Origin of the sequence: Streptomyces sp. NPDC093510 (assembly GCF_040683555.1) — a bacterium.
Lineage (GTDB): Bacteria > Actinomycetota > Actinomycetes > Streptomycetales > Streptomycetaceae > Streptomyces.
Genome location: NZ_JBFBEE010000011.1, coordinates 241,858 through 298,059, shown reverse-complemented (window position 1 = coordinate 298,059; position 56,202 = coordinate 241,858). Strand labels below are relative to the sequence as shown.

Genomic DNA, 56,202 nt, shown 5'->3' with positions numbered 1-56,202 from the left:
CTGCTTTGCGTAGGCTCGGGCGGGGGCATCCCCCTGTCACGCGAGAAGCACGGCCCACGGGGGACCTGCTGCGGGGGAACGGAAGGAGCGTGAGGGCCGTGATCGTGGCTTTCATCTTCATCGCTGTGCTCGTCTTCGCCCTGGTGGCGACGGTCAGCTATGGGGGAAACGGCCGGGGCCGCAACCGTCGGCGGTGGTCATCGAGCGCCGCGTCGGGCTCGTCGGGCGGCAGCTGGTGGGCCGGGGGCGGCGGCGACGGGGGCGGCGGGCCCGACGGCGGCGGCCACTCCTGCGGCGGACATTCGTCGTGCGGGGGCGGGGGGTCCTCGTGCGGAGGTGGCGGGGGCGGCGGATGCGGCGGAGGCAGCTGACACGGGGCAGCTGGTCCACCGGTTCCATGGAAGCGCCCGGCGGGGCAGGCAATTCCCGCCGGGCGCTTCGGCGTTGTCGTACGGCACCGGCACGGGGCGTCGTTCCGGGATTGCTGTACTGAACAGTTGAACTGCGTAGCCCTCATGGGGATGGAAACGCCACGTACTTGGGTAAAAACGCAGTGGCAGCGTCGCCGACCATGATTCCCTCTCACACGTCAGCACCGCCCTCGGACGTCCGGTACAGGTTTCACCGACCGGGATCTGGATACCCGTAAGACGTTCTCGTGGGCACGAGCCGGCATTCCGACCTCCCGGAGTCCGATCCGGGTGCGCCGGCCCCACCTCCATTGAGTGTTAGCGGAGCCGACCCATGCTCACGACCCTGAAGACCGGCTATACCGACACGCGCGCCGAGGATCTGGCCTGGGCCCTGGGGCGCGAGCCGCTTCCCGCGCTCGCGACCCTCGAACTGGAACTGGCCGACGCGAAAATGCAGTTGAGACTTCTCGGGGCCTCACATCAGGTGCTTCTGGAGGATGAGCAGGGCGGTTGTTCCGAGACCGTGGCCTGCATCCCCGGCAGCAGCACACCTCTTCCGCTCGGCGTCTCGAAGCGCGTGGGGGAATGGGAGTACGAATTCGCGGCCCGGGTGGAAATTCTGTCGCCCGGTCAGTTCGCGGGCCGCGCCCAGGAATTGCTCGCGCTGGTCGCCGAGCACCCGCACGGCCTTGCGGGTGTGTTCCCCGGCAGCCCGCACGCCTTCACCGCGATGCTGGCGCAGCGCCACGAAGGGGCCCTGATGTGGCGTACGTGGCACGCGTATCCGCAGGACGGCCAGCTGGTGGCGACCCGTACCAGAGTGGGCGCGCGGATGCCGCTGCCCGCGTCGCTCTGAGCGAGCCGACCGAGCTGAGCGAGCCGACCGAGCCGGCCGAGCTGAGCGAGCCGACCGGGCCGACCGGGCGAGGCCGTGCGGGCAGGGGATTTGCACCCATGTGGGGGACCCGGGGTGAGGGTGCGGTGACGTAGCGTTCCATGGATGCTCGAGCCGACAGTGCGGTTGCCGGTCCCGCCCCGGACAGGACGTTCCCTCGTCCTCGTGGGCGCGTTCGTCTGCGCCGCCTGCGGCCTCGTCTACGAACTCGAACTCGTCGCACTCGCCGCCTACTTGATCGGCGACTCCGTCACCCAGGCCTCCGTCGTGCTCTCCGTGATGGTCTTCGCCATGGGCATCGGCTCGCTGCTCGCCAAGCGGCTGAGGCGCCGCGCCGCCGTCTGGTTCGGACTCATCGAGACGGCGCTCGCGCTGGTCGGCGGATACAGCGCCATGGCGTTGTATGCGGTGTTCGCCTGGTCCGGCGACAAGGGAGAGGTGTGGGCGGGCGGCTCGCGCGGCCTGCTCGTCGCGTTCTCCCTCGCCATCGGCGTCCTCATCGGCGCCGAGGTGCCGCTCCTGATGGTGCTCATCCAGCGCATCCGGCGCCAGGACGCGGGCGGCGCCGTCGCCGACCTGTTCGCCGCCGACTACGTGGGCGCCCTGGTGGGCGGGCTCGCCTTCCCCTTCCTGCTCCTGCCGCTGTTCGGGCAGCTGACGGGCGCCCTGTTCACCGGCGCCGTCAACGCCGTCGCGGGCGGCGCGCTCGTCTTCGGCCTGTTCCGGCAGGACCTGAGCGTGCGCGGCCGCTGGGTGCTGCTCACCGCGAACCTCGTCGTCCTCTCCCTGCTCGCCTCCGCCGCCGTGCTCGTCGACGACTTCGAGCGGGCCGCCCGGCGCGCGGTGTACGGCACGGACGTACGGGTCGCCGTGCAGACCGACGTCCAGGAGGTCGTCCTCACCGGCGGGCGGCTGAACTCCCTCGACCTCTACCTCGACGGCCGCCTGCGCATCAGCGGACGCGACGAGAAGCGCTACCACCGAGGGCTCGTCGCACCCGCGATGCGCGGGCCCCGGGCGCGCGTGCTGATCCTCGGCGGCGGTGACGGCCTCGCCGCCCGCGAGGTCCTGCGCCACCCGGGCGTACGCCGCGTCGACGTCGTCGAACTGGACGCGGGCCTCGTCCGCCTGGCACGGCACGACCCCGCCCTGAGCGAGCTCAACGGCCACGCCTACCGCGACCCGCGGGTGCGCGTGGTGCACGCCGACGCGTTCCGCCGGCTGCGCCACGCCCGCGCGCGGTACGACGTCGTGATCTCCGACCTGCCGGACCCGGGCATCACGGCCAGCACGAAGCTCTACTCCCAGGAGTTCTACGGCCTGGCACGCCGCGCCCTCGCCGACGGCGGCCGGCTCGCCGTGCACGCGGGGCCGCTGACGACCAGGCCGCGCGTCTTCTGGACGGTCGAGACGACGCTGCGCGCGGCCGGCCTGCGGACCGTGGCGTACGGCGTGGGCGGTCGGCGCTCCGGATTCGCCGCCGGGCCCGACCGCACGGCGCGGGGGGCCGGCGCGCCCCGCGACTGGGGCTTCGTGCTCGCCGCGCGGACCCGGCCCGTGCTGCTCCGCGCGGCCGGTTCGGAGGTGGTGCGCGCCGGGACGCGGGCGGCCGGACCGACCCGGCAGCGGGGACTGCCGCCCTCCACCCTCGTGCATCCGCGTTACGCGAACTGACGTACACGGGTCGGTGAACTGTCGTACAAGTGGCGGTCACGTGGGTAGGCTCCACTGCCATGGAGCATGAGGTGTTCGTTCCGGTCTCTGCAGAGCGGCTCCGGCAGGTCCTGGCCGACCCCGAGCGGGTCGCCGGGGCGGTCCCCGGGCTTCAGCGCGACACGGAGGAGACGGCCGGGCCGCTCTCCGGCCGCCTCAAGGTGCGCGTCGGGGGACACACCATCACCTACCGCGGCTCGGCGCGGACCGATGCCCGCGCCGACGGGACGTACGCCGTCGAGGGCGAAGGCGCGGAGGTGCGCGGCTCCGGCACCGTGAAGCTGACGCTGACCGTGCGGCTCGTGCCGGCCGTCGCGGGGACGACCCTCGTGTTCGGCGGGAGCGCGACAGCCGACGGGCGGATCACGGAAGGTTCTCCACAGGCTGTGGAATCCGCTGTGTGCAGGCTCCTGGACCGATTCGCGGAAGGCTTGGGGGCGGCGGCACCGCCCGACACGATGCCCGACCCCGCACTGAGCGACGACGTCGATGACATTGACGACATCGACGATGCAGACGACCTCGACGACGACGGCATCAATCTCGACGACACGAACGTCCTCGACGAGGTGGACGGCATCGAGGACATCGAGGATTTGGAGGACCTGGAGGATCTCGAAGACATCCGGGACATCGACGTGCCGCCCGCCGAGGCCGCCCACGCCCGCCGCACGATGATCGGCCGCAGCGCCGAAGAGGTCGACCACGCCCCGCCCCGCGGCCGGTACGCGCCGGCGCCCGCCGCCGAGTCCCTCGCCGCCAACGCCACGCTCCGCTGGGCCGCGCCCGCCGCCGCCCTCGCGCTGGCCTCGGCCATCGTGGTCGGCAGGGCCCTGCGCCGCCGCCGCTGACCGTCCACGCCGTAGGGTCGGCACTGTGAGTACCGAAGACGTGACCCTCACCGCGGGCGACGCGGAAGTGACTGTGCAGCCGGGCAACGGCTGCCGCATCGGAAGTCTGCGCATCGGCGGCGTCGAGCTGCTGCGCCAGGGGAAGAAGTACGGCTGCTTCCCGATGGTGCCGTGGTGCGGCCGGATCAGGGACGGCCGGTTCCGCGACGGCGCGACGGTCCACCAGATGCCGCTGAACTCCCCGCCGCACGCCATCCACGGCTTCGCCCGCGACGCCGAATGGCGCACGGCACGCACCTCGAAGACCGAGGCCGTCTTCACGTACGACCTGACAGCGCCGTGGCCCCACCCGGGCCGCGTCACCCAGATCGTGGAACTCACCGAGGACGGGTTGACGCTGCGCCTCGGCATCGAGACGTACGACGACTCCTTCCCCGCGCAGGCCGGCTGGCACCCGTGGTTCAACCGGGTCCTCGACGGCGGCGGCGAGCCCGTCCGCATCGACTTCGACCCCGCCTGGCAGGAGGAGCGCGGCAACGACCACCTCCCCACCGGCCACCGCGTCGACCGCAAGCCCGGCCCCTGGGACGACTGCTTCGGCATGCCGGACGGCGTCGACGTGACGCTGACCTGGCCCGAACGGCTCGAAGTGAACGTCAAGAGCCGCGAGCAGTGGGTCGTCGTCTACGACGAGCAGGAGGCCGCGGTGTGCGTCGAACCGCAGACCGGACCGCCCGACGGGCTCAACACCGACCCCCGCCTGGTCACCCCCATCGAGCCGCTGGAGACGGCGACGACCTGGACCTGGCGTCGGCTTTAAGCTTTCAGGCATGACTGACGTACGCGGCGAGCTGCTGCAGCAGATCAAGGACAAGGCCGTCGTGCACGGCAAGGTGACGCTCTCCTCCGGCCTGGAGGCCGACTACTACATCGACCTCCGCCGGATCACCCTCGACGGCGAGGCCGCCCCGCTGGTCGGCCAGGTCCTGCTCGACCTGACCGCCGACCTCGACTTCGACGCGGTGGGCGGCCTGACCATGGGCGCCGACCCGGTCGCCGGCGCGATGCTGCACGCGTCCGCCGCCCGCGGCAAGCGCCTCGACGCCTTCGTCGTCCGCAAGGCCGCCAAGGCGCACGGCATGCAGCGCCGCGTCGAGGGCCCCGACATCAAGGGCCGCCGCGTCCTGGTCGTCGAGGACACCTCCACCACCGGCGGTTCGCCGCTGACCGCCGTCGAGGCCGTCCGCGAGGCGGGCGCCGAGGTCGTCGGCGTCGCCACGATCGTGGACCGGGCCACCGGCGCCGGCGAGAAGATCACCGAGGGTGCGGGTGTGCCGTACCTCTTCGCGTACTCGAAGGACGACCTCGGCCTGGACTGACGGCCGGGTCCTTGAGGACCGTCGCGTCTGGAAAGATGGGGGCGACAATGTCGTCGCCCCCAGGTCAGGGTCCAAGCAGCACAGCACCCACCCGCACATCACAAGGAGCGGACACATGCCCATCGCAACTCCCGAGGTCTACGCCGAGATGCTCGACCGGGCGAAGGCAGGCAAGTTCGCCTACCCGGCGATCAACGTGACGTCCTCGCAGACCCTGCACGCGGCCCTGCGCGGCTTCGCCGAGGCCGAGAGCGACGGCATCATCCAGATCTCCACCGGTGGTGCGGAGTTCCTGGGCGGCCAGCACAACAAGGACATGGTGACCGGCGCGGTCGCGCTCGCCGAGTTCGCGCACATCGTCGCCGCCAAGTACGACGTCACCGTCGCGCTGCACACCGACCACTGTCCCAAGGACAAGCTGGACACGTATGTGCGTCCGCTGATCGACGTCTCCGCCGAGCGCGTCAAGGCCGGCCGTGACCCGCTGTTCCAGTCGCACATGTGGGACGGCTCCGCCGAGACCCTCGCCGACAACCTGGCCATCGGCCAGGAGCTGCTCGCGAAGGCCGCCGCCGCGAAGATCATCCTCGAGGTGGAGATCACCCCCACCGGTGGTGAGGAGGACGGCGTCAGCCACGAGATCAACGACGAGCTGTACACGACCGTCGACGACGCGCTGCGCACCGCCGAGGCCCTGGGCCTCGGCGAGAAGGGCCGCTACCTCCTCGCCGCCTCGTTCGGCAACGTCCACGGCGTCTACAAGCCGGGCAACGTCGTCCTGCGCCCCGAGCTCCTGAAGGACCTCCAGGAGGGCGTCGGCGCCAAGTACGGCAAGACCGCCGGGTCGCAGCCGTTCGACTTCGTCTTCCACGGCGGCTCCGGCTCGACCGCCGAGGAGATCGCGACCGCCCTGGAGAACGGCGTCGTGAAGATGAACCTCGACACCGACACGCAGTACGCGTTCACGCGCCCCGTCGCGGACCACATGTTCCGCAACTACGACGGCGTCCTGAAGGTCGACGGCGAGGTCGGCTCGAAGAAGACGTACGACCCGCGCACCTGGGGCAAGCTCGCCGAGGCCGGCATGGCCCAGCGCGTCACCGAGGCCTGCGCGAACCTGCGCTCCACGGGCACGAAGCTGAAGTAGTACCTGTTGTTTCGCGTGTGAAGGCCCCGGGTCGGTGACCCGGGGCCTTCGCCGTACCGGCATGCCGCAGACTTGGTCCCATGGCCATTCACAAGGATCTGCTCGGGGGACCGCCCCCGACCCACCTGCCCGACGACCCCGAGCCGCGTGAGCTCCTCGCGAACGGCGCGGCGCCCGCCGACGTCGCCGCGAAGTACCCCACGTCCTCGCTCGCCTGGGCCCAGCTCGCCGACGAGGCGTACGAGCGCGGCAGCGTCGTCGAGTCGTACGCGTACGCCCGCACGGGCTACCACCGTGGCCTGGACTCCCTGCGCCGCAGCGGCTGGAAGGGCCACGGCCCGGTGCCGTGGGAGCACGAGCCCAACCGCGGCTTCCTGCGCGCCCTGCACGCCCTCGCCCGCGCCGCGCAGTCGATCGGCGAGCAGGAGGAGTACGAGCGCTGCGCGGGCTTCCTGCGGGAGTCGTCCGAGACCGCGGCGAAGACGCTCGGCTGACGTGAGCGGGGTCCGGGGTGCCGCCACGGGGGCGCTGCCCCCGGACCCCCAACTTCGGGGGCGCTGCCCCCGGACCCCCCTTGTCGGCCTGGACGGCCTCGTCCTCAAGCGCCGGACGGGCTGACACTGCGGCGCCGGGGGTGTTTTCAGGGGCGCGGGGAACTGCGCGACCAGCCACGACGAACCCGCAGACGGACTCAGCCCAGCGTGCGCAGCAGCTTCGCGTCGAAGGGCGCCGCCTCCGCGAGGCGCCCCGTCATCGCCTTGTCCGCCCACTCCGCGTCGGCGATCAGCGCACGGCCCACCGCGATCACGTCGAACTCGTCCCGCTCCATGCGGTCGAGGAGCAGGTCTATGCCGGTGTTGGCGGTCTCGTTCTGCCAGCCCGCGGCGAGGAACTCCTTGTCGAGGCCGACCGAGCCCACGGACAGCGTGGCCTTGCCGGTGAGCTTCTTGACCCAGCCCGCGAGGTTCAGGTCGTCGCCGTCGAACTCGGGGAGCCAGTAGCGGCGCGTGGAGGCGTGGAAGGCGTCGACGCCCGCGGCCGCCAAGGGGGCGAGCAGGGCGTCCAGTTCGGCCGGGTCAGCGGCGAGCTTCGCGTCGTACGCGTCCGCCTTCCACTGCGAGAAGCGGAAGATCACGGGGAACGTCGGCGAGACCGCCGCGCGCACCGCCTCGACGACCTCGCGCGCGAACCGGGTGCGGGAGGCGAGGTCGCCGCCGTAGCCGTCGGTGCGGCGGTTGGTGGTGCCCCAGAGGAACTGGTCGATCAGGTAGCCGTGGGCGCCGTGCAGTTCGACGCCGTCGAAGCCGATCCGCTCGGCAGCGGCCGCGCTGTCGGCGAAGGCCCCGATGACCGCGTCGATGTCGGCGCCGGTCATCGCGTGGCCCTTGGCGGTGCCGTCGAGGGCGAGGCCGGAGGGGCCCGCCGGAGGCGCGGAGGGGATGGGGCCCTGGCCCTCGTCGCGGGTCGCGCCGACGTGCCACAGCTGCGGGACGATCCTGCCGCCCGCCGCGTGCACGGCCTCGGCGACGCGCTGCCAGCCCGCGAGGGCGGCCTCGCCGTGGAAGTGCGGGATGCGGTGGCTGCTGCCGGCCGACGGGTGGTCGACGTACGTGCCCTCGGTGACGATCAGGCCGACGCCGCCCGCGGCGCGGCGCGCGTAGTACTCCGCCACGTCGGCGCCCGGCACGCCGTCCGGGGAGAACTCGCGGGTCATGGGGGCCATGGCGATGCGGTTGCGCAGGCTGAGGCCGTTGATGTCGAAGGGGCGGCCGAGGAGCCGCGCGGCCCGTGAGGAGGTGGTTTCCGTGGCGTCCATGTGCTCTCCCTGGAAGTGGTGCTCAGAAAATGCCCTATGACAGCACTGTAGGCCGTTTGCTCATGTCATCCAAAGGGCGGGTACCGTGAATGGCATGAACTGGCCCGCGACCGAGCGCCACTGTCTGACCCCCGCGCCCGGCGGCCTCGCCCTCGTTCAGGAGCTCCTGAACACCGCGCCCGCCTGCCACCCCGACTCCGTCGACCTGCTCGCCGACGGGGCGCTCGACCGCGCCCAGGAGTGGGCCGACCTGGCCGTACGCGGCTGGGCGGGGGCGACCGGCAGGGGCGACGTGCGGCTGGCTCTGGCGGCGGACGACCTGCCGAATCTGCGCTGTCTGCGGGACCAGCTGCGGCGGGCGCTCGCCGCGGCCGGGGAGGACGGGGACGCGGTGCGCTTCACCTCCGCGCCGGTCGTGGTCGCACTCTCGGGCAACGGCGCCCTGACCGTGGAGCCGGAGGGCGCGGGCGCCCGCTGGCTGGCCTCGGCCGTCCTCGCCGAGGCGCTCCTCGCCCAGGCCTCGGACCTCTGGCGCCGGCTGAAGATCTGCCGCAACGAACTCTGCGCCGCCGCCTTCTACGACCGCTCCCGCAACAACAGCGGCGTCTGGCACTCGGTGCGCGGCTGCGGGAACGCCGCCCATCTGCGGGCCTGTCGCGAGCGGCGCCGCGCGCAGGGCTGAGGTCAGGGCCGAGGCCGGAAACGGGCCGTGGCCCCGCGAGGGCTGCCGGGGGCGACAGCTGCGTACGATATTTGGTGCTGTGGGGGTGGGGCGGGTGCCTTGCCGATTCCGGGAAAGTTGCGGAAGATTCCTGTGGGGACCGGGGCCCCCGTGCCGGTAACGGCAGGGGCGGACCGCTACCCGGAGTACGTATCGAGGAGACAGCGATGTCCCCAGAGACGCATGAGGCATCCCCCGAGGAGCGCGCGGCGTCCACCGAGGTCCACGAGGCGGAGAGCCCGAACCTCGACTTCGCAGGCACCACCCCGTACGAGGACTACGTCCAGGCCGACGTCCTCACCCACTTGCAGCACCTGCGCTCGGACGACCCCGGCGAGATGGTCTTCCTGGTCACCACCCAGGTCATGGAGCTGTGGTTCACGGTGATCGTCCACGAGTGGGAGACCGCGGCGCACGCCCTGCGGCGCGACGACATCCCCACCGCGCAGAACGCGCTCAAGCGCAGCCTGCGCGAGCTGGAGGCCCTGAACGCCTCCTGGCACCCGCTCGCCCAGCTCACTCCGGCCCAGTTCAACTCCTACCGCAGCGCGCTCGGCGAGGGCTCCGGCTTCCAGTCCGCGATGTACCGCCGCATGGAGTTCCTGCTCGGCGACAAGTCCGCGTCCATGCTCGTCCCGCACCGGGGCGCGCCCCGCGTCCACGCGGAGCTGGAGAAGGCGCTGCACGAGCCGAGCCTCTACGACGAGGTGCTCGGGCTCCTCGCGCGGCGCGGGTACGCGATCCCGGCGGCCGTCCTGGAGCGTGACCTCTCCAAGCGGTACGAGCCCTCCCCGGAGGTCGAGGCCGTCTGGACCGAGCTCTACTCGGGCGACGAGAGCGGCGACCTGGCCCGCCTCGGCGAGACGCTGACGGACGTCGCCGAGCTGGTCTGGCGCTGGCGCAACGACCACCTGGTCGCCACCCGCCGCGCCATGGGCGCCAAGACGGGCACGGGCGGCTCGGCGGGCGTGGCCTGGCTGGAGAAGCGCGCCACGAAGAACGTGTTTCCCGAACTGTGGACTGCGAGGAGCTATGTCTGACCTGCGGACCGATGGCCTGCGGAGTGAGGCGGAAGCCCTGGACTCCCGTGACGAACTCGCCGCCAAGCGCAAGGAGTTCGTCCTCGACGAGACGGTGTACCTGGACGGCAATTCGCTGGGCGCCCTGCCCGCGAACGTGCCGGGACGGCTCGCCGAGGTCATGACCCACGAGTGGGGTCAGCTCCGCATCCGCTCCTGGGAGGAGAGCGGCTGGTGGACCGCCCCCGAGCGCATCGGCGACCGCATCGCCCCGCTGGTCGGCGCGGCACCCGGCCAGATCGTCGTCGGCGACTCGACCAGCGTCAATGTCTTCAAGGCGCTGGTGGCCGCGGTCCGCATGGCGGGGGAGGGGCGCGACGAGATCGTCGTCGACGCCACGACGTTCCCCACGGACGGGTACATCGCCGAGTCGGCGGCCCGCCTCACCGGCTGCCGGCTCCTGCCGGCCGCCCCCGGCGACGTCCCCGGCGTCCTCGGCGAGCGCACCGCCGCCGTCCTGCTCAACCACGCCGACTACCGCACCGGACGCCTGCACGACCTGCCGGGTCTGACGGCGGCGGTCCACGCGGCGGGCGCCCTGGTCGTCTGGGACCTGTGCCACACGGCGGGCGCGCTGCCCGTCGGCCTGGACGCGCACGGCGTGGACCTCGCGGTGGGCTGCACCTACAAGTACCTGAACGGCGGCCCGGGTTCGCCCGCCTACATCTACGTACGCGAAGACTTGCAGCCCCGCTTCGACTCGCCGCTGCCCGGCTGGAACTCGCACGCCGAACCCTTCGGGATGCGGCCCGGGTTCGAGGCGGCGGACGGGGCGCTGCGCGGGCGCGTCGGCACGCCGGACATCCTGTCGATGCTCGCCCTGGAGGCGGCCCTCGACGTCTGGGACGGCGTCTCCGTCGACGACGTGCGCGCCAAGTCCCTCGCCCTGACGGACTTCTTCCTGCGCTGCGTGGGGGCGTACGTCCCGATGGGCCGGGTCGAGTCCCTCACCCCGGCCGCGCACGCCGAGCGGGGCAGCCAGGTCGCGCTGCGCTGCGAGGGCGCGGGTGACGTGATGCGGCGCCTCGTCGAGCAGGGTGTCGTCGGTGACTTCCGCGCCCCGGACGTGCTGCGGTTCGGGTTCACCCCGCTGTACGTGTCCTTCGGGGACGCCGAGCGGGCGGCTCGTGTCCTCGCGGAGACACTGGGCTGATAACGTCCGGCGGATCTTGCATCTTGCCCCCGCTTCTCCGGGTTCCGCTTTTCCGGGTTCCGCTTCTCCGGGTTCTGCTTTTCCGGGGTCCGCTTTTCCGGAGTCCGGGCTTCCGCGCCCCGGAGGAGCGGGGGCAGGCCCGCCAGCCGCCCCGCCGTTGAGAGGTTGCCGCATGCCGGACGCCGCCGCCGTGGCCCGCGATGCCGCCGAGGCCGAAGCCGCCTTCTCGCATCCCGCCGTGGAGCCCGACGCCACCGTCGCGTACGGCGACCACCCCGACCAGGTCATCGACCTCTACGCGCCGAAGGGCGACGTGGGCCGCCCCGCGCCCCTCGTCGTCCTCCTGCACGGCGGCGCGTGGCGCGCGCCCTACGACCGGCGGCACGTCACGCCGTTCGCGGACTTCCTCGCGCGCCGGGGCTTCGCGGTGGCCAACGTCGAGTACCGCAGGGGCAGTCCGATCCCCGCACAGGGTGGCAAGGGCCCGGTGGCGGGGCGCTGGCCGGAGACCTTCGACGACGTGGCCGCCGCCTTCGACGCGCTGCCCTCCCTCGTACGGGAGGCGCTGCCGTCGGCCGACGCGCGCCGTACCGTCGTGACCGGGCACTCGGCGGGCGGGCACCTCGCGCTGTGGGCGGCCGCACGGCACGTGCTGCCCGCCGGCGCGCCCTGGCGCACCGAACGCCCGGCCCCGCTGCGCGGCGTCGTCGCCCTCGCGCCGATCGCGGACTTCCGCACCGCCGAGGAACTGGCGGTCTGCGACGGGGCCGTGGCCCAACTCCTCGGTGGCGGCGAGAAGTTCGACGAGCGGCTGCCGTACGCCGATCCGGCCGCGCTGCTCCCCACGGGCATCGCCACGACCGTGGTGCAGGGGCGCACCGACATCGTCGTGCCGCAGGAAGTCGCGGAGGCGTACGCCGACGCGGCCGCCAAGGCGGGCGAGGTGGTGGGTCTTACGCTGCTGGAGGACGTGGGTCACTTCCCGCTCATCGACCCGGCGGCGGACGCGTGCGCGGTGGTCGCCGAGGAGATCGCCCAACTGGCGTTCTGACCTGCGACGGTGGCTGTCGTGGCCTGTCGTGGCCTGTCGTGCCTGTCGTGCCTGTCGTGGCCTGTCGTGGCCTGTCGTGGCCTGACGCGGAGGCGTGGGGGAGTACGACCGTGGGTGACACGGCGGCCCCTTGCGGGAGATCCCGGGGAGTACCCGTAGTACCTGAGAGCTACCTCGCGGCTGTATACCCCAGCGGGATGTGAGCGACATCGCCTGATCCATAACTTCCTTTCCGTGAGCGCGAGTCGGAGCACCGGCCCGCGAAGAAGCGGAAGGGACGACCACGATGAAGCTCCGGGCCGGGCGGCTGCGCCGCACTCTGCTGGCTGTCGGCGTCGCCGCGGCCGTGGTGATCCCGGTGTCGGGCGCCGCACGCCCGGAGATCCCGGCCCCCGCCCCCGCCTCCCTCGGCCGCGTCACGGCGACGACCCTCCCCGAGGCGTACGCGGCGAACAGGGCGAACGCCACCGAGGCGGCGGCCCAGGCCGAGGGGTACGGCGCGACGGAACGGGCCGCCGGGCTGCGCGCCATGGCCTCCCCCGGCCGGCAGTTCCTCGCCTTCGACGGGCGGGGCGCGGGCCGCACCGCGGAGGTCGTCGGCGACCTCGCGGGCGCCGACCGCGTCGCCGTCCTGGTGCCCGGCTCGGACACGTCCCTCGACTCGTACGGCAGGCTGCGGTCCGGCGCCCTCGCCCTGCACGCGGAGCTCGGCCCGCGCACCGCCGTCGTGGCCTGGCTCGGGTACGAGACGCCGGGCACGGTCAGCCCCGCCGTCCTGACCACGGGCCGCGCGGACGAGGCGGCGCCCGCGCTGCGCTCCTTCGTCGGCACCCTGCACGGCATCAACGGCCACGCGCGCGTGTCCCTGCTCTGCCACTCGTACGGCTCGGTGGTGTGCGGCAGCGCCGCCTCGGGGCCGCGCGGTCTGGACGTCGCCGACATCGCGCTCTACGGCAGCCCCGGCACGGGCGTCGACGCGGTCGCCGATCTGAACACGCGGGCCCGCGTCTGGGCGGGCCGGGGCGCCGACGACTGGATCGCCGACGTGCCGCACACCAGCGCGGACGTCTTCGGCACGACCGTCGGCTTCGGCACCGACCCGGTCTCCGCCGGCTTCGGCGCCCGCGTCTTCGCGGCGGGCGACGGCGGCCACAGCGACTACCTGAAGCCGGGCTCGGTCCCGCTCGGCAACCTCGCACGGATCGTGCGCGGCGACGACCCGGAGGTCACCCATGCGTGAGCGTCGGCTTTCCGTTCGCGGCCTGCCTGTTCTCGGCCCGCCCGTTCGCAACCTGTCCGTCCGCAACCTGTCCGTTCTCGCCAGGCGGGTCGATGCCGCCACACCGCCCGGCCGGGACCGTGCCGTCGACGCCCTGCGGGCCTTCGCCATCCTCGGCGTGGTGGGCGGCCACTGGCTGGTCACCGCCCTGGTGTCGGACGGCGGCACGCTCCGCGCCGCCAGCCCGCTGGGGCACATGTCCTGGCTCGCCCCGGTGTCCTGGGTCTTCCAGACGCTCGCGGTGTTCTTCCTGGTGGGCGGGCACGTGGCGACGAAGAGTTATGCGTCGGCGCGGGCGCGCGGCACCGGGTACCTCCCGTGGCTCGCGGCCCGCCTCGGCCGTCTCTTCCGGCCGGTCGCCGCCGTGCTCGCGCTGTGGACCGCCGTCGGCGCGGGCCTGGTCCTGTCGGGCGCGGGCCCGGACACGGTGCACACCCTGGTGAAGCTGGCGCTGTCGCCCCTGTGGTTCCTGCTGGCCTTCGCCGTGCTCACCGCCGCGACGCCGCTGGTGCGGCGGCTCAACCCGCTGTGGCCGCTGGCCGTCGTTCTCCACGTGGACCTCCTGCGGTTCGGTTTCGGCGGCCCCGCCTGGCTCGGGTGGGTCAACATGGCGGCGGGCTGGCTCGTGCCGTACACGCTGGGCGCCGCCTGGACGCGGGGCGAGCTGACGCGGCACGCGGGCCGGGTGCTGCTGGCGGTCGGCGCGGCGGCCACCGCGGGCCTCGTCCTGTGGGGCGGCTACCCCGCCTCGATGGTCGGTGTCCCGGGCGAGCCGGTGTCGAACCTGAACCCGCCCACGCTGGCGGCCGTCACCTTCGGCCTCGCCCAGTGCGGCCTGGCCCTGCTGCTGCGGGAGCCCCTGACGCGGTGGACGCGCCGGCCCGCGGTCTGGGCGGCGGTGGCCCTCGTGAACCTCTCGGCGATGACGATATTCCTCTGGCACCAGACGGCACTGATGGCGGTCACCGCGCTCGGTCTGCTCGGCGGGGAGCCGCTGCCGGGCCTGCACACGGTGCCGGACGGGCCGGGCTGGGTGCTCGCCCGCCTCGCCTGGCTGCCGGTGTTCGCGCTGGGGCTCGTGGTCTGCTGGGCGGCGTTCCGCGTGTACGAGCAGGGGGGCCGGGGGGCGCGTGCGGTGCGGGTGCGCCGCGGGGCCGGGAACGGGGGAGCGGAGGCGGTGCGGCGTGCCTAGAGTTGATCTTGTGGAGGGTGACGGCCGCGTGCGCGGCGACAGCGAGCGGTTCGACGGAGCCGTCGCGTCCGGAGTGCGGGGCGTGCGCAGGGAGCTGTGGACGGCCGCGCCGATGCCCCTGCCACCGCTCGGGAGGCCGCGCCTGATCCGCTGGCTGCCCCACGTCGTGATCGTGTGGATCGCCGTCGGCACGACGCTCGGCAACCTCGACCAGATGTCGGCGCGCTACCGCTTCGGCTATACGGTCGGCACGTTCCTGTCACTGGCCCAGGCCGGGGCCCTCCTGCTCGCGACGGCGCGCCCGGCCCCCGCGTGGTGGCTGTCTTTCGGGGTGAACGTCTCCGCCGCCGCCCTGACGACGATGCCGTCCGAGCAGGAACCCGAACCCTGGCCCTGGAGCCCGCCGGCCCTCATCGCGCACGCCACCGTGACGCTGCTGCTCGCGCTGCGGCTGCCGGCCCGCGCCGCTTGGACGGCGTGCGCCCTGAGCGTCGGCGTGCCCTGGCTGCTGCAACAGACGACGAGTCCGGGCGCGTACGACACGACGGTGCCGCTCTCGGCGGTCGTGTTCGGCGCCGTCACTCTCATCGGCACGCTGCTGCGCGGCCGCCGTGAGGCCCGCACCCAGCTGGTCGAGCAGGAGACGCTCACCGCGGAGGAGCGGGCCCGCCGCACCCTCCTGGAGGAGCGCAGCCGCATCGCCCGCGAGCTGCACGACGTCGTCGCCCACCACATGTCGGTGATCTCCATCCAGGCGCAGGTCGCCCCGCACCTGGTGAAGGACCCGCCCGAGGAGCTCCGCGAGAACCTCGCGGGCATCCGCGAGAACGCCCTCGAAGCCCTCACCGAACTGCGCCGCGTCCTCGGCGTCCTGCGCTCGGAGCACCCAGGGGACCCGGAGGCGGCGCCGCAGGCCCCGCTGCCCACCCTGGAGCGCCTGGACGGCCTCCTCGACAACGCGCGCGCGGCCGGACTGACCGTGCGCCGCGAGAACGCGGGCGAGCCGCGCCCGCTGCCGCCCGGCGTGGACCTCTCGGCGTACCGCATCGTGCAGGAGGCGCTGAGCAACGCGATCCGGCACGCGCCGGGCTCGACGGTGCGGATCGGCCTCACGTACACGCGGGCCGGACTGGCCGTCCGGGTCACCGACTCCGGCGCGCGCACCGCCGCACCGCCCTCGCCCGGCGCGGGCCACGGCCTGCTCGGCATGCGGGAACGGGCGGCCATGCTGGGAGGCGACCTCGTCACCGGCCCCACCCCGGACGGCGGTTACGAGGTCTCCGCCTTCCTGCCCACCTCCCCTGCCCGGCCGACCCACGGAGAGACCACACCATGACGATCAAGGTCCTGATCGCCGACGACCAGATCATGGTCAGACAGGGCTTCTCCGTCCTGCTGAACGCGGAGCCGGACATCGAGGTGACCGGCCAGGCCGTCGACGGCGCGGACGCGGTCGCCAAGGTCGCCGACCTCGTGCCGGACGTCGTCCTGATGGACATCCGGATGCCCGAGCTGAGCGGCATCGAGGCGACGCGCCGCATCACGTCCACCCTGCCCGGGGTGCGCGTCCTCGTCCTGACGACCTTCGACCTCGACGAGTACGTGTACGAGGCGCTGCGCGCGGGCGCCTCCGGCTTCCTGCTCAAGGACGCCTCGGCGGCCCAGCTGGCCGAGGCGGTCCGGGTGGTGGCCGCCGGCGACGCGCTGCTCGCGCCCGGGATCACCCGGCGCCTCATCGCCGAGTTCTCCCGCATGGACGGCGGCCCGCGCGGCCCGCTGCGGTCCCGCGTCGGCGAGCTCACCGAACGCGAGACGGAGGTCCTCGCACTGATCGCGCAGGGCCTGTCGAACGCGGAGATAGCGGTGCGGCTCGTGGTGGCCGAACAGACCGTGAAGACGCACGTCGGCCGCATCCTGGTGAAACTGGGCCTGCGCGACCGCACCCAGGCGGCGGTCTTCGCCTACGAGTCGGGGGTGGTCCGCCCTTCCGGTGCGCCGTAGAGCCTCAGGGCCTCAGGGCCTCAGGGCCTCAGGGCCTCAGAGGCTCAGAGGCTCTTGAGCAGGCTCACGGGCAAGTAGTACCTGCGACGGACCCCCCGGAACCCATCTCCCAGGGGACGCCCGCCCCATCCCCGCCCCCGTACCTTCATAGACGTGACCGATACGACTGAGCAGCTCAAGGCCAGAGGCCAGAAGAGCCCCGAGTACCACCTGGTGCGGGAGGCCCTCGGGGGCCTGCGCGAGGCGCTGTTCCGCGACCCCTTCGCCTACCGGCTGCTGCCTCCCAGGACCGCGGGCGGGCGGACGGCCCGGCTCCTCCCCAAGCGGATACGCGGGTATGCCGTCTGGGCCCCGCACGCCCTGGTGATCGCCGCCGCGCTCTGCACCGTGTTCATCGCCTACCAGGTGGGCCTGGGGGGCAACGAGGTCGCGTACCTCCTCGCCGGCTTCATCCCGGCGGCCGCCGTGCTGATGACGCTGGTCAGGCCGGTCGGTGCCTACTGGGTCTCGATCGTCTCGACACCGTTCACGGCGGTGTTCGGCGACACCTGGGACGGGTGGCCGTGGACACCGCCCGCCTTCTTCGCCCACATCGTGGTGATGGTCGTGGTCGCGGCCAGGACCGGCCCGCGCACCGCCACGTGGATGTGGCTCGGCACGGCGGCGTACGGACTGGTCGCGGAGGGCTTCCTCGGCGTTGGCGGCTCCTCCGACGCGCCGCCGATGCTGTTCTTCTCCGCGCTCGCGCTCCTGATCACCACCGTGGTGCACGTCCGCCGCGAGGCGCAGCGCGAGGTCACCGTGCAGCGCACCGTCACCGCCATCGAGCGCGACAAGCGCACCCTCCTGGAGGAGCGCACCACCATCGCCCGCGAGCTGCACGACGTGGTCGCGCACCACATGTCGGTGGTCGCCATCCAGGCCGAGGCCGCGCCCTACCGCGTGGAGAACCCGCCGCCCGAGCTGGAGCAGGCGTTCGTGACGATCCGCGAGAACGCGGTGTCCGCGCTCACCGAGCTGCGCCGCGTCCTCGGCGTCGTACGGGCGGAGGACTACGAGGCGCCGGACGCCCCGCAGCCCACGCTCGCCGACCTCGACCGGCTCCTGGACAACGTCCGCGACGCGGGCCTGACCGTCGAGAAGGTGGTCACCGGAGCGGTCAGGGAACTCCCGCAGGGCGTGGAGCTTTCGGCGTACCGCATCGTGCAGGAGGCGCTCAGCAACAGCCTGCGCCACGCGCCGGGCGCCGCCGCCCGCGTCGAGGTCGGCTACGTCCTCGGCGGCCTGGGCCTGCGCATCGTGAACGGCCCGGCGACCGGCCTGGTCAAGCCCTCCCCGGGCGCCGGGCACGGCGTCACCGGGATGCGCGAGCGTGTCACGATGCTGGACGGCGAGATGACGGCGGAGCCGACCGCCGACAACGGCTACGAGGTCACGGTCTTCCTGCCGGTGGCGCGCGCGGACCGGATGGACCCGGCGGGAGAAGACGCATGACGATCAAGGTGCTGATCGCCGACGACCAGATGATGGTGCGGGAGGGCTTCTCCGTCCTCCTGAACGCCATGCCCGACATCGAGGTGATCGGAGAGGCCGTCAACGGCCGGGAGGCGGTCGCCAAGGTCGCCGGACTCGCGCCCGACGTGGTCCTGATGGACATCCGCATGCCGGAGCTGAACGGCATCGAGGCGACCCGCGAGATCATCGCGTCCGAGGGTGATTCCAAGGTCCTCGTCCTGACCACCTTCGACCTCGACGAGTACGTGTACCAGGCGCTGCGCGCCGGCGCCTCGGGCTTCCTCCTCAAGGACGCCTCCGCACGCCAACTCGCGGACGGCGTACGGGTGGTGGCGTCCGGAGAGGCGCTGCTCGCACCCACCGTCACCCGCCGGCTGATCACGGAGTTCTCCAAACTGGCCGAGGCACCACGCCTCTCCGCGGCCGTCCAGGCACAGCAGTACGGCGAGCTCACCGAACGCGAGACGGAGGTCCTCGTCCTCATCGCGCAGGGCCTGTCGAACGCGGAGATCGCCTCACGCCTCGTGGTCGCCGAGTCCACCATCAAGACGCACGTCAGCCGGGTCCTGGTGAAGCTGGGCCTGCGGGACCGCACCCAGGCGGCGGTGTTCGCGTACGAGGCGAGGCTGGTCACACCGGGCTGAACGGGACTAGCGTCCGCCCATGGACGCAGCCTCCGAGGTCTTTACCCCCTCGTCACCGGAGTTCCTGGCCGACCCCTACCCGGCGTACGCGCGGCTCCGCGCCGCGGGCCGCGCCCACTACTACGAGCCCACCGACCAGTGGCTGATCCCGCACCACGCCGACGTCGCGGCCCTCCTGCGCGACCGCCGCCTGGGCCGCACCTACCTGCACCGCTTCACCCACGAGGAGTTCGGCCGCGAGGCCCCGCCTCCCGAGCACGAGCCGTTCCACACCCTCAACGACAACGGCATGCTCGACCTGGAAGCCCCCACCCACACCCGCATCCGCCGCCTGGTCTCCAAGGCGTTCACGCCCCGCACCGTCAGCCGGCTCCGCCCCTACGTGCACCGTTTGGCGGACGAGCTGGCGAGCGACCTGGCGGCGGACGGCGGCGGAGACCTGGCGGCCCGCGTGGCCGAGCCCCTGCCGGTGGCGGTCATCGCCCAGATGCTGGGCATCCCGGAGAGCGACCGCCCGCTCCTGCGCCCCTGGTCGGCGGCGATCTGCGGCATGTACGAACTGAACCCGTCCGAGGAGACGGCAGCCCGGGCGGTCCGCGCGTCCGCCGAATTCACGGCGTACCTGCGCGAACTGATCACCATCCGCCGCCGGAACCCGTGCGACGACCTGATCTCGGCCCTGATCGCGGCCCACGACGAAGGCGAGTCCCTCACCGAACAGGAGATGACCGCGACCTGCGCGCTCCTGCTGAACGCGGGGCACGAGGCGACGGTGAACGCGACGCTCAACGGCTGGCACGCGCTGTTCCGCAACCCCGCGCAACTGGCGACGCTCCGCGCGGACCCGGACGCGATCACCCCCACCGCCATCGAGGAACTGCTGCGCTACGACACCCCGCTGCAGCTCTTCGAACGCTGGGTCCTGGACGACATCGAGATCGGCGGAGTGACGATCCCGCGAGGCTCGGAACTGGCGCTCCTCTTCGGCTCCGCCAACCACGACCCGGCGGCGTTCGACACCCCCGCCACCCTGGACCTGACCCGCACCGAGAACCCCCACATCTCCTTCAGCGCGGGCATCCACTACTGCATAGGAGCCCCCCTGGCCCGCATGGAGCTGACGGCCTCCCTCCAGGCCCTCCTCCACAGAACCCCCACCCTCACCCTCGCGGCAGCCCCACCCCGCACCCCCAACTACGTGATCAGAGGCTTCAGCCAACTCCTGGTCAAAACGTGACGAGTCCCGCCCCCGCCAGGGTAGGAACCCCAAGCCCGCCGCTCCGCGGCGGATGTATCCCACCCACCCACCCGTGCACCCCGCGACGTCCCGCGGGGGTAGGGGCGGGTGGGTGGGGTGTCCCCCGCGACGTTCCCCCGGGGTAGGAACCACAAGCCCGCCGCTTCGCGGCGGATGTTCCCCACCCGCCCGCCCGTTTGCCCCGCGCCGCAGCTGCCAGGTAGGAGCCCAGGGGCGGGGACAAGCCCCAGCCCCAGCCAAGGGCAGAAGTGGCGACGGGCCGCAGCCGCGAAACCGGCCGGAGGGGACGTGGGGGTATGTGCGCACGGAGCACCGAGCACACTGTGGCGTCTTTGGACTTGAGGCGTGACGCAGGGATAGCGAGTACGTACATACCCCCGCGGCCCCGCCCCACAGACGCACAGCAGGCGAGACCCACCCAAGGCGCAGGCGCCCGAGACACGCCCCCAGCTCACCGAGGCAGCACCAGCCCCCAAGCAGCCCCCCGAACCGTCCACGTCCGAGTCCGCACAGGCCCCGCCACCACCGCATCGGCCCGATACCGAAAGTCCGCCCCCGACACGGTCACCGCCCGCGCCCGCACCCGCACCGGCGCCACCTCGGCCCCCACCGACAACGGCCGCACCTCCACCTGAGCGAACCCCTCGCACCCGGCGGTGACCCGCACCCCCCGCACCGGCTGATCCAGATCGACCAGCGTGACCCCGTCCGCCTCGACCCGCAGCCGGACGGGCGAGGAACCCCCCGCCGTCGCGAACGTCCGCGCGGGCCGCACGGGCAGCGCGGGCAGCGCGGCAAGGGTCCGTACGAACGACTGACAGCTCCGCAACCACGCATGCCCCTCCCCAGAGGCCCCCGCGGCCACCCGCTCGGGCCCTCCGACAGAAGACCCCACCGCCCCGAAGGACCCCCCACCCCCCACAGGCGGAATCCGAAGATCGCCCAGAACGACCCCGTCACTGTCGTCCACCAGCAGATCGAGCCGCCGCTCGGCCCCCTCCAGCACGGCCCGCGCCGCGGCGACCGCCCCCGCAGGCACTCCCAGCCCCCGCGCGAGCGTCTGCGCGGCCCCCACCGGCACCACGGAAAGCACGCACCCGGCAAGCTCCCGCTCCCGGTGGAGCACCCCCACGGCCCGCAGCAGCGCCCGGTCGTCCCCGATCACCACGAGACGCCGCGCACCCCTCCTGGCCAGCGCTTTCGTGAAGTCCTCGGGCCCCTCGGGCAGGCAGACACGGACCGCCGCACCCGCACTGAGCACGTCCTTCGCGATCCGCACCGACTCACCGTCCGTGCGCCGGGCGACCGGGTCGATGACGACGAGGAGCTGGTCGCGAGCCGACAACGTGCTCCCTTTCTTTTAGCCGTTCTTTGAGACCTCGGGTAGCATCTTTGTGCAAGAGCCCCTTGCGCTATTGCGCCAGGGGCTTCGTCTATTCCGGGGCAGCATCCAAGGCACACCCATACGGCGGCTACGGCCCCTGACCTTGGACATGCCCCGCCCGGAAGGGGTGTACGCCTGTGCCCGCACTTGTGCTGCTCGGTGCTCAGTGGGGTGACGAAGGCAAGGGAAAGGCCACTGACCTGCTCGGTGGCTCCGTGGACTATGTGGTGCGCTACCAGGGCGGCAACAACGCCGGCCACACGGTCGTCGTAGGCGACCAGAAGTACGCGCTGCATCTCCTCCCTTCCGGGATTCTTTCCCCGGACTGTGTGCCTGTCATCGGCAATGGAGTCGTCGTCGACCCGTCGGTCCTGCTCTCCGAGCTGAGCGGTCTGAACGAGCGCGGCGTCGACACGTCGAAGCTCCTGATCAGCGGTAACGCGCACATCATCACGCCGTACAACGTGACGGTCGACAAGGTGGGCGAGCGCTTCCTCGGCAAGCGCAAGATCGGCACGACCGGCCGCGGTATCGGCCCGACCTACGCCGACAAGATCAACCGCACCGGCATCCGCGTGCAGGACCTCTATGACGAGTCGATTCTGCAGCAGAAGGTCGAAGCGGCCCTGGAGCAGAAGAACCAGCTCCTGACGAAGGTGTTCAACCGCCGCGCGATCGAGGCGGAGCAGATCGTCGAGACGCTCCTGGAGCACGGCGAGAACATCAAGCAGTACGTCGCGGACACCACGCTGATCCTGAACAACGCGCTCGACGACGACAAGGTCGTCCTGTTCGAGGGCGGCCAGGGCACGCTCCTGGACGTGGACCACGGCACGTACCCCTTCGTCACCTCGTCCAACCCGACCGCCGGCGGCGCCTGCACCGGCACCGGCGTGGGCCCGACGAAGATCAGCCGGGTCATCGGCATTCTGAAGGCGTACACGACCCGCGTCGGCGCGGGCCCGTTCCCGACGGAGCTGTTCGACGCCGACGGCGAGGCGCTGCGCACCATCGGCGGCGAGCGCGGTGTCACCACGGGCCGTGACCGGCGCTGTGGCTGGTTCGACGCCCCGATCGCCCGTTACGCGACCCGCGTGAACGGCCTGACGGACTTCTTCCTCACGAAGCTCGACGTCCTCACCGGCTGGGAGCAGATCCCGGTCTGCGTGGCGTACGAGATCGACGGCAAGCGTGTGGAGGAACTCCCCTACTCGCAGACCGACTTCCACCACGCGAAGCCGATCTACGAAATGCTGCCGGGCTGGTCCGAGGACATCACCAAGGCCAAGACTTTCGCCGACCTGCCGAAGAACGCGCAGGGTTACGTGAAGGCGCTGGAGGAGATGTCCGGCGCTCCGATCTCCGCGATCGGTGTGGGTCCGGGCCGTACGGAGACGATCGAGATCAACTCGTTCGTCTGATCGGCTCACCGGTCACGAGGGGGTGGGTCGCGCTGAAGCGTGACCCACCCCTTTCGCATGTCCGCCACAAGTTTGGCGACACCGTCCCCCCCCCCCGCTCAGCCGGACGCGTCGTCGCCGCAGACGCGCAGGCCCTCCGGGGTCGCGCACGGCAGGTGGCCGTGGGTGCGGATGACGTCGAGGCCGGTGCCGCGCGCGTAGGCGAGGAAGCCGGCGGCCAGGGAGTCGGCGGGCGGCAGGCCGTACGTGTAGGCGTACTCGATCTCGCGGTAGGGGTAGCCGGTCTTGAGGAGCTGGTCGGTCGAGGGGGCGTGGCCCTCCAGGTCGAGCCGGTGCAGGCCCTTCAGGCCGGAGGCGGCGCGGAGTTCGCTGTAGCCGATGGCTCCGGGGATGCGGCCGACGGCGTCGAGGACCTGGTCGGTGGAGTCGAGTTCGCAGCGGATGACGGGGACGGTCCGGTCGTCCTTGCTCAGGCAGTCGTTGGACGACGCCTTGATCTCGAAGGCGCCGCCCAGGACGCGGCGTTGCAGCGTGTCGCGGGTGCCGGAGCTGGAGCCGCGGCTGACCAGGACCACCGGCAGGTCGGGTCCGCCGAGCTCCTTCCAGTTGCGTACGTCGCCGCGGTACAGGCGGCGCACCTGCGGCAGGGTCAGATTGCGCAGCGGCACGCGGTCGTTGAGGACGAGCGCGAAGACGGAGACCGCGACGCGTGTCTCGGCCAGGCGGGGGAAGCCGTCGGACTTGGGCCCGTCGGAGAAGGCGAGCAGCGGCGGCGCCCCCTTCGCCCCCTTCCCCTTCGCCCGCCCGAACTCCCGCCCCGCGTCGTCGAGTTCCCGCACTCCGGCCGCGCTGCCGTGCGCGCCGACCGTGATGTCGGAGCCCGGACAGTCCTCCTCGTACTTGTCGGCGAGCTCCTCGGCGACCGGCGCGAACGCCGTCGAACCGAGCACCGTCAACTCGCCCGTCGCACACTCGATGGGCGGCGGGTCGGCGTCGCGCAGCACGATGATCGAGGCGAGCGTGACCACGGACAGGGTGAGCAGGACGGTCAGGAGCTGCGCGGGCCGGGACAGCAGCGGCGGCTTGCCGTCGAGGGTGGTGGAACGGTTGGGCTGCACCTCGCCGGCCTGGATGCCCCCGGTCACGGTGATGTCGCCGCCGACGGGACCGCCGGTGAGCAGCACCAGGAGTTTGTAGTGCTGCCCCCTGTTGAGCGGGACGCGCGGGATGTGCAGGGTGCTGCCTTCGTACCGCAGGCCCGCGACCGGCGTGAAGTGTTCCATCAGGTGGTCGTCGCCGGACGGCGCGGTGACGGCGAGGCCGCGGACGGTGCGGCCCGTGAAGACGGCGGTGAGCCCGTGCAGGGCGCGCCCGCTGTAGTCGGCGTCGGTGACGGCCTGCGAACCGTCGTTCTCGACGCGCAGCAGGACAAGCGTGGCGTCGGACATCTCGGGTGTCTCGTCGAAGAGCCCGAGCCGCGTGTTGGCGCCCCCCGTGCGGACGTTGTCCCCTATCGCCGTGTCCAACTGGACGCGATAGCCGATGCGTTTGCGGCGCGGCACCCGCCGCTCGTACCAGAGCGCGCCGACGGTGGCGGCCAGGCCGAGGGCGGCCGTGAGCACGGCGATGGTGTTCTCGGCGCTCAACCAGTCCATGGGCGGTGACGGTAGGCGCCAAGTCCCCGCCCGGCGGCGGCTTTCCCGTCCCGACGGCTGCTGTTCGCCCCCGGTTCGGTCACGCCTCCTCCGCTACGCTCAATTCCCCTTGTCGTACGTCAACTCGCCGCTGCCGTCCGTGTTCGCGCGCCGCAGCTTGCCGTTGCCGAGGATGGTGATGACGCTCGGTTCGCCCGGCGTGCAGGACGACATGGGCTCGCCGACGGTGACCTCGGTGGGGCCGATGCGCAGCCGGTCGCCGGACGCGGACACGAGCTTGCCCTGGAAGACGCAGTGGTACGTGCCGCCGCCGTCGGTCGGGCCGTCCGCCGTCACGGAGAGCACCGTGTCGCCGACCTCGCCCTGCTGGAGGGTGAGTTCGCGGGTGCTGTGGCCGGTGTCGGTGTCGAGGCTGCCGGACCAGGTGCCCAGGTACTTGTCAGGGACCGTGCCCTTGCCCGGTTCCTCGGTGGTGGGACCCGGCGTGGTCGGTTCGGGCGTCGGCGAGGTGGGCCCCGGGGTCGTCGGGGCCCCGCTGACACGGTTCTTGGCGCCGTCGCCCCGCTTGCCCTCGGTGCTGTCGCCGTTCATGACGGCGTAGACCGTGCCGCCCGCTCCGATGGCCACTATCAAGGCCACGACGACCAGCGCCACGGTGGACCGCCCGCTGCGGCGCGGCGGCCCGGGCGGCGGAACGGGCCCGTACGGGGGCGTGGGCCCGTACCCCGGGGGCGCCGGCTGCTGGGGGTAGCCGTACGGGCCGGGGGCGGGGGTGGGGGCGAGCTGAGGCTGTGGCGGCTGCTGCGGCTGCTGCGGATAGCCGTACACGGGGGCGCCGGGTGGCGGCGTGGGCGGCGGGGCCTGCCCGGACACCATGGTGGGCAGGTGCCCGAGGGGGGCGGCGCCGGGCTGCCCGGGTGGCGGGGGAGTGGCCTGCTCCGGGCTACTTTCCCCGCCAGAGCTCCCCGAGCTCGCGGAGCTCCCCGCTCCCCCTGAGCCACCCACCCTCTCCACACTCTCCGCACTCTCGGGACTCACGGGGCCCTCAGGGTCCTCCGCGTCCAGCAACTGGACGGCATGCCGCCCCAGTTGGGCGACGAGGGCGCCCGGCAGCCACGGGTCGAGGGTGTGGCCGTCTCCGAGGGCGTCGGCCGCGCCTGTCCGCTCCAGGACCTCGTCGAGGGAGGGCCGGGCCGCCGGGTCCTTCCGCAGACACGCGGCGATCAGCTCGACGAGGCTCTCGGGGAGCCCCTCCAGGTCCGGTTCCTCCTGCGCGATGCGGAACATCAGCGCGTGCACCCCGCTGTTGGCCGTCCCGAAGGGCAGCGCCCCCGACGCCGCGTACGCGAGCACGGAGCCGAGGCAGAACACGTCGCACGCCGGGGTGATGCGGTCCCCGCGCACCTGCTCGGGTGCCATGAAGCCGGGCGAGCCGACCAGCGCGCCGGTGCGGGTGAGGCCGCCGTCGGTGACGGTCTCCATGGCGCGGGCGATGCCGAAGTCGATGACGCGCGGGCCGTCGATGGTGACGAGGACGTTCGACGGCTTGAGGTCGCGGTGGACGATGCCCGCCGCGTGGATGTCCTTCAGCGCGCCCGCGAGCCCGGCAGCGAGGATGGTCACGGACCGCTCGGGCAGCGGGCCGTGGTCGTGCGAGACGACGCTCTGCAGCGAGGGCCCCGCGACGTACCCCGTGGCGACCCACGGGATGTCCGCCTCGGTGTCCGCGTCCAGGACGGGCGCCGTCCACGCGCCGCCGACCTGCCGCGCGGCCTGCACCTCCTGCCGGAACCGGTCCCTGAACTCGTCCTGTTCCGCGAGCTCCTGGCGGACCAGCTTGACGGCGACCGTACGGCCCCGGCCGGACCGCGCGAGGTACACCTGCCCCATGCCGCCGGCACCGAGCCGCGCCAGCAGGCGGTACGCGCCGATCCGCTGCGGATCCCCGGGCACGAGCTTCTCCATCGCCGCACCGACCTCCCCCATTGGTGTGCAACAGAGTGAGGATAGTGCGACTGCGGGACGGGGTGGGCCGGGCTTGCCTCTACGGTTCCGTAACGGGTTCCGTAACGGGTTCCGTGATGGGTTCCAGATCGGGTGCCGGGCTGACGTCGGTGATGCCGCCGGGAGGCTCGGCCGGCTTCAGCACGGACCGCACCGCCCGGAACGCACGACGCATCCGGGCGCCCTCGTCGCAGTCCTCGGCCCGGCAGTCGGGGCAGACGCGCAGGTGGCCGCGGAGAGCGCCCTGCAGCTGCTGCGCGGACTTCTCCGGCGTGAACGCCTCCAGGGCGGGCCAGGTCATTCCGCCCCCGACCGGAGCACATCGCGAGCGATATGAACGAGCGCGGCGACGGATGGGACGGGGCACAGGTCGCCGACGATGCGGGGTCGCATGTCCGGGTCGTCGGCCCCGATCGCCGTGTACACGAGCCGGGCGGGCAGGCATACCGCGTTGAACCTCGTACCAAGAGGCAACAGGGCGGTGCCCTGCTCCGCCCACTCCTGCCGAGCCTGGCGCGGTTCGTCCTGGGCGCGGGCCGGCCAGTCGAAGGCGGCGCTCACCAGCCTCGGAGGATCGCTGCTGTCCACGCTCAAGGCCCAGCCCGTGATCTCGGCCATGTCGGCTCCTTGTCGGTCGGCCATGCCCTGGAGATCCACGCGCTGCTGCCAGGGCTTTCGTCACGGATCACGTTGGCCTCGTTCCGGTACGTCCCGCGGCGGCGGTTGCGGCGTCATACCGGCGACACAGGGGGCGTCATTTCGGTGTCATTGCGCAGTGCTCGCGAGTACTGTCGTGACATGGCGACACCGAATGGAACCCTGCAAGCGGTCCGTAAGGGCCTGCTCATGTCCCAGGACGAGTTCGCTCGCGCCGTCCGTGACGCCGGGCAGCAACTCGGCCAGCCCAACGAGGCGTCCAAGCGGCTTGTGCAGCGCTGGGAGTCCGGCGACACCACCGCTCCCCGCCAGCTGTACGCGCGCGCCCTGGAGCGCGTCACCGGAATGCCCATCGAAGCTCTCGGCTTCGGCGTGCCGTCCGTGGCCGTCACCGAGGACGGGCGGGGCGGGCACGACCTGGACGACGCGGCGTTCTCGGTGTCGGCCGGTCAGACGGCGCCGCAGGCCGCGCCCCGCGGCAACTTCACGGGGGTGTGGCTGTCGACCTACGAATACGTGTCGAGTGGCCGCGACGACGCGGTGTTCACCGGGAAGCACTACGTCGTGCTGCTGCAGCACGGAAGCCGTCTGACGGGGCGGAGCCTGCCGAACGCGTCCCTGAACCCGGACAGCCCGATGACGCTGGACCTCCAGATCGACGGGGCGACGGTGACGGGCACATGGACGGAGCAGACCGCCTCCGCCGGCTACTACCGGGGCGCCCGCTACTTCGGGGCACTCCAGATGCTCGCCGAGCCCACAGGGCGGCGCATGGCCGGCAAGTGGGTGGGGTTCGGCAAGGAGTTCGACGTGAACACGGGGCCGTGGGAGCTGCGGCTCATGGACTCGGCGACATCAAAAGCCGTGCTTGCGCAGTACAACCGGCCCCCGGAGTGGCACCCGGCCCGGAGTAGCACCTGCCCCCGGAGTGACACCCGCCCCCGGAGTGGCGCCGGCCGGATGTCCGGACCGCTTTCTACGGTTCCGTAACGGGCCCCGGGCCGGCGACGGAGATGTCGTCCATGACCGCGGCGAGCCGTTGCAGCACCCGTGCCGTCTCCGTGAACCCCTCCTCCCCCAGCGCGTCCACCAGGCGGCCCGCCAGTTCCGCGTGGCCCGGGTCGATCTTCGCGACGGCGGCCCGGCCCTCGTCCGTCGGCCGGAGCAGTTTGGCGCGGCGGTGGGCCGGGTTCGGGGTGTACTCGGCGAGGCCCTTGCGTACCAGGAGGTCCGCCACGCGTTGCACGCTCTGGCGCGTGATGCCCATCGCGCGGGCGATCCCGGAGACGGGCAGCGGTTCGCGCAGGACCGCCCCGAGGACCTGCCAGTGCGCGGCGGTCAGGCCCGCGGGCCGGGCCAGCTCCTCGGAGACGGCGAGGAACTGGCCGTTGAGCCGGAAGACGGTGAGGGCGGTGCGGCTGAGCAGATCCTGCCGCGACCGCTGTGCCGGGTCGGTCATGGCCCGTTCCCCGCTCACGAGTTGAGCGTCTCGTACGCGGCCGGGTCCGAGTCGTGGAAGAGGCGGTACCACGCGTCGAGCTTCTCGCCCTCGAAGACGTCGCCGAGCCGGCCGAAGATCTCGCGGGCGAACGCGACCGGCTCGGTCGGGCCGGCCGTGATCAGGTCGCCGTCGGTGACCGCGTCCGTCTCGGCGTACCGCTCGCCGCCCCGGTAGCCCGTGGCGGCCAGGTACATCGACGCGGCGCTGGTGTGCGCGCGGTCGTCGAGGAGACCCTCGCGGGCGAGACCCGCCGTGGCTCCGCAGATGGCGCCGACCGGTACGCCCGCGTCAAGGAACGCGCGGGCCGTGCGCGCGAACGGCGCGAGGTCGTCGCTCGTGTCCCACAGGTCGGCGCCCGGCAGGATCAGCAGCGAGCTGTCCTCGGGGCGCAGGCCGTCGAGCGCCAGGCCGGGCTGGACGCGCAGGCCGCCGATGGAGGTGACCGGGGCGGTGGAGAGGGCGACCGTCCGGATCTCGTAGCCGACGCGGGCGAGCCAGGCCGTGGCGTGGCCGGTCTCCCAGTCGGCGAACGTGTCGTAGAGGGCCAGGTGCACGGGCTTGCGGGACATGAGGGCCTCCGGTGTGTGCGTGCGTGCGGGTCGGGTCTCTTTGGGTCTGTGCGTGTGTAAGCATGCTGTCCTGATGACAGCATCCTGTCAATGGGGCGGGAGGGTTCAGGAGGCGTGGCCACTGCCCCGGCGCGGTGGGGCGCTTCGTTAACGTCCGTGAGGGGCGGCCTTAACCCGCCGATCCCTAGCGTCCTCGGCATGGACAGCACACTGACCCTCAGCGCCCACCTGGGCCTCGACCTGGCCGCCGTCGCCCTGCTGACCTTCGGGGTCTTCTATCCGCGGCACCACAGGCGTGAGCTCGTCCCCGCGTATCTGGCCCTGAACGTCGCGCTGTTCGCGGTGGTCGCGGGGCTCGGGACCGTCGGCGGCGACGGCGGGCTCGCCCTCGGCTTCGGCCTCTTCGGGGTGCTCTCGATCGTCCGGCTGCGCTCCGACGCCCTGCAACACCAGGAGGTCGCGTACTACTTCATCACCCTGGTGCTCGGTCTGCTCTGCGGTCTGCCCGCGCTCAGTCTGCCGGTGGCGGCGCTGCTCGCCGGCGTCCTGCTCGCCGTGATGTACGGCGCCGACCATCCCCGGCTCTTCGCGCGCGACCGGCGCGCGGTCGTCACGCTGGACTCCGTCCACCGCGAGGAGGACTCGCTCCGGGCCGAGCTGGAGCGGCGCCTCGGACGGCCGCTGGGATGGACGGTCCAGGAGGTGGACTACGTACGCGACCTCATGGTGCTGGAAGTCCGCTTCCGCCAGCCGGAACCTTCGGTGCCGCCCCGGGAGTTGAAGGTACGACGACGCACGACCCGGTCCCGCACGATCGCCCCCAGCCACCCGAAGGAGACCGTGTGAACCCCGCCGTACGCGCCATCGGCCGCGCCGCGCTCGCCGCGCACCCCATCACGCTCGACGAGGTGAACGCGCGGGCGGAGCTGCTCGCCCGCTACGACAACAGTTACCTCGTGCCCGTCGAGGTCTTCGAGGACCTCGCGGCGCTGCTGACCGACCCCCGGCGGGCCGCCGGCCCCTTCCGGGCGCTCAGCATCGGAGGGAAGCGCTGGTTCCGCTACCACTCGACGTACTACGACACCCCCGAGCTGCTCACCTTCCACGACCACCGGCAGGGGCGGCGGCTCCGCTACCGCATCCGGGAGCGGGTCTACCAGGACAGTGGGGAGCGGCAGTTCGAGATCAAGCTGAAGAGCGGGCGCGGCGAGACCGTCAAGCACCGGCAGCGCCTCGAAGGAGACGACCACGTCCTGGACGGGGTGCGGCTCGGGTTCCTCGCCGGTGTGCTCCGGGGGTCGTACGGAATCGAGGCGCCGGACGGCCTCACCCCCTCCCTCGTCACCGACTACCAGCGGGCGACGTTCGTCGCCGACGGGCAGCGCATCACGTGCGACGCGGGACTCGTCGTGCGGGACACGGCGACGGGACGCAGCGCCGCCGCCGACAGCGGCCTCGTCCTGGTGGAGACCAAGACGAAGGGGCATCTGACGGACGCCGACCGGGTGTTGCACCGGTTCGGGGTGCGTGCCGCGGACTTCACCAAGTACTGCGGCGGTTATGCGGCGGTCCGGCCCGAGCTGGGCATCAACAAGTGGGCCCGTGCGGTGCGGACGGCGTTCCCGCGGACGCCGTCCCCGCAGACAGCGTCCCCGCAGACGGCGTTCCGGGGGACGGCGTCCCCACGGGCGGGAACGTCAGGGTGACGCGGACGCCGTCGGCCGTGCTCGCCGCCTCGAAGCGGCCGTTCGCGCCCTCCGCGGTGCGGCGTGCGATGTCCAGGCCGAGGCCCGTCGAGCCCGCGCCGCTCGCGCCGCGGTCGTGGGACGTCGCGTCGGGGAAGCCGGGGCCCTCGTCGGCGACGGTGAGTTCGGCCTCGCCGCCGGGCAGGACGCGGACCGCCACCCGGTAGGCGGTGCCCTGAGGCGTGTGGTCCAGGACGTTGCCGATCAGGGTGTCCAGGGCCGCGGCCAGTTCGTCGGCGGGCACGGTGACCGGAACCGGCGCGCCCGCAGCAGGGGTGTCCGTCTCCGTCGTACGTCCCTGATCTTCCGCCAACGGCTGCCAGAACGCGGCACGTTCGCGCGCCACCGCCGCCAGATCCGCGCGCGGCGCCTCGCGCAGCGGCCTCCGCGCCTTGCGGATGACGTCGTCGACGCTGCGTTCCAGCGCGGTGACGTCCGCCGCGATGCGGTGCGCCTCGTCCGTGTCCCGGAGGGTCTCCGCGTCCAGGCGCAGGGCGGCGACCGGGGTACGCAGCCGGTGGGCGAGGTCGGCGGCGTTCTCCCGCTCGGCGGTGAGCAGCTCGTCGATACGGGCCGCGAGGCGGTTCAGCTCGCCCGCGATCAGGCGGAGTTCGGGCGGCCCCTCCGGCGTCGCGCGGGCCGTCAGATCGCCTGCCGCCAGGCGGTCCGCGGTGCGGGCGAGGCGGCGCGTCGCGCCCACGAGCCGGGCGCCCAGACGGTCGGCGAGGAGCAGCCCCAGCAGGACGAGGCCCACGCCGATCCCCGCGAGCACCAGCCAGGACGCGAGGGTGCCCGCGTACAGCTGCTTCTCCGTGAGGGTCACCTGCACCACCGCCGTGCCGTCCTTGGCGCCCTGCACGGGGACCAGGACGAGACGGCTGCCGGAGTCCGTCTCGTAGGTGAAGGCGCGGCCGGTACGTGCGAGGCGGACCGGATCGGTGACGGCGGGCTCGCCGCGCGGGTGCGGCCCGACGACTGCACCGCCCGCCAGGATTAGCGAAGTGATCGGCAGCCCCTTCCCGTTGACGCTCTCCACGGTCTGCTCCGCCGTGTCCCGTTCACCGGCGGTGGCGAGGGCGGGGCCGAGGGCGTGGGCCACCCACTGGGCGCGCGCGGTGGCCTCGGCGGTGGCGCGGTCGGCGGCGTGACTGCGGGTCAGGAGGGTGAGGGGGACGAGCAGAGCGGTGAGGACGAGGGCGGTCGTGGCCGCGGTCAGGAGGAGCAGGCTGCGGCGCATCAGGCGGGGCCTTGGGCGGGATCTTGGGCATGGCCTTGGGCGGGACGCTCGTCGGCTGCGGTCACGCCCTCGGGTACGTCCTCGGTCACGTCCTCGGATACGTTCCCGGATACGTTCCCGGATACGTCCCCGGGCACGTCCCCGGGCACGTCCTCGGGTACGTCCCCGGGTGCCGAGAGCTTGACGCCGACGGTCCGGACGGTGTGCAGGTAGCGGGGGTGCTGGGCCGTCTCCCCGAGCTTGCGGCGGAGCCAGGAGAGATGCACGTCGACCGTCTTGTCGGCGCCGCCCAGGGGCTGCTGCCAGACCTCGGCGAGGAGTTCGCGGCGCGAGACCACCTGGCCGGGGCGGCGGGCGAGGTAGGCGAGGAGGTCGAACTCGCGGGGCGTGAGCTCGACATCCGCCTCGTCGAGCGTGACCTCGCGGGAGGCCGGATCGATGGAGAGGGCGCCCACCCGCAGCGGCTCCTCGGTCTCGGTCGCACCGAGGCGGCGCAGGACCGCCTTGATCCTGGCGTCCAGTTGAGCCGCGCCGAACGGCTTGACGATGTAGTCGTCCGCCCCGGCCTCCAGGACCGTGACCATCTCCGGCTCGTCGTCCCGGGCTGTCGCCACGATGACGGGCACGTCGCTGACGGCCCGCAGCATGCGCAGCACCTGCGCCCCGTCGACGTCGGGCAGCCCCAGATCGAGCACGACCAGGTCGGGCCGGCTGGTCACCGCGGCGTCCAGCCCCGCCATGCCGCTCGGCGCGGTCGCCACGGCGTGCCCCTTGTCGCGCAGGGCCCGCACCAGCGCGCCGCGGAGCTGGGGGTCGTCCTCGACGACGAGAAGATGCGCCATACAACCACCGTAGTCAGAGCCGGAGCACGGGCTTTGGCGGGGTCTTAACCGGACGTTAGGAAACGATGCGGCACAGTGGCGGAATGAGGAAGTGGCGGAACGCCGTCGTCACGGCGGCGTGGGTGGCCGTGGGGACGGCGGCGGGGGCGCTGGGCGCGTGGCAGTTGGCGAGTTCGGACAGCGGGGGCGACGCGGCGCACAGTCGTCCGCTGGACGAGTCGGCGGTACGGGAGGCGCTGGCCAGGGCCGCGACATCCTCTCCGGCGCCCCGGGAGACACCCTCTTCCCCTTCAGGCACGCCACCCGGCCCCACCCCGAGGGAGTCCGCCTCTGCCAAGCGCACTCCACCCACTCCACCCACTCCACCCCCTTCCTCGCGGTCGACCGTACGTTTCACCGGGGGTGCCGCGACGGTGGAATGCCGCGCCGACGGCACGATCCGCCTCGTCTCCTGGAGCCCGGCGGACGGCTTCCACATAGACGAGGACGTCGAGCGTGGGCCCGCGGCGGTCGTCCGCCTGGAGGCGGAACCCGGCGACGACGACGACCGGGACGACCTCCCGTACGAGATCCGCTGCACCTCGACCGGCCCCCGGGCCGAGGTGACCCCCGACACGGACGACGACTGACGGGGGCCCGGTGGTGCCGCCCCCCGTGGGGCCCCGCCATGACTCAGGCGGGGCAATCCTTAGGCGAGCTGCGAGCTGTCCTCCCCTGCGGCCCCGCTGTGGTTGCTCGCGCAGTTCCCCGCGCCCCTGACCGAACCTCCTGGGCGCCCCCGCAGAGCCCTGGCCGATCGGGCCTTCCCTGACGGACGACGCCTGGGGGTCTTCCCCAGGGGCGCGGGGAACTGCGCGCTCAACCCCCACCGGCCCGCAGCCGGGAATCGAGCGACGCCCATCCCACACCCCCAGGGGCGCGGGGAACTGCGCGAGCACCCCCACCGCCCCGCACCCGAAATCCGACCGACACCCACCTCAGGGGCGCGGGGAACTGCGCGCCAAGCCCCCACTACCCCGCACTCGAAATGCGACCGACACCCACCTCAGGGGCGCGGGGAACTGCGCGCCAAGCCCCCACCATCCCGCACCGGGAATCCAAGCGACGCCCCCAGGGGCGCGGGGAACGGCGCGAGCACCCCCCACCACCCCACCACTCCGCACCCGAAAGACCCTCGTACCCCGGTACGGAACCCCGTGTGCCCCGAGCGAAACGGGAGGTCAAGACACCACCCCGCCACGCGACAATGTGTCGGGTTCCAAAGCGCACGCCCGACAGGACGCCCATACCCCGTCCACTCCGTGGACATCTACCCTCGGCCCCATGACCCCTCAGCCGAATCCCCAGGTCGGCGCCGCCGTGAAGGCCGCGGACCGCGCACATGTCTTCCACTCCTGGTCCGCACAGGAGCTCATCGACCCGCCGGCCATCGCCGGCGCCGAGGGCTCGTACTTCTGGGACTACGACGGAAACCGCTACCTCGACTTCACCAGCGGCCTCGTCTACACCAACATCGGGTACCAGCACCCGAAGGTCGTCGCCGCGATCCAGGAGCAGGCGGCGACGATGACGACCTTCGCGCCCGCCTACGCCGTCGAGGCCCGCTCCGAGGCCGCACGCCTCATCGCCGGGCGGACCCCGGGCGACCTCGACAAGATCTTCTTCACGAACGGCGGCGCCGACGCCGTCGAGCACGCCACCCGCATGGCCCGCCTGCACACGGGCCGCCCGAAGGTCCTCTCCGCGTACCGCTCGTACCACGGCGGCACCCAGCAGGCCATCAACCTCACCGGCGACCCGCGCCGCTGGGCCTCGGACACCGGCACGGCGGGCGTCGTCCGGTTCTGGGCGCCCTTCCTCTACCGCTCCCGTTTCTACGCGGAGACGGAACAGCAGGAGTGCGAGCGCGCGCTCCAGCACCTGGAGGACACCATCGTCTACGAGGGCCCGCAGACGATCGCGGCGATCATCCTGGAGACGATCCCCGGCACCGCGGGCATCATGATCCCGCCGCCCGGCTACCTCGCGGGCGTGCGCGCGCTCTGCGACCAGTACGGCATCGTCTTCGTCCTCGACGAGGTCATGGCGGGCTTCGGCCGCACCGGTGAGTGGTTCGCCGTCGACCACTTCGAGGGCGTCGTACCGGACCTGATGACCTTCGCCAAGGGCGTGAACTCCGGATACGTGCCGCTCGGCGGCGTCGCCATCTCCGGGAAGGTCGCCGAGACCTTCGCCAGGCGGCCCTACCCGGGCGGCCTCACCTACTCCGGCCACCCGCTGGCCTGCGCCGCCGCCGTCGCCACGATCAACGTCATGGCGGAGGAGGGCGTCGTCGAGCACGCCGCGCACCTCGGCGCGCAGGTGATCGAGCCGGGCCTGCGCGCCCTCGCCGAGCGCCACCCGTCGGTCGGCGAGGTACGCGGCGCCGGCATGTTCTGGGCCCTGGAGCTGGTCAAGGACAGGGAGACCCGCGAGCCGCTCGTGCCCTACAACGCGACCGGCGAGGCCAACGCGCCCATGGCCGCGTTCGGCGCCGCCGCCAAGAAGCACGGCCTGTGGCCCTTCATCAACATGAACCGCACCCACGTGGTGCCCCCGTGCAACATCACGGAGGCGGAGGCGAAGGAGGGCCTCGCGGCCCTGGACGAGGCGCTGTCGGCGGCCGACGAACACACCGTGTAGCACCGTCTCACCTGGGGTGACGGGCGGTGGGGGAGTACCCGCGGGCCCCCGCCGCCGAAATCCCGACCGCGTAGTCTGGCGTGCTCGTAAAGGGAACACGCACACGACCACGTACACGAACTCCGCGGGGGAGACAGATGCCCGGCACCGACGGCACCGCCGTCATCCGCAGCACTCTGCGCCAGCAGATCGCCGACGCCCTCCGCGACGAGGTCCTGGCCGGCAGGCTCGAGCCGGGCCAGGAGTTCACGGTCAAGGAGATCGCCGACCAGTACGGCGTCTCCGCGACGCCCGTCCGCGAGGCCCTGGTCAACCTCACCGCGCAGGGCCTCCTGGACGCCGACCAGCACCGCGGCTTCCGCGTCCACGAACACACCCTGGACGACTACCGCGGCATGCTGGAGGCCCGCGGCCTCGTCGCCGACGGCATCTTCCGCGACCTCGCGGCGCACGGCGCCCGCAGGGACGTCGCCGACGCGCTCCTCTCCGTGCGCCGCCGCGGCGAGGAGGCGGCCCGCGCGGCCTGCGCGGGCGACCTCACGGTCCTGATCGGCTACGACCTGCGCTTCTGGCGCGAGCTCAGCGCCCTCTTCGGCAACCCCTACCTCTCCGACTTCCTGCACCGCCTGCGCGTGAAGTCCTGGGTCTGCGCCGTCACCCACCTGCGGCGCTGGAGCGACATCAACGGCGGTGACCTGCGCGGCCTGCTCTGGTCCCGGCACACCGAGCTCGTCGACGCGTTGGTGCGCCGCGACCCGGCGGCCGCCCACGGGATCGTCATCGAGTACAACGCGCACTCCCTGTCCCTCATCGAGCGGCTGGCCGCTGCATGAGTGTGGACCTGACAGTCGTCGTCCCCGCCTACAACGAGGAGCGGCGCCTGGGCCCCACGCTGGCCGCGCTCCGCGACCACCTCGACCTGACGTACCGGGGCGCGTGGGAGCTGATCGTCGTCGACGACGGCTCGACCGACCGCACCGCGGAGATCGCCGACGAGGCGTCCGCCGCGGACCCCCGCGTCCAGCTCGTGCGCGGCGGCCGCAACCGCGGCAAGGGCCACGCGCTGCGCCTCGGCGTCCTCGCCTCCTACGGCCGCCGCGTCCTGGTCACCGACGCCGACCTGGCCGCGCCCATCGAGGAGCTCGACCACCTCGACAAGGCGCTCACCGACGGCCACGCGGCCGCGATCGGCTCCCGGGCCCGCCCCGGCGCGACCATCGACGCCCACCAGCACCGCCTGCGCGAGCTCCTCGGCCGGACCGGCAACTTCCTCATACGCACGGTCGCCGTCCCCGGAATCCGCGACACCCAGTGCGGATTCAAGCTCTTCGACGGCGACCGGGCCCGTGAGGCGTTCGCCGCGTCCAGGCTGCACGGCTGGGGCATCGACGTCGAGATACTGCAGTACTTCCGGCGGGCCGGCTGGCCCGTCGCCGAGGTGCCCGTGCGCTGGTCGCACCAGGAGGGGTCGAAGGTCCGGCCGCTCGACTACGTGAAGGTCCTCGCCGAGCTGACGACCCTCAAGGCCCGCACGATCCGCCGGGCAGACGTCCTGACCGCACTGCTCTTCCTGACCTTCTCACTCCTCCTCTACTCCAGCCGCTGGCTGTCTCCCGCCCACCGCTACATCCCCGACTCCATGCAGGACCAGAACCAGTGGGAGTGGTTCTTCGCGGTGACGGCGGACAACGTCCGCCACCTGAACAACCCCCTGTTCACCACCCTCCAGAACGCGCCGGACGGCGTGAACCTCATGGCCAACACGGTCATGCTCGGCCTCTCCGTCCCGCTCGCGCCCGTGACCTGGCTCCTCGGCCCGGCGGTCGCCCTGAACGTGGCGATGACCGGCGGCCTCGCCGCCACCGCCGTCGCCTGGTACAGGCTGATCCGCAGACGGCTCGTCCCGCACCGGGGCGCCGCCGCCGTCGGCGCGGCCCTCGCCGCCTTCGCGCCCCCGATGGTCAGCCACGCCCACGCGCACCCGAACTTCATCGTCCTGTTCATGATCCCGCTGATCATCGACAGGGCGCTGCGGCTCTGCGAGGGCGCCCGTGTCGTACGCGACGGAGTCGTCCTCGGCCTCTTCACGACGTACCAGATCTTCCTGGGCGAGGAGCCGCTCCTCCTCGCGGCGCTCGGCATGCTGCTCTTCGCCGTCGCGTACGCGGTCGCACGCCGGGACGTGGCGAAGGCCGCCTTGCGCCCGCTCGCGCGCGGCCTCGCGATCGCCCTCGCGGTCACGATCCCCCTGGTCGCCTTCCCCCTGTACTGGCAGTTCTTCGGGCCGCAGAGCTACAAGAGCGTGCTGCACGGTGACAACGCGGGCAACAGCCCGCTCGCCTTCCTCTCCTTCGCCGAGCGCTCGCTCGCGGGCAGCGACGCGACCGCCGACCACCTCGCCATGAACCCCACCGAGGAGAACGCGTTCTTCGGCTGGCCGCTCGTCGCCCTGGCCTTCGCGATCGTCGTACGCCTCTGGGAGCGCACGGCCGTCAAGGCACTCGCGTTCACCACGGTCGCGGCAGCACTGCTCTCCCTGGGCCCGAAGTTCCGCATCCCCCTCACCTCCACCGTCCTGCCGGGGCCCTGGGCGGCACTCTCCAACCGCCCCCTCTTCGAGTCCGTCATCGAGTCGCGCGTCGCGATGGTGTGCGCCCCGGCGCTCGGCATGCTGCTCGCGCTGGCGCTCGCCCGCCTGCTGTCCACGCCACGGCGCATACCCCGGTACGCGGGTCTCGCGGCCGTCACCGTCGCGCTGCTGCCGATCGTGCCCGCCCCGCTCAAGGCCGTGGACCGGGTCGACGTGCCGCCGTTCATCGCGCAGGGCACCTGGCGCACGTACCTGGGCGAGGGCGAGACCCTCGTCCCGGTGCCGATCCCGAGCCCCGGCAACGCGGAGGGCCTGCACTGGCAGACCAGCGCCGGCCTGGGCTTCCGCATCCCGGGCGGCTACTTCAACGGCCCCTGGGGCCCGGACCGCATCGGCATCTACGGGCCCTCGCCCACGAACACCTCGAACCTTCTCAGCGACGTCCGCTCCTCGGGCCGCGCCCCCGAGATCTCGCAGGCCTGGCGGGACGCGGTCGAGCGGGACCTGACGTTCTGGAACGCGGGCGTCCTCGTCCTCGCGCCGCAGCCGAACGACACAGAACTGCGCGCGACCGTGGACGCGGTCGTCGGCAGTCCCGGAAAGTGGGTAGACGGCGTATGGATATGGGACTTGCACGAGGGCAGCTAGAGGACCTGGTCCCCAACTACGCTGCCTGAACGCGAGGCAACACACAGCAACGAACACCCTTCCGTACCGTCCGTCGCCCGACCTGACCCGAGGAGTCCTTCTTGGCCTGCGACCTGTGGCTGGTCCCGCTCGTCGACGTGCTGTGCCACAGCGCCGACAACCCCTTCGCGGAAGAACTCGCCGTCTACGACAAGGCCCTGAACGAGGCAGGCCTTCCGCCCGTCCCCGTCTTCGCCTTCATGCCGGGCCTGTCCGGCGACGTCGCCCCGGTCGCGGGCTTCGACTACGACGCGCTGCATTTCCTGCGCCGCGCCTACCTCCTCCAGATCTGCGGCCTGGAGGTCACGCCCGTGGACGAACTGGGCGGCGACTACGAACAGCTCCTGGAGATGTTCGACGCCACGGCCCAGCAGTCGCACCTGGTCTGGCACTACGACCACGCGGGCGCGTACGTCCCCGTGGACTTCCCGGCCCCGCTCTCCAACGAAGAGCTCCTCGCGGGCGGTGGCCCCCTCGGCTCCTCGCAGGCGCTCCTGCGCGAGCTGGAGTACGTCGCCCCCTCGATCGGCATAGACCCCGCCAACCCGCCCCTGCCCCCGGCCCCGCCCGCGGCCCCCACCTCCCTGGAGGAACCGGCGGCCACGCCCCCACCGGACGAAAGCCCCTTCGCAAGGGAACGCCACGTCTGGCTCGGCCTCCACGCGGCAGCCACCCGAAGCCTGGCCCAAGGCTCCATGATCATCTACAGCTGACCCACCCGCAGCGCGAACCCGGCAGGGGCCGTGGGGCCCGTTGCCCCGCGACGCCCCGCCGGGGTAGGAGCCCCAAGCCCGCCGCTCCGCGGCGGATGTATCCCACCCGCCCGCCCGTGCGCCCCGCGACGCAGCTGCCAGGTAGGAGCAGGAGGGGGGCAACCCCCACCGGGCCCACCGGCCCACCGGGCCGCAGTCGCGCTACCGGCCGGAGGGGACGTGGGGGTATGTGCGCACGGAGCACCGAGGGAACATTGGCGTCTTTGGACTTGAGGCGTGGCGAAGGGATAGCGAGTACGTACATACCCCCGCGGCCCCGCCCCACAACGCAACACCAGGCGAGCCCGGCGAGCACGCGCAGACGCCCACGGCCCGCCCCACAGACGAACCGCAGGCGAGCCCGGCGAGCACACGCAGACGCCCACGGCCCTGCCCCCCAACCGAACCGCAGGCGAGCCCGGCGAGCACACGCAGACGCGCACGGCACCGCCCCACAGACGAACCCCAGGCGCAAACGTCAGCGCGGCTCCGGCGGCCGCTGACGAGGCATGTTCGGCCGCGCCCCGGGCGGCAACGGAAACCGCCCGGGATGGACCGGAGCCTCCCGCCCCGCACCCCCCGGACTAATCGCCTGCATGGCCAACGGCACAGGCCCGGCCCGAAACTCCACCATCCAGTCCGACGTCTCCGCCCGCACAAGCTCCGTCACGTCGTCGGAGAACTTGCGCAACACCCCGAGACACCGCTCGGCCGCCTCCCCCGCAGTCCCCTCCGTAGGCCCGAGCACCTCCCGCACACTCTCCGAGGCCCAGTCGAACTGGAGCACCTGAAGCCGCCGCTGCACGGCCTGCGCGGTCGCCACATCCCGCATCCACCCGGACGTGAGCCCGAAGAACCGGTCACACCCCACGCACGCCACCCCGGCGAGCAGCGACACGAACCCCCAGGACGCCTCGGGCCACACCCCCGCTCCCGCCCCCGCCCCTGCTCCCGCCCCCGCGGCCAGATCGAGCAGCGGCAGCACCCCGGCGCCCACGGCACCCAGCGCCGCGCCCACCCGCAGCAGCCGGGCCGCGCGCCGCTTCCGGCCGCGGTCGACGAGGTACCACTCGGCGGTGTCGAGGGCCCCCTGCTCGACCCACCGGTACAGCTCGTCGAGCCGCGCGGCGGGCTCACTCCAGTCACCAAGAGGAAAGACCCGCCCGGTCAAATCCCCAAACCCCGCACCACCCCCCGCACCGGCCCCTGCTCCCGGCCCCCGGCCAGACCCCGCACCGGCCCCCCGGCCAGACCCCACCCCACCCCCCGCTCCAGGCCCCCGGCCAGACCCCGCACCAGGCCCCCGGCCAGACCCCGCCCCCTCAGGCGGCATCCCCTCGGGCTGCATATCCGGCTGGCTCACCCGGCACTCCTCTACGAGATCACGCGTATCGACACTAAGTCCTACCGCCCAATGGGTGGCCATGAGCCCGGGTTCACGGCTTTTCCGCCCGGAAGAGGTGCTTGATCAGGTATAGGAAGACAGTTGATCTCACTCGAAAGAGTGCTGGGGCGACCCGCCCGAGGACCACGTAGGCTCGTTCTTGGCGGAAACCCCGCCAGATGGACCCGTACAGACGGACCCGTACGAAACGGAGCTGATCGTGATCCCCGGTGGTGGCCAGCCCAACATGCAGCAGCTGCTCCAGCAGGCCCAGAAGATGCAGCAGGACCTCGCGGCCGCGCAGGAGGAACTGGCGCGCACGGAGGTGGAAGGCCAGGCGGGCGGCGGCCTCGTCAAGGCGACGGTCAACGGCTCCGGCGAGCTGCGCGGCCTGGTGATCGACCCGAAGGCGGTCGACCCCGAGGACACGGAGACGCTGGCGGACCTGGTCGTCGCGGCGGTCCAGGCGGCGAACGAGAACGCGCAGGAGCTGCAGCAGCAGAAGCTCGGCCCGCTGGCCCAGGGTCTGGGCGGCGGCGGCATCCCGGGCCTTCCCTTCTAAGAAACCCCCCGGCCAACTACCGTACGTAGAGAGCCGAGACCCTCACCTCGAAGAGGACTTCAGGAAAGGCGTTCCGTTGTACGAAGGCGTGGTTCAGGATCTCATCGACGAGTTGGGCAGGCTGCCCGGCGTCGGTCCCAAGAGCGCGCAGCGGATCGCCTTCCACATCCTCCAGGCGGAGCCGACGGATGTACGCCGTCTGGCGCACGCCCTGCTCGAGGTGAAGGACAAGGTCCGCTTCTGTGCGACGTGTGGGAACGTCGCGCAGGAGGAGTTCTGCAACATCTGCCGCGATCCGCGCCGCGACCTTTCGGTGATCTGCGTCGTCGAGGAGCCGAAGGACGTCGTGGCGATCGAGCGGACGCGGGAGTTCCGTGGCAAGTACCACGTCCTGGGCGGTGCGATCAGCCCGATCGAGGGTGTGGGCCCGGACGACCTGCGCATACGGGAACTCCTCGCGCGCCTCGCCGACGGCACGGTCACGGAGCTGATCCTGGCGACGGACCCGAACCTGGAGGGCGAGGCCACGGCCACGTATCTGGCGCGCATGATCAAGCCCATGGGCCTGAAGGTCACCCGCCTGGCCAGCGGACTCCCTGTCGGGGGAGATCTGGAATACGCGGACGAGGTCACCCTGGGCCGCGCTTTCGAGGGGAGACGACTCCTAGATGTCTGACGTCACGCTGCACGCGACCGCCCGGAACCAGAACCCGGACGACTTCGCCGTCCAGATCTCCGACCAGGTCGAGAGTTTCATCGTCTCGGTCAGGGAGGTCGCGAGGGGCGACGAGCCGGACTCGGCCGTCCCCTTCCTCCTCCTTGAGGTCTCCCAGCTCCTCCTCGCCGGCGGCCGCCTGGGCGCCCACGAGGACATCGTCCCCGAGGAGCGGTACGAGCCGGACCTCGGCCCGGAACAGGACGTGGACGACCTCCGCGAACGCCTGGCCGTCCTCCTGGACCCGATCGACGTCTACTCCGAGGTCTTCGACCCGTACGAGCCCCGCAAGGCCCCGGTGCCGTGCCGCATCTCGGACGACCTGGCGGACGTGGTGGCGGACCTCTGCCACGGCCTGGCCCACTACAAGGCGGGCCGCACGACAGAGGCGCTCTGGTGGTGGCAGTTCTCCTACTTCTCTAACTGGGGCTCCACAGCATCGGGCGCCCTCCGAGCCCTCCAGTCCCTGGTGGCCCACGTCCGCCTGAACCAGCCCCTGGAAGACCTCGACGGCCTGGACACGGACGAGGACCTGGCGGCGGAGGGCCTGGAGGAGGAAGCGGGCAAGGTCATGGCAGAGGAGATCGCGGGCCCACTGGGCCTCAGGACGGTCAAGTAGGCCCCGCCCCAGTACCAGCTCCACCCCGGCTCAGGACCGGGCCGCCTCGGGCATACCTGGCGGAGCGGCGCGGCGAAGGAAAGGGCGGAGGCGCCTGATGGGTGAGCACAGCAGCTGGGCAGAGGTGAAGCGCCGGATGCGCGAAAGCGCCCCCGACGTGTCCGACGCCGAGTGGGAGCGCCGCAAGCAGACGGCGCGCACCGCCACCGAGGCGTACGTCCTCGGACACCACCTGCGGGAGATCCGCCAGGAACAGGACCTGACCCAGACGAACAGAACCTGATCCAGACGAACAGAACCTGATCCAGCGGACGTACGCGGCGGCGCTCGGCGCGAGGATCACGGTGTCGATCGAGTACGGGGATCGGACTGTCGGCGCCGCGTAAGGTACCCAACTTCGCCTATTACAGGGCGTATTGGTGTGCTCCGGCGATACGCTGCCCCCACATCGGGATCTCTGAACGGGGGCCGCGCCGTGGCGGACGAAGCGTGGGTGGGGCTGGCTGAGGCGATCGGGGCGGTGCGGGCGGAGTTGGGGCGGGCGGCCGAGGAGGGGCGGGGGCAGGGCCTCCAGTTCCGTACGGGGCCGGTCGAGTTGGAGTTCACCGTCGACGTGCGCAAGGACGGCGAGGCTCGCGCGAAGGTCCTCGTGCTCCCCTTCGGGGCCGAGGCGAAGGCGGCGCGGTCCAAGGGCACGGTGAACCGGCTCAAGGTGACGTTGCAGCCGGTCGACGCGGAGACGGGTGAGGACGCGCGGGTCGGCGACGACGTGGGGGAGCGGCCCCGGTAGGGCGGGGGCGCGTTATGGACGTACGACGGGTCGTGGAGATCTGGAACCCCGGTGAAGGGTGCGCGGGCACGGGGTACTTGGTCGCGGACCGGATCGTCCTCACGGCGCTGCACAATGTGCGCGGAACGGGCGGCCTGGAGGTCCGGCGGCTCGGCCCCGAGGGGCGCGAGCCGTGGGCGGCCGCCGAGCTGATCTGGCCCGAGCGGGCGGCTGACCCGCAGGCCGACGCGGCGTTGCTCCGGGTGACGGAAAGCGCGTGGACTCCGTCTTCCGGGGCGGACACGGTCCGGTGGGGCCGCATCGACGGAGCCCTCGGCGAGAGCCGCCTCGGCTGCCTGGCGATCGGGTTCCCGCGGTCGGAGGTGCGGGGCGGGGTCCGGGACACCAAGGAGATCCGGGGCCACATCGAGACCCTGACCGGCCTGAAGACGGGCGGCGCCCTGATCACGGCTTACGTCGACGCGGTCGCGGCCCCCAGCCGCCCCGCCGAGAAGTCGCGCTGGTCCGGAGCGTCCGGCGCGGCGCTGTTCGCGCGGGGCCGGCTCGTCGGCGTGGTCACGACCGACCGGACCAGGGACTACGAGGCGAATCAGCTGACGGCGGTCTCCGTGGCCTCGCTGGCCGCGCGACCGGGGTTCACGAACGCGGCGGGCGGTGACCTCGTTCTGGAAGACGTCACGGCCGCGTCGGCCACCGTCGAAAGCCCGCGCACGCCCTACGACACGGAGGTGCCCCGGGGCCTGCACAACCTGCCCGAGCTGCCCTCGCGCCTCTTCGTCGGCCGGGAAGAGGCACTCGCCTCGCTCGGCCGTGCCCTGTCCGAAGGCTCCCAGACGATCACCCAGACCCTGCACGGCCTCGGCGGCGTCGGCAAGACGACGCTGGCGCTGCACTACGCCCACGACCACCGGCACGCCTACCGCCTGGTGTGGTGGATACGCGCCGACACACCTGACCTGATCGACACCGGCCTGGCCGCTCTCGCCGCCCGCCTCCGGGGAGACGCGCCGGCGCTGGCCACCGCGCAGGCGGCTTCCTGGGCCATCGGCTGGCTGCAGACCCACCCGGGCTGGCTCCTGGTCTTCGACAACGCGGAGCGGCCGGACGACGTTTGCGCGGTCACCGGCCAACTCCGCGCCAGCGGACGCCAGTTGATCACCTCACGGTGCAGAGCGGGATGGCCCGGGAAACCCATCCCTCTCCCGGTGCTCGACGCCGACGCCTCGCTGGACCTGCTCGCACGCCTGACGGACGACGGTGACGAGGCCGAGGACGAGGGCGAGGGCGAGGGCGAGGACGGTGACGAGGGCGAGGTCCGTGCGTTGGCCGAAGACCTCGGTCACCTCCCCCTCGCCCTGGAACAGGCGGGCGCGTTCATCGCGCAGACCATGATGACGGCCGGCGAGTACCGGGCGATGCTCGGCCGGTTCCCGGCAGAAGCCACCGACGCCGCGCCGGAGGGCTCGGACCCGGCCCGCACGATGGCCCGCATCTGGCGCATCACTCTGGACGTCCTGCACGAGCGGGACTCCCGCGCCGTCGACCTCCTGCGCGTCGCCGCCTGGTACGCCCCGACGGGCATCCCCCGGGAACTGTTCGCCCCGCTCACCACGGACCCTGTGGACCTGGCCAGGCTCCTGGCCCTCCTGGCCAACTACAACATGATCACCTTGGGCCGGACGACGTTCGGGGTCCACAGACTTGTGCAGACGGTGGCACGCACGGCGTCGGAAGAGGACCCGCATCGTGCCGGGTCACTCATCAAGGAAGCACGCGACCGGGCCGCGGCATGGCTGGGCGGCATGCTCCCGGACGACCCTTGGGACAATGTGGCCGGGTGGCCGGTGTTCAGGAGCCTGTCGCCCCATGCCGAAGCTCTCCTGGAGGCATGCGGGCCCGCCGAGGACACGGGGACGACCATGCGCGTCCTCAATCAGGTTGCGATGTACTTCGAAGGGCAGGGAGAGGTCCCGAAGGCTGTGGGGTTCCTCCACCGCAGTCTGGAAGCAGCCACCGGAATATGGGGGGCGGAGCACCTGAACACACTGACAGCGCGGAACAACCTGGCGGGTGTGTACAGGACCACCGGCGATCTGGGTCGTGCGATCTCGTTGTTCGAGGAGACTTTGGCCGATTGCGAGCGGGTGCTGGGTGTCGATGACCCGACCACGCTGAGGTTGCGGAACAACCTGGCGGACACATACTGCGAGGCGGGCGACGTGGTCCGTGCGCTGCCGTTGTGCGAGCAGGTGGTGGCGGACCGGCGGCGGGTGCTCGGTGCGGACCACCCGGACACGCTGTCGTCGCGGGACAACCTGGCCGGCATCTACAGGGACGCGGGTGACGTGGACCGTGCCGTCTCCTTGTACGAACAGGTGTTGGCCGATCGGTGGCGGGTGCTGGGCGCGGACCACCTGGGCACGCTGACGTCGCGGAGCAACCTGGCCAGTGCGTACAGGCACGCGGGTGAGGCAGATCGCGCGATCTCCCTGTTCGAGCAAGTGCTGGCCGACTGTGCGCGGGTACTGGGTGAGGATCACCCGAGCACATTGACCTCGTGGAACAACCTGGCCGGTGCGTATTGGGCGGCTGGTGATCTGGGCCGTGCCATTCCCTTGTTCGAAAAGGGGTTGGCTCATCGGCGGCGGGTGCTGGGTGCGGATCATCCCGACACGTTGACGTCGCGGATCAACCTGGCGGTTGCGTACGAGGCGGTGGGCGACGCGCATCGCGCGCTCCCCTTGTACGAGGAGGTGTTGGCCGACTGCCTCCGGGTGCTGGGCGCGGACCACCCGAAGACCGCGATCGTGCGCGAAAATCTGGCCTCCGCACGGGCACGGGAGGACGCCGGAAGGTTCAGAAATCCTTCGGGCTGACCCGCCCCAGCACGGCGAGCAGCCGCCCGGCTTCCACGTACGGCGCCGTCGGCGTGGGCTCCGAGTGCCAGATCAGCGGCCATGTGTTGCCGTTCAGTGCGGGGACCCCGATGTACGTCACCGTGCGCGGGGTTCCGAAGCGCTGTACGCCCAGCGGCCACGTGTGGTCCTTGGCCGTGCCCGGGGCCACCAGGAAGTACATCCACCGGAACCCCGTCGCCTCGCAGATGACGGGGCCGGCGTCCCCGTCCGCCTCGGCCACCAGTCGTGCGGCGACCTGTTCCCCTCGTACGCCCTGAATGCGGAGCGTGTCGAAGTGCACGCCCGACACGCGGAGTTGGTGCCCCGCCACCGGGACCCACTCGGGCCAGTGAATTGCGTTCGTCATGGTCACAGAGTGCGTAGTGCGGGGCTACGCTCGGTAGTGACTGAGGGGATACACGCCCGGCTGTATCCGTCGGAGGTGGTCGCTGTGTCCGTTCAGTACAACCCGACCTGGCGGTACGGCGGGAACCAGTTGAAGCGATGGCGGATGAAGGCGAACGTCACGCGCGAGGAGCTGGGCACCGCGTCCAATTACTCGCCGGACACGATCAAGGCCATGGAGCAGGGCGTGCGGATGCCGACGGCGCGGGTGCTGGACGTGGCGGATGGTCTGTGCGGGGCGGACGGGCTGTTGAGCGCGGCGAAGGATTTCGTACAGGCGGAGAAGTTTCCGGCACGGGCCCAGGACTTCATGGACCGCGAGCGTGAGGCGATCACTCACTGGTCGTACGAGCTGGCCCTGGTACCCGGCCTGTTGCAGACCGCGGAGTACATGCGGTTCCTGATCGGCAACCGCCGTCCGCCGCTCGATGAGCACACGGCCCAGGAGCGGATCGCGGCGCGGGAGGAGCGGCAAAGGCTCCTGACGCGTCGACCGCTCTCATCCTTCGGCTTCGTGCTGTACGAGGCCGTTTTGCGTTGCCCGTTCGGTGGTCCGGACGTGCACAAGGGGCAACTCCTGCGGCTGCTCGAGGCTGCGGAGCTGCCCAACATCGAGCTGCAAGTCCTGCCGTACGATCGGGCCATCTCGACGGCGCTCATCGGCCCAATGGTGTTGCTCGAAGCGCCTGACCATGAATGGTTCGCCTACTCAACCGGCCAGTCCATCAGTCAGCTGACCACTGATCCACCGGTGGTCAGCGCGCACATCGAGAGGATCAGCATGATTCGCGCAATCGCCTTGAATCCCGTCGAGTCGGCCCAGTACATCGGACGGTTGGTGGACGCGCTGTGAGCGGTCAGCTGAAGTGGTCCAAGTCGAGCTACAGCGACGACGAGGGCGACAACTGCGTGGAGGTAGCAGCCTGCACCGCTCCCGCCGCCCCCATCACCCTCCACGTCCGGGACTCGAAAGACCCGGCGAGCCCCGAGCTCACCGTCTCGGCCCCCGCCTGGGCCACCTTCATCGCCGCAGTTCAGCCCGGGGCTTGAGCCCCGGGACCCGAGCCCTTTCCTGGGTCTGGTCCACCGATGAAATGAACCCAACCAACCTGCCCAAAAGCGGAGTTGAGGGTTCCGTCACCCTCAAGAGTGACGTTCCGTAGTCAGCTTGCGTCGGAACGTAAAGGCGCTCTAGGTTCGCGGCAATAGAACGGCCCCGGTCGGTGCGCCAACACCGGATCCGAGGCCTAGCCCTACGAGTCGAATCAAGGTCGACCGTGACTTGCTCTCAGCCTAATCCCGTCCTGCCCTCCCCGTCCCACCCGATGGCCAAATCGGGTTACGGCAAACGCCTCGCGGGTGACGCGGAACCGGACACCGAGCCCGACTTCGCACACTTGGGCCCCCGCGACGCGGAATTCGCGACGTTCGTCGATCACCTCCCCGACGGGGCCGCGATGGGCCACAAGGTCATCGCCGCCGAGCACCCCCGCTACGGCCAGCAGGCCACTCGTACATCCCTCAAGCGCCTCACCGAGGCCGGCCATCTGCGCTGGGTCAAGGAACACATCACCGTTGAGGACAACTCGATGCGGTGGGTGACCAGGACGTACTGGTCGAGGGAGCCGAAGTCCCTCGAGTGGTGGGCCGAGTTCGTACGCTCCCGGCACGGGCGGGACGTCACCGACGCCTACCAGCCGGGCCTGGCCAGGGCGACCGAGCCGGAGCCCGCCGCCCAGCAGGCACCGGAGCCACCCACGGCCCACCGAACCCTCGCCCAACTCCGTACCGCCGACCGCCGCATGGCCCTCTCCGAGGCGGAGTGCGCGCAGCTCGCGCCCCGCGCGGCGGAGTGGCTGGAGCGTGGGGCGACCCCGCAGGACATCATGCGCGCCCTCACCGAAGGGCTGCCTCCCACCGTCACCAACCCGGGCGGTCTCGCCCGGAACAGACTGGAGAACAAGATGCCCCCCAAGCGTCAGGCCCCTGCCAAGGCACGCGCCCGCGTCACCCGCGCCGTGATGATCTGCCCGTTCTGCGAGGAGCCCGAGACCTCTGTCGAGCTGGTCAACGGAATCTGCACGGACTGCTGCCCGCCCGAGGAGCGCTCGGGGTACGTCCCGGACACGTTCCTCGCACGGCCGTCGAGCCCGCCGCGCCCGCGCCCAGCGGGACACGACGAGGTCGTGGACGTCACCGAGCGAGTCGATGCGCTGCGCCGCGCGGCGGGCCTCAAAGGGATGACGCCATGACCTCCGGCGCCGCAGCGCGGCCACAGATGTCACCCGAGGACTTCGAGGAGCTCTCCCGCGGGGCGCCCGAGACGGTGACGCTCGAACTCGTCGACGGAAAGCTGGAGGTCAAGCCCGTGTCGGACGGCGACCACGGAGAGATCGTCATGTGGCTGCTGCGGCAGTGCATGCAGCAGCGCCCCGAGCTCGGCCTGTACTGCGGGCAGGGGATGGCGATCGCGGGCCGCCTGGCGGACCGTGCCAGGCCCGACGGGGCGCTCGCGCCGATCGGCACCTTCGCGGGGCAGGGGGAGTGGGCGGACCCGAGCGATGTCCTCATGACCATCGAGGTCACCTCGTACGACCGCGACCGCGACCGCGACCGCGACCGCGACTGCGACCGCGACCCTGACACCGATCGCCGCGACCGCCACGAGAAGCGTCACGGCTACGCCCGCGCGGGCATCCCGGTCCACCTCGTCGTCGACCGGTACGGCGACACCCTGACTGTGTTCAGCGATCTGCACGACGGCGAGTACCGGCAGAGCCGCACATACGCGTACGGCGCCGCCGTCACCCTCCCCGCCCCCGTCGGCATCCCCCTGAACACGGAGCAGCTCAAGATCTACACCGCCTGAGGCCCCCGGCCAGAACCCGTCAGAACCCGTCAGAACCCGTCCTAGCCTGTGACCCACCCCACTTTCCGGAGTGCCCCGCTCCGAACCGGGCATGTGCCAAGCCGAGCGGTCGGAACGTGCGCCCCGAGGAGCGGGGACGTATGCCTGGGTGATCAACTCGTGAGCGGGACATCTCACGATGTGATATCGGCCTGGCGAATTTCGGCCGCTCGTTAGACTGAGCCGACCGCAGTAGTGCGGTAAGAGACGGACTGAGCGAGGAGCGCACGTGAGCCTTGTCGTGCAGAAGTACGGAGGCTCCTCCGTAGCCGATGCCGAGGGCATCAAGCGGGTCGCCAAGAGAATTGTCGACGCCAAGAAGAACGGCCACCAGGTCGTTGTCGTGGTGTCGGCGATGGGTGACACGACGGATGAGTTGATCGATCTCGCCGGACAGGTATCCCCGATCCCTGCCGGACGCGAATTCGACATGCTGCTGACCGCTGGTGAGCGGATTTCGATGGCCCTGTTGGCCATGGCGATCAAAAACCTGGGCCACGAGGCCCAGTCGTTCACGGGCAGCCAGGCCGGTGTCATCACCGACTCCGTCCACAACAAAGCGCGGATCATCGATGTCACCCCGGGCCGCATCCAGACCTCTGTCGACGAGGGCAACATCGCCATCGTCGCCGGGTTCCAGGGCGTCAGCCAGGAGGGCAAGAACATCACGACCCTCGGGCGCGGCGGGTCGGACACGACCGCGGTCGCCCTCGCCGCCGCTCTGGACGCCGAGGTCTGCGAGATCTACACGGACGTGGACGGTGTCTTCACCGCCGACCCGCGTGTGGTGAAGAAGGCCCGGAAGATCGACTGGATCTCGTTCGAGGACATGCTGGAGCTCGCGAGCTCCGGGTCCAAGGTGCTCCTCCACCGCTGTGTGGAGTACGCACGTCGTTACAACATCCCGATCCACGTGCGGTCCTCGTTCTCGGGGCTTCAGGGCACGTGGGTCAGCAACGAACCACACGCCGAGCAAGGAGCCCGCAAGGTGGAGCAGGCCATCATCTCCGGTGTCGCGCACGACACCTCCGAGGCCAAGATCACGGTCGTCGGCGTGCCCGACAAGCCGGGCGAGGCCGCCTCGATCTTCCGCGCCATCGCGGACGCCGAGGTCAACATCGACATGGTCGTGCAGAACGTGTCGGCCGCGTCCACCGGACTCACCGACATCTCCTTCACCCTCCCCAAGGCCGAGGGCCGCAAGGCCATCGACGCCCTGGAGAAGACCCGCGCGGCCATCGGCTTCGACTCCCTCCGCTACGACGACCAGATCGCGAAGATCTCGCTCGTCGGTGCCGGGATGAAGACCAACCCGGGCGTCACCGCGACCTTCTTCGAGGCGCTCAGCGACGCGGGCGTGAACATCGAGCTCATCTCGACCTCCGAGATCCGCATCTCGGTCGTCACGCGCGCCGACGACGTGAACGAAGCCGTGCGTGCCGTGCACACCGCCTTCGGGCTCGACTCCGACACGGACGAGGCCGTCGTCTATGGAGGCACCGGCCGATGAGCCGTAAGCCGACGCTCGCGGTCGTCGGAGCGACCGGGGCCGTCGGCACCGTCATGCTCCAGATCCTGTCGCAGCACGCCGACATCTGGGGCGAGATCCGACTCGTCGCCTCCCCGCGCTCGGCCGGCCGCAAGCTGGCCGTGCGCGGGGAGGAGGTCGAGGTGCACGCCCTGTCGGAAGAGGTCTTCGACGGGGTCGACGTCGCCATGTTCGACGTACCCGACGAGGTGTCCGCGCAGTGGGCGCCCGTCGCCGCCGCCAAGGGCGTCGTCGTGGTCGACAACTCCGCCGCCTTCCGGATGGACCCGGACGTTCCGCTGGTCGTCCCCGAGGTCAACCCGCACGCCGCGCGCGTGCGGCCGCGCGGCATCGTCGCCAATCCGAACTGCACGACCCTCTCGATGATCGTGGCCGTCGGCGCGCTGCACGCCGAGTTCGGACTGCGCGAGCTGATCGTCTCCTCGTACCAGGCCGTCAGCGGGGCCGGACGCGACGGCATCGATACGTTGCGTCGGCAGCTGAACCTCGTCGCGGGCAGCGAACTGGGCACCAGCCCCGGTGACGTACGCCGTGCCGTGGGAGACGACACCGGTCCCTTCCCGGAGCCCGTGGCGCTGAACGTCGTGCCGTGGGCCGGGTCCCTGAAGGACGACGGCTGGTCGTCCGAGGAGATGAAGGTCAGGGACGAGTCGCGGAAGATCCTCGGCCTGCCCGGACTCCGCGTCGCCGCCACCTGCGTGCGCGTGCCCGTCGTCACCACCCACTCCCTGACCGTCCACGCACGCTTCGAGGACGAGGTCACTGTCGACAAGGCGCGCGAGATCCTCGCGACCGCGCCCGGCGTCGTCCTGTTCGACAACCCGGCCGCGGGGGAGTTCCCGACCCCCGCCGACGTGGTCGGGACCGATCCGACCTGGGTGGGCCGCGTGCGGCGCGCACTGGACGACCCCACCGCGCTGGAGCTCTTCGTGTGCGGGGACAACCTGCGCAAGGGCGCCGCGCTGAACACCGCGCAGATCGCCGAGCTGGTGGCCGGGGAGTTCACGGCCGGTTGAGGCGAACGGCCGCACGACGGCGGGGCGTCATCCGGACGGCAACCGCGCGGATGACGCGGATTGGTACATACCACCCCAGGGCCAAGTCCTTTGTGGGATCTGTGTAAGTTCTGTGTCCAACTCGGTGACCATGAACGCTTGAACTGGATCATCTCCGCGTTCGAAGATTCGCGTCTGATCACTGCAACCGGCGGCGGGACGGGGGGCGTCTTTAGCGGTCGCCCTCAGGGGCGGCCCAAGCGCCGGGAATAAATGGGGCATAGGGGAAGAGCTGGTACGCATGGGGGCATTTGATGCATCGTCACAAGCGGTGCCCGCGCGACATACCGCAAACGCGATGCCGGATGCGTACAACCCTGATGGGGGGAAGCGTGTCCAACAAGCGTGGCAGAGGTACTCGACTTCACAGCGGTACAGGCGAGAGGCGCGGCAGCACTGCGTCCCACTCGTCGTCCCCGCGCGACCGGTGGCATGCCGGTGATCGCACCCATGCCCGCGGCGCGTCCCGCCCGTCTTCCGTCGCAGCGTGAAGGCGCTGACGACACCATGACCGTGACCGCGGGCACGACAGTCGACCATCTCACCGAGACCTACCGCGCCCACTACCGGTCGCTCCTCGGCCTCGCAGCGCTGCTCCTCGACGACACGGCGTCCTGCGAGGACGTGGTGCAGGAGGCGTTCATCCGGGTCCACTCGGCGCGCAAGCGGGTGCGCGACCCGGAGAAGACGCTCGCCTACCTGCGCCAGACCGTGGTCAACCTGTCGCGGTCCGCGCTGCGCCGGCGCATCCTCGGGCTCAAGCTGCTCTCCAAGCCGATGCCCGACATGGCGAGCGCGGAGGAGGGGGCGTACGACCAGCTGGAGCGCGACGAGCTGATCAAGGCGATGCGCGGCCTCCAGCGGCGCCAGCGCGAGGTCCTCGTGCTGCGCTACTTCGCCGACATGACCGAGGCGCAGGTCGCCGAGACCCTCGGCATATCGCTGGGCTCGGTGAAGGCGTACGGCTCGCGTGGCATCGCGGCCCTGCGGGTCGCCATGGAGGCGCCGGCATGAGCGAGCGCAAGCGTGACGAGCAGGGCGGATCTGAGCACCATGGCAGGAACGGAAACGTGAATCACGGTCCCGACGGTCCCGAGGGCAGCCCCCGGCCGGACGGCGGACCCGACAGCGGACCCGACAGCGGCCCCGACAGCGGCCCCGAAGAGTCAGGGCCGGGCCTCCGCTCGGTGGGCGGGTCCGGCTCCGGCGGTGAGTCCCCCGGCCCCGAGGGCGGGGGTGACCTGGGGTCCGACGAGCTCGCGCTGCGGCGGCTGATGCGGCAGGCCGTCCAGGAGATCGAGCCGAGCGAGCGCTCCCTCGAACATCTGCGGCAGGCGGTCCCCGCCCGCAGGGCCCGCAAGCGCCAGGCCGTCGTCGGCATCGCGGCCGCCGCGCTCTTCATCGGCACCGCCGTCCCCGCCCTGGTGCACGTCACCAACTCGAAGGGCGACTCGGACGACCGCCCCTCGATCGCGGGCAACAGTCAGGACGCGCAGGGCGGTTCGAGCCAGGGCAAGGGCCCGGACGCCGGCGAGAAGGGTTCCGGCGAGAAGCCCGACAAGTCCAAGGGCAAGGACAAGAAGGAAAAGAAGGACAAGAAGGACGGCAAGGAGAAGGGCGGCACGGGCGGCGGCGGCACGGGGTCGCCGGACCCCTCCGCCTCCGAGGCCGCCAGCTCGCCGGTCTGTGACGCGGCCCAGCTCGGCGCCACGGGCAGCGCGAACCCGGCGGACGCCAACGGCTCGGTGTACGGCTCGTTCCGCGTCTCCAACGTCTCCGACAGCAGCTGTACGGTCGAGGCCGCGGGCGCCGTCAGCGCGGTGGCGCAGGGCGCGGCCGACCCCACGAAGATCGTCGTGGTCGACCACACGGCGGGCGACGCGGCGCTCGGCCTGCCCGACCCCTCCCAGGAGGCCAGCCCGCTCGTGCTGCAGCCCGGCGCGGCGTACGAGGTGCGGTTCGCCTGGCTGCCGTCGGACAAGTGCCCCTCGGACGGCGGAGAGCCCACGCCCAACCCGACGCCCACGGAGGGCAGCGGGGGCAGCGGGACTCCGGGCGGTGGAACGCCCGAGGGCATGGAGCCGCAGCTGGGGCGGGCGGACGGCGGTGTGGCCGACGGCAGCGTCGTGGTCTCCCTGACCGCGGAGGCGGGGTCTCCCTCGGCGGGCGCGACGATCGCGAACGCGTGTGCGGGGACGGTGTACCGGACCGGGGTGCTGCCCGCGTCCTAGCCCTGAGGGCGGGCGGCTCGGGGGCGGGCGGCTCGGGGGCGGGCGCGGGGCCTGGGGTTCCGCGGCGTGGGCTTCCGCGGCCTGGGGTTACGGGGCCTGGGGTTCTGCGGTCTGGGCTTCCGCGGTCTGAGGTTCTGCGGCCTGGGGTTCTGCGGTCTGGGGTTCCGCGAGCAGGCCCAAGCGGGCGTCGCGGGCGAACTCCGCCTCGCGGCGGAACAGCCGGAACCACATGAAGACGACGAAGCCCGCGAAGACGAACCACTCGCCGGTGTAGCCGAGGTTCTGGAAGGCCTTCAGGTCCAGGCCCGTGTTGTTCGGCGCGGTCGCCGGGACCGCCTTCATCCCGGAGTCGCCCTTGTCGAGGGTGATCCACGCGTCGTACACGTCGTCGCGTACGAGGTTGACCAGGGACGCGGAGCTGATCGCGCCCAGCTGGCCCTCGGGCAGGCCGCCCGCGGCGCTGACCCCGTTCGAACCCGGGCTCTCCGAGGCCTGGAGGGCGCCCGTCACTGTGACCTCGCCCTTGGGGGCGGCGGGAGCCTTGGCCGTGCTCGCGTCGCCCGGGAGCCAGCCGCGGACCACGGGCAGCGACTTGCCGCCGTCCGTACGCAGCAGAGTCAGGACGTAGAAGCCCTGCTTCTCGTCCAGCTTCCGGTCCGGGACCAGCAGCTGCGTGCCGTAGCGGCCGGTGGCCGTGGCCTGCTCGCCGGAGGTCTCCTTGTCGACGGGCAGCAGCGAGTCGAGGGGACGTCCCCCGGTGCCGGAGTCGGCCTCCTCGGCCTGTTCCTTCACCTGCTCCTTGGCGGACTCGTGATCCTGTACGCGGTCCTCGAAGCGGCCGAGCTGCCAGGACCCCATGAATATGCAGAAGGGGATGGCCAGCACGACGAAGATGTTGATCCCCCACCAGCGGGGCGTCAGCAGAAACCGGTACACACCCCCAAGGTACGGTGCGCCACCCTCCCCCCACCCCGTGGGGTCCACCCACCTCCCCGGTCCCGGCCGGTCCCGCCCCCCTCCGCCCCACCACTCCACACCGGACCACGTCCGACACCGACCGTCGCCCTCACCCCACCGCTCCGCGGCGGGATCGCTCCCGCCTGTTTGTGGGTCCGCCTGGAGTCGGTGGGGGTCCTGTCCCGCCGCTTCGCGGCGGATTCCTCCCACCCACCCGCCCGTTCACCCCGCAACGTCCAGCGGGGGTAGGAGCCCCGCCCGGCGGCGCACGGCAGCCCACCCCACCTCACCTCACCG

Annotated in this window: 55 protein-coding genes and 1 pseudogene; 42 read left to right on the top strand and 14 right to left on the bottom strand. The window is 71.8% G+C overall.

Going from position 1 to position 56,202, the window contains the following annotated elements; all coding sequences use genetic code 11:
• Positions 1-98 precede the first annotated feature (98 nt).
• The 8 genes from AB0N81_RS20050 to AB0N81_RS20015 all read left to right on the top strand — a co-directional run bounded on the left by AB0N81_RS20050 (position 99) and on the right by AB0N81_RS20015 (position 6,892).
• Entirely contained in the window at positions 99-371 is a 273-nt protein-coding gene (locus AB0N81_RS20050; RefSeq protein ID WP_365360015.1) for a hypothetical protein, read from the top strand.
• Positions 372-744: 373 nt separating this feature from the next.
• The gene (locus AB0N81_RS20045; RefSeq protein WP_365360013.1) at positions 745-1,269 is read left to right on the top strand and encodes a DUF2617 family protein; all 525 of its coding nucleotides are present in this window, start codon (positions 745-747) and stop codon (positions 1,267-1,269) included.
• A gap of 144 nt (positions 1,270-1,413) precedes the next feature.
• Positions 1,414-2,982 (top strand): polyamine aminopropyltransferase, encoded by a 1,569-nt coding sequence (locus AB0N81_RS20040; protein WP_365360011.1) that lies wholly within the window; start codon positions 1,414-1,416, stop codon positions 2,980-2,982.
• A 59-nt stretch (positions 2,983-3,041) separates the two neighbouring features.
• On the top strand, positions 3,042-3,872 hold the full coding sequence (locus AB0N81_RS20035; protein WP_365360009.1) for an SRPBCC domain-containing protein: 831 nt from the start codon (positions 3,042-3,044) through the stop codon (positions 3,870-3,872).
• A 25-nt stretch (positions 3,873-3,897) separates the two neighbouring features.
• Entirely contained in the window at positions 3,898-4,692 is a 795-nt protein-coding gene (locus AB0N81_RS20030) for an aldose 1-epimerase (protein ID WP_365360007.1), read from the top strand.
• Positions 4,693-4,702: 10 nt separating this feature from the next.
• Positions 4,703-5,251 (top strand): orotate phosphoribosyltransferase, encoded by a 549-nt coding sequence (gene pyrE / locus AB0N81_RS20025; RefSeq protein WP_062774598.1) that lies wholly within the window; start codon positions 4,703-4,705, stop codon positions 5,249-5,251.
• A gap of 115 nt (positions 5,252-5,366) precedes the next feature.
• Complete coding sequence (gene fbaA / locus AB0N81_RS20020; protein WP_365360004.1) at positions 5,367-6,398, top strand: class II fructose-bisphosphate aldolase; 1,032 nt, start codon at positions 5,367-5,369, stop codon at positions 6,396-6,398.
• An 80-nt stretch (positions 6,399-6,478) separates the two neighbouring features.
• Positions 6,479-6,892: a DUF3151 domain-containing protein gene (locus tag AB0N81_RS20015; RefSeq protein ID WP_365360003.1), complete on the top strand. Its 414-nt coding sequence runs from the start codon at positions 6,479-6,481 to the stop codon at positions 6,890-6,892.
• Between the two features lie 197 nt (positions 6,893-7,089).
• Here the strand turns inward: AB0N81_RS20015 and AB0N81_RS20010 are convergent, their stop codons facing one another.
• The gene (locus AB0N81_RS20010) at positions 7,090-8,214 is read right to left on the bottom strand and encodes an NADH:flavin oxidoreductase (protein ID WP_365360001.1); all 1,125 of its coding nucleotides are present in this window, start codon (positions 8,212-8,214) and stop codon (positions 7,090-7,092) included.
• Positions 8,215-8,308: 94 nt separating this feature from the next.
• Between AB0N81_RS20010 and AB0N81_RS20005 the strand changes: the two genes are divergently transcribed.
• The 11 genes from AB0N81_RS20005 to AB0N81_RS19955 all read left to right on the top strand — a co-directional run bounded on the left by AB0N81_RS20005 (position 8,309) and on the right by AB0N81_RS19955 (position 20,086).
• On the top strand, positions 8,309-8,896 hold the full coding sequence (locus AB0N81_RS20005) for a CGNR zinc finger domain-containing protein (RefSeq protein WP_365359999.1): 588 nt from the start codon (positions 8,309-8,311) through the stop codon (positions 8,894-8,896).
• 206 nt (positions 8,897-9,102) lie between these two features.
• Positions 9,103-9,975, top strand: coding sequence for a tryptophan 2,3-dioxygenase family protein (locus tag AB0N81_RS20000; protein WP_365359997.1), 873 nt, complete (start codon positions 9,103-9,105; stop codon positions 9,973-9,975).
• The gene (kynU, locus tag AB0N81_RS19995) at positions 9,968-11,167 is read left to right on the top strand and encodes a kynureninase (protein WP_365359995.1); all 1,200 of its coding nucleotides are present in this window, start codon (positions 9,968-9,970) and stop codon (positions 11,165-11,167) included. The genes AB0N81_RS20000 and kynU overlap by 8 nt, the downstream gene beginning before the upstream one ends.
• A 172-nt stretch (positions 11,168-11,339) precedes the next feature.
• A complete protein-coding gene (locus AB0N81_RS19990) occupies positions 11,340-12,218 on the top strand; it encodes an alpha/beta hydrolase (RefSeq protein WP_365359993.1) in 879 nt (292 codons plus the stop codon).
• 286 nt (positions 12,219-12,504) lie between these two features.
• Positions 12,505-13,458 carry an alpha/beta hydrolase gene (locus tag AB0N81_RS19985; RefSeq protein ID WP_365359991.1) on the top strand — a complete coding sequence of 318 codons (954 nt, stop codon included), beginning with the start codon at positions 12,505-12,507 and terminating at the stop codon, positions 13,456-13,458.
• A 67-nt stretch (positions 13,459-13,525) separates the two neighbouring features.
• Positions 13,526-14,689 carry an acyltransferase gene (locus tag AB0N81_RS19980; protein ID WP_365360085.1) on the top strand — a complete coding sequence of 388 codons (1,164 nt, stop codon included), beginning with the start codon at positions 13,526-13,528 and terminating at the stop codon, positions 14,687-14,689.
• A 10-nt stretch (positions 14,690-14,699) separates the two neighbouring features.
• Positions 14,700-16,025, top strand: coding sequence for a sensor histidine kinase (locus AB0N81_RS19975; protein WP_365359989.1), 1,326 nt, complete (start codon positions 14,700-14,702; stop codon positions 16,023-16,025).
• On the top strand, positions 16,022-16,690 hold the full coding sequence (locus AB0N81_RS19970) for a response regulator transcription factor (protein ID WP_365359987.1): 669 nt from the start codon (positions 16,022-16,024) through the stop codon (positions 16,688-16,690). Before AB0N81_RS19975 ends, AB0N81_RS19970 begins: the two co-directional genes overlap by 4 nt.
• Positions 16,691-16,843: 153 nt before the next feature.
• Positions 16,844-18,184, top strand: coding sequence for a histidine kinase (locus tag AB0N81_RS19965; RefSeq protein WP_365359985.1), 1,341 nt, complete (start codon positions 16,844-16,846; stop codon positions 18,182-18,184).
• Positions 18,181-18,849 carry a response regulator transcription factor gene (locus tag AB0N81_RS19960; RefSeq protein ID WP_365359983.1) on the top strand — a complete coding sequence of 223 codons (669 nt, stop codon included), beginning with the start codon at positions 18,181-18,183 and terminating at the stop codon, positions 18,847-18,849. The genes AB0N81_RS19965 and AB0N81_RS19960 overlap by 4 nt, the downstream gene beginning before the upstream one ends.
• Positions 18,850-18,868: 19 nt before the next feature.
• Positions 18,869-20,086: a cytochrome P450 gene (locus AB0N81_RS19955; RefSeq protein WP_365359981.1), complete on the top strand. Its 1,218-nt coding sequence runs from the start codon at positions 18,869-18,871 to the stop codon at positions 20,084-20,086.
• Positions 20,087-20,558: 472 nt separating this feature from the next.
• Here AB0N81_RS19955 and AB0N81_RS19950 read toward each other — a convergent pair whose 3' ends face one another.
• Entirely contained in the window at positions 20,559-21,452 is an 894-nt protein-coding gene (locus tag AB0N81_RS19950) for a diacylglycerol kinase family protein (protein ID WP_365359979.1), read from the bottom strand.
• A 176-nt stretch (positions 21,453-21,628) separates the two neighbouring features.
• On the opposite strand from AB0N81_RS19950, the gene AB0N81_RS19945 reads away from it, so the two are divergent.
• Complete coding sequence (locus tag AB0N81_RS19945) at positions 21,629-22,912, top strand: adenylosuccinate synthase (protein WP_365359977.1); 1,284 nt, start codon at positions 21,629-21,631, stop codon at positions 22,910-22,912.
• 98 nt (positions 22,913-23,010) lie between these two features.
• Here AB0N81_RS19945 and AB0N81_RS19940 read toward each other — a convergent pair whose 3' ends face one another.
• The 4 genes from AB0N81_RS19940 to AB0N81_RS19925 form a co-directional block, all read right to left on the bottom strand.
• Positions 23,011-24,567 carry a substrate-binding domain-containing protein gene (locus tag AB0N81_RS19940; protein WP_365359975.1) on the bottom strand — a complete coding sequence of 519 codons (1,557 nt, stop codon included), beginning with the start codon at positions 24,565-24,567 and terminating at the stop codon, positions 23,011-23,013.
• A gap of 99 nt (positions 24,568-24,666) precedes the next feature.
• Positions 24,667-26,532 (bottom strand): serine/threonine-protein kinase, encoded by a 1,866-nt coding sequence (locus AB0N81_RS19935; RefSeq protein WP_365360083.1) that lies wholly within the window; start codon positions 26,530-26,532, stop codon positions 24,667-24,669.
• A gap of 79 nt (positions 26,533-26,611) precedes the next feature.
• Positions 26,612-26,872: a hypothetical protein gene (locus AB0N81_RS19930; protein WP_365359973.1), complete on the bottom strand. Its 261-nt coding sequence runs from the start codon at positions 26,870-26,872 to the stop codon at positions 26,612-26,614.
• Positions 26,869-27,189 (bottom strand): hypothetical protein, encoded by a 321-nt coding sequence (locus AB0N81_RS19925; protein ID WP_365359971.1) that lies wholly within the window; start codon positions 27,187-27,189, stop codon positions 26,869-26,871. The genes AB0N81_RS19930 and AB0N81_RS19925 overlap by 4 nt, the downstream gene beginning before the upstream one ends.
• Before the next feature lie 180 nt (positions 27,190-27,369).
• Here AB0N81_RS19925 and AB0N81_RS19920 point away from each other — a divergent pair, with 180 nt between their 5' ends.
• Entirely contained in the window at positions 27,370-28,218 is an 849-nt protein-coding gene (locus tag AB0N81_RS19920) for an XRE family transcriptional regulator (RefSeq protein ID WP_365359969.1), read from the top strand.
• On the opposite strand, the gene AB0N81_RS19915 is transcribed toward AB0N81_RS19920, so the two are convergent.
• Together AB0N81_RS19915 and AB0N81_RS19910 are read right to left on the bottom strand one after the other, a co-directional pair.
• Positions 28,205-28,687 carry a MarR family transcriptional regulator gene (locus AB0N81_RS19915; protein WP_365359967.1) on the bottom strand — a complete coding sequence of 161 codons (483 nt, stop codon included), beginning with the start codon at positions 28,685-28,687 and terminating at the stop codon, positions 28,205-28,207. The genes AB0N81_RS19920 and AB0N81_RS19915 overlap by 14 nt on opposite strands.
• A 14-nt stretch (positions 28,688-28,701) precedes the next feature.
• Positions 28,702-29,298 carry a DJ-1/PfpI family protein gene (locus AB0N81_RS19910; RefSeq protein ID WP_365359965.1) on the bottom strand — a complete coding sequence of 199 codons (597 nt, stop codon included), beginning with the start codon at positions 29,296-29,298 and terminating at the stop codon, positions 28,702-28,704.
• 198 nt (positions 29,299-29,496) lie between these two features.
• Between AB0N81_RS19910 and AB0N81_RS19905 the strand changes: the two genes are divergently transcribed.
• Positions 29,497-30,144: a DUF4956 domain-containing protein gene (locus tag AB0N81_RS19905; protein WP_365359963.1), complete on the top strand. Its 648-nt coding sequence runs from the start codon at positions 29,497-29,499 to the stop codon at positions 30,142-30,144.
• Positions 30,141-31,004, top strand: coding sequence for a VTC domain-containing protein (locus tag AB0N81_RS19900; RefSeq protein WP_365359961.1), 864 nt, complete (start codon positions 30,141-30,143; stop codon positions 31,002-31,004). Before AB0N81_RS19905 ends, AB0N81_RS19900 begins: the two co-directional genes overlap by 4 nt.
• On the opposite strand, the gene AB0N81_RS19895 is transcribed toward AB0N81_RS19900, so the two are convergent.
• From AB0N81_RS19895 to AB0N81_RS19885, 3 genes and pseudogenes are all read right to left on the bottom strand, one after another.
• Positions 30,886-32,280 (bottom strand): HAMP domain-containing sensor histidine kinase, encoded by a 1,395-nt coding sequence (locus AB0N81_RS19895; RefSeq protein ID WP_365359959.1) that lies wholly within the window; start codon positions 32,278-32,280, stop codon positions 30,886-30,888. The two genes, AB0N81_RS19900 and AB0N81_RS19895, sit on opposite strands and share 119 nt — an antisense overlap.
• Positions 32,281-32,447: 167 nt before the next feature.
• Positions 32,448-33,122: pseudogene (locus tag AB0N81_RS19890) on the bottom strand (response regulator transcription factor); the annotation flags it as partial.
• 55 nt (positions 33,123-33,177) lie between these two features.
• Entirely contained in the window at positions 33,178-33,459 is a 282-nt protein-coding gene (locus AB0N81_RS19885; protein WP_365359957.1) for a hypothetical protein, read from the bottom strand.
• A gap of 76 nt (positions 33,460-33,535) precedes the next feature.
• Between AB0N81_RS19885 and AB0N81_RS19880 the strand changes: the two genes are divergently transcribed.
• The 5 genes from AB0N81_RS19880 (at position 33,536) to AB0N81_RS19860 (ending at position 39,794) form a co-directional block, all read left to right on the top strand.
• Positions 33,536-33,751, top strand: a complete 216-nt coding sequence (locus AB0N81_RS19880) for a hypothetical protein (protein ID WP_365359955.1) — start codon at positions 33,536-33,538, stop codon at positions 33,749-33,751.
• Positions 33,752-34,445: 694 nt separating this feature from the next.
• Entirely contained in the window at positions 34,446-35,804 is a 1,359-nt protein-coding gene (locus AB0N81_RS19875; RefSeq protein ID WP_365359953.1) for an aspartate aminotransferase family protein, read from the top strand.
• 137 nt (positions 35,805-35,941) lie between these two features.
• A complete protein-coding gene (locus tag AB0N81_RS19870; RefSeq protein WP_365359951.1) occupies positions 35,942-36,637 on the top strand; it encodes a GntR family transcriptional regulator in 696 nt (231 codons plus the stop codon).
• Positions 36,634-39,042 (top strand): dolichyl-phosphate beta-glucosyltransferase, encoded by a 2,409-nt coding sequence (locus AB0N81_RS19865; RefSeq protein ID WP_365359949.1) that lies wholly within the window; start codon positions 36,634-36,636, stop codon positions 39,040-39,042. The genes AB0N81_RS19870 and AB0N81_RS19865 overlap by 4 nt, the downstream gene beginning before the upstream one ends.
• Positions 39,043-39,143: 101 nt before the next feature.
• Complete coding sequence (locus AB0N81_RS19860) at positions 39,144-39,794, top strand: hypothetical protein (RefSeq protein ID WP_365359947.1); 651 nt, start codon at positions 39,144-39,146, stop codon at positions 39,792-39,794.
• A 517-nt stretch (positions 39,795-40,311) separates the two neighbouring features.
• Here AB0N81_RS19860 and AB0N81_RS19855 read toward each other — a convergent pair.
• Positions 40,312-41,196: an SLATT domain-containing protein gene (locus tag AB0N81_RS19855; protein ID WP_365359945.1), complete on the bottom strand. Its 885-nt coding sequence runs from the start codon at positions 41,194-41,196 to the stop codon at positions 40,312-40,314.
• Positions 41,197-41,437: 241 nt separating this feature from the next.
• Here AB0N81_RS19855 and AB0N81_RS19850 point away from each other — a divergent pair, with 241 nt between their 5' ends.
• The 6 genes from AB0N81_RS19850 to AB0N81_RS19825 all read left to right on the top strand — a co-directional run bounded on the left by AB0N81_RS19850 (position 41,438) and on the right by AB0N81_RS19825 (position 46,779).
• Positions 41,438-41,779: a YbaB/EbfC family nucleoid-associated protein gene (locus tag AB0N81_RS19850; protein ID WP_361725207.1), complete on the top strand. Its 342-nt coding sequence runs from the start codon at positions 41,438-41,440 to the stop codon at positions 41,777-41,779.
• 76 nt (positions 41,780-41,855) lie between these two features.
• A complete protein-coding gene (gene recR, locus AB0N81_RS19845; protein ID WP_365359942.1) occupies positions 41,856-42,455 on the top strand; it encodes a recombination mediator RecR in 600 nt (199 codons plus the stop codon).
• Positions 42,448-43,113 (top strand): DUF5063 domain-containing protein, encoded by a 666-nt coding sequence (locus AB0N81_RS19840; RefSeq protein ID WP_365359940.1) that lies wholly within the window; start codon positions 42,448-42,450, stop codon positions 43,111-43,113. Before recR ends, AB0N81_RS19840 begins: the two co-directional genes overlap by 8 nt.
• A 97-nt stretch (positions 43,114-43,210) precedes the next feature.
• Positions 43,211-43,396 carry a hypothetical protein gene (locus AB0N81_RS19835; protein ID WP_365359938.1) on the top strand — a complete coding sequence of 62 codons (186 nt, stop codon included), beginning with the start codon at positions 43,211-43,213 and terminating at the stop codon, positions 43,394-43,396.
• Positions 43,397-43,588: 192 nt separating this feature from the next.
• A complete protein-coding gene (locus tag AB0N81_RS19830) occupies positions 43,589-43,903 on the top strand; it encodes a trypco2 family protein (RefSeq protein WP_365359936.1) in 315 nt (104 codons plus the stop codon).
• A gap of 14 nt (positions 43,904-43,917) precedes the next feature.
• Entirely contained in the window at positions 43,918-46,779 is a 2,862-nt protein-coding gene (locus AB0N81_RS19825; protein WP_365359934.1) for a tetratricopeptide repeat protein, read from the top strand.
• Here the strand turns inward: AB0N81_RS19825 and AB0N81_RS19820 are convergent.
• Positions 46,760-47,167, bottom strand: a complete 408-nt coding sequence (locus AB0N81_RS19820; RefSeq protein WP_365359932.1) for a hypothetical protein — start codon at positions 47,165-47,167, stop codon at positions 46,760-46,762. The genes AB0N81_RS19825 and AB0N81_RS19820 overlap by 20 nt on opposite strands.
• Before the next feature lie 84 nt (positions 47,168-47,251).
• Here AB0N81_RS19820 and AB0N81_RS19815 point away from each other — a divergent pair, with 84 nt between their 5' ends.
• The 8 genes from AB0N81_RS19815 (at position 47,252) to AB0N81_RS19780 (ending at position 54,948) form a co-directional block, all read left to right on the top strand.
• Entirely contained in the window at positions 47,252-48,058 is an 807-nt protein-coding gene (locus AB0N81_RS19815) for a helix-turn-helix transcriptional regulator (RefSeq protein ID WP_365359930.1), read from the top strand.
• Positions 48,055-48,255: a DUF397 domain-containing protein gene (locus AB0N81_RS19810; RefSeq protein WP_365359928.1), complete on the top strand. Its 201-nt coding sequence runs from the start codon at positions 48,055-48,057 to the stop codon at positions 48,253-48,255. The genes AB0N81_RS19815 and AB0N81_RS19810 overlap by 4 nt, the downstream gene beginning before the upstream one ends.
• Before the next feature lie 275 nt (positions 48,256-48,530).
• Entirely contained in the window at positions 48,531-49,457 is a 927-nt protein-coding gene (locus AB0N81_RS19805; protein ID WP_365359926.1) for a hypothetical protein, read from the top strand.
• Complete coding sequence (locus tag AB0N81_RS19800) at positions 49,454-50,074, top strand: Uma2 family endonuclease (protein ID WP_365359924.1); 621 nt, start codon at positions 49,454-49,456, stop codon at positions 50,072-50,074. Before AB0N81_RS19805 ends, AB0N81_RS19800 begins: the two co-directional genes overlap by 4 nt.
• Positions 50,075-50,342: 268 nt before the next feature.
• A complete protein-coding gene (locus tag AB0N81_RS19795) occupies positions 50,343-51,623 on the top strand; it encodes an aspartate kinase (RefSeq protein WP_365359922.1) in 1,281 nt (426 codons plus the stop codon).
• Complete coding sequence (locus AB0N81_RS19790) at positions 51,620-52,678, top strand: aspartate-semialdehyde dehydrogenase (protein ID WP_365359920.1); 1,059 nt, start codon at positions 51,620-51,622, stop codon at positions 52,676-52,678. Before AB0N81_RS19795 ends, AB0N81_RS19790 begins: the two co-directional genes overlap by 4 nt.
• Before the next feature lie 384 nt (positions 52,679-53,062).
• Positions 53,063-53,731 carry a SigE family RNA polymerase sigma factor gene (locus AB0N81_RS19785; protein WP_365359918.1) on the top strand — a complete coding sequence of 223 codons (669 nt, stop codon included), beginning with the start codon at positions 53,063-53,065 and terminating at the stop codon, positions 53,729-53,731.
• The gene (locus tag AB0N81_RS19780; RefSeq protein ID WP_365359916.1) at positions 53,728-54,948 is read left to right on the top strand and encodes a hypothetical protein; all 1,221 of its coding nucleotides are present in this window, start codon (positions 53,728-53,730) and stop codon (positions 54,946-54,948) included. Before AB0N81_RS19785 ends, AB0N81_RS19780 begins: the two co-directional genes overlap by 4 nt.
• 87 nt (positions 54,949-55,035) lie before the next feature.
• On the opposite strand, the gene AB0N81_RS19775 is transcribed toward AB0N81_RS19780, so the two are convergent.
• Positions 55,036-55,884: an SURF1 family protein gene (locus tag AB0N81_RS19775; RefSeq protein WP_365359914.1), complete on the bottom strand. Its 849-nt coding sequence runs from the start codon at positions 55,882-55,884 to the stop codon at positions 55,036-55,038.
• Positions 55,885-56,202: the final 318 nt, after the last annotated feature.

Excerpts from the sequence above, each read along its gene's own strand:
- AB0N81_RS20045 (WP_365360013.1), top strand. The coding sequence starts at position 745 with ATGCTCACGACCCTGAAGACCGGCTATACCGACACGCGCGCCGAGGAT.
- AB0N81_RS20040 (WP_365360011.1), top strand. The coding sequence starts at position 1,414 with ATGCTCGAGCCGACAGTGCGGTTGCCGGTCCCGCCCCGGACAGGACGT.
- AB0N81_RS20035 (WP_365360009.1), top strand. The coding sequence starts at position 3,042 with ATGGAGCATGAGGTGTTCGTTCCGGTCTCTGCAGAGCGGCTCCGGCAG.
- pyrE (WP_062774598.1), top strand. The coding sequence starts at position 4,703 with ATGACTGACGTACGCGGCGAGCTGCTGCAGCAGATCAAGGACAAGGCC.
- fbaA (WP_365360004.1), top strand. The coding sequence starts at position 5,367 with ATGCCCATCGCAACTCCCGAGGTCTACGCCGAGATGCTCGACCGGGCG.
- AB0N81_RS20015 (WP_365360003.1), top strand. The coding sequence starts at position 6,479 with ATGGCCATTCACAAGGATCTGCTCGGGGGACCGCCCCCGACCCACCTG.
- AB0N81_RS20010 (WP_365360001.1), bottom strand. The coding sequence starts at position 8,214 with ATGGACGCCACGGAAACCACCTCCTCACGGGCCGCGCGGCTCCTCGGC.
- AB0N81_RS20005 (WP_365359999.1), top strand. The coding sequence starts at position 8,309 with ATGAACTGGCCCGCGACCGAGCGCCACTGTCTGACCCCCGCGCCCGGC.
- AB0N81_RS20000 (WP_365359997.1), top strand. The coding sequence starts at position 9,103 with ATGTCCCCAGAGACGCATGAGGCATCCCCCGAGGAGCGCGCGGCGTCC.
- kynU (WP_365359995.1), top strand. The coding sequence starts at position 9,968 with ATGTCTGACCTGCGGACCGATGGCCTGCGGAGTGAGGCGGAAGCCCTG.
- AB0N81_RS19990 (WP_365359993.1), top strand. The coding sequence starts at position 11,340 with ATGCCGGACGCCGCCGCCGTGGCCCGCGATGCCGCCGAGGCCGAAGCC.
- AB0N81_RS19985 (WP_365359991.1), top strand. The coding sequence starts at position 12,505 with ATGAAGCTCCGGGCCGGGCGGCTGCGCCGCACTCTGCTGGCTGTCGGC.
- AB0N81_RS19970 (WP_365359987.1), top strand. The coding sequence starts at position 16,022 with ATGACGATCAAGGTCCTGATCGCCGACGACCAGATCATGGTCAGACAG.
- AB0N81_RS19960 (WP_365359983.1), top strand. The coding sequence starts at position 18,181 with ATGACGATCAAGGTGCTGATCGCCGACGACCAGATGATGGTGCGGGAG.
- AB0N81_RS19955 (WP_365359981.1), top strand. The coding sequence starts at position 18,869 with ATGGACGCAGCCTCCGAGGTCTTTACCCCCTCGTCACCGGAGTTCCTG.
- AB0N81_RS19940 (WP_365359975.1), bottom strand. The coding sequence starts at position 24,567 with ATGGACTGGTTGAGCGCCGAGAACACCATCGCCGTGCTCACGGCCGCC.
- AB0N81_RS19935 (WP_365360083.1), bottom strand. The coding sequence starts at position 26,532 with ATGGAGAAGCTCGTGCCCGGGGATCCGCAGCGGATCGGCGCGTACCGC.
- AB0N81_RS19930 (WP_365359973.1), bottom strand. The coding sequence starts at position 26,872 with ATGACCTGGCCCGCCCTGGAGGCGTTCACGCCGGAGAAGTCCGCGCAG.
- AB0N81_RS19925 (WP_365359971.1), bottom strand. The coding sequence starts at position 27,189 with ATGGCCGAGATCACGGGCTGGGCCTTGAGCGTGGACAGCAGCGATCCT.
- AB0N81_RS19920 (WP_365359969.1), top strand. The coding sequence starts at position 27,370 with ATGGCGACACCGAATGGAACCCTGCAAGCGGTCCGTAAGGGCCTGCTC.
- AB0N81_RS19915 (WP_365359967.1), bottom strand. The coding sequence starts at position 28,687 with ATGACCGACCCGGCACAGCGGTCGCGGCAGGATCTGCTCAGCCGCACC.
- AB0N81_RS19910 (WP_365359965.1), bottom strand. The coding sequence starts at position 29,298 with ATGTCCCGCAAGCCCGTGCACCTGGCCCTCTACGACACGTTCGCCGAC.
- AB0N81_RS19905 (WP_365359963.1), top strand. The coding sequence starts at position 29,497 with ATGGACAGCACACTGACCCTCAGCGCCCACCTGGGCCTCGACCTGGCC.
- AB0N81_RS19895 (WP_365359959.1), bottom strand. The coding sequence starts at position 32,280 with ATGCGCCGCAGCCTGCTCCTCCTGACCGCGGCCACGACCGCCCTCGTC.
- AB0N81_RS19875 (WP_365359953.1), top strand. The coding sequence starts at position 34,446 with ATGACCCCTCAGCCGAATCCCCAGGTCGGCGCCGCCGTGAAGGCCGCG.
- AB0N81_RS19870 (WP_365359951.1), top strand. The coding sequence starts at position 35,942 with ATGCCCGGCACCGACGGCACCGCCGTCATCCGCAGCACTCTGCGCCAG.
- AB0N81_RS19865 (WP_365359949.1), top strand. The coding sequence starts at position 36,634 with ATGAGTGTGGACCTGACAGTCGTCGTCCCCGCCTACAACGAGGAGCGG.
- AB0N81_RS19840 (WP_365359940.1), top strand. The coding sequence starts at position 42,448 with ATGTCTGACGTCACGCTGCACGCGACCGCCCGGAACCAGAACCCGGAC.
- AB0N81_RS19835 (WP_365359938.1), top strand. The coding sequence starts at position 43,211 with ATGGGTGAGCACAGCAGCTGGGCAGAGGTGAAGCGCCGGATGCGCGAA.
- AB0N81_RS19825 (WP_365359934.1), top strand. The coding sequence starts at position 43,918 with ATGGACGTACGACGGGTCGTGGAGATCTGGAACCCCGGTGAAGGGTGC.
- AB0N81_RS19820 (WP_365359932.1), bottom strand. The coding sequence starts at position 47,167 with ATGACGAACGCAATTCACTGGCCCGAGTGGGTCCCGGTGGCGGGGCAC.
- AB0N81_RS19805 (WP_365359926.1), top strand. The coding sequence starts at position 48,531 with ATGGCCAAATCGGGTTACGGCAAACGCCTCGCGGGTGACGCGGAACCG.
- AB0N81_RS19800 (WP_365359924.1), top strand. The coding sequence starts at position 49,454 with ATGACCTCCGGCGCCGCAGCGCGGCCACAGATGTCACCCGAGGACTTC.
- AB0N81_RS19790 (WP_365359920.1), top strand. The coding sequence starts at position 51,620 with ATGAGCCGTAAGCCGACGCTCGCGGTCGTCGGAGCGACCGGGGCCGTC.
- AB0N81_RS19780 (WP_365359916.1), top strand. The coding sequence starts at position 53,728 with ATGAGCGAGCGCAAGCGTGACGAGCAGGGCGGATCTGAGCACCATGGC.